Origin of the sequence: Pseudomonas sp. PDM13 (assembly GCF_025685765.1) — a bacterium.
In the GTDB taxonomy this organism is placed as follows: Bacteria; Pseudomonadota; Gammaproteobacteria; order Pseudomonadales; family Pseudomonadaceae; genus Metapseudomonas; species Metapseudomonas solani.
Genome location: NZ_JAOTQU010000039.1, coordinates 1 through 50838, shown reverse-complemented (window position 1 = coordinate 50838; position 50838 = coordinate 1). Strand labels below are relative to the sequence as shown.

At 66.1% G+C, this 50838-nt stretch carries 44 protein-coding genes and 6 tRNA genes; 39 read left to right on the top strand and 11 right to left on the bottom strand.

Annotation, left to right across the window (positions count from 1 at the left end; all coding sequences use genetic code 11):
- Positions 1 to 105 precede the first annotated feature (105 nt).
- Together OEJ36_RS28745 and OEJ36_RS28740 are read right to left on the bottom strand one after the other, a co-directional pair.
- A tRNA-Asn gene (locus tag OEJ36_RS28745) sits at positions 106 to 181 on the bottom strand.
- A gap of 69 nt (positions 182 to 250) precedes the next feature.
- Positions 251 to 1447: an amino acid aminotransferase gene (locus OEJ36_RS28740; RefSeq protein ID WP_263404398.1), complete on the bottom strand. Its 1197-nt coding sequence runs from the start codon at positions 1445 to 1447 to the stop codon at positions 251 to 253.
- Between the two features lie 186 nt (positions 1448 to 1633).
- Between OEJ36_RS28740 and uvrB the strand changes: the two genes are divergently transcribed.
- The gene (gene uvrB / locus OEJ36_RS28735) at positions 1634 to 3649 is read left to right on the top strand and encodes an excinuclease ABC subunit UvrB (RefSeq protein WP_184490656.1); all 2016 of its coding nucleotides are present in this window, start codon (positions 1634 to 1636) and stop codon (positions 3647 to 3649) included.
- Between the two features lie 48 nt (positions 3650 to 3697).
- Here uvrB and OEJ36_RS28730 read toward each other — a convergent pair whose 3' ends face one another.
- The 3 genes from OEJ36_RS28730 to OEJ36_RS28720 all read right to left on the bottom strand — a co-directional run bounded on the left by OEJ36_RS28730 (position 3698) and on the right by OEJ36_RS28720 (position 7231).
- Positions 3698 to 4597 carry an EamA family transporter gene (locus tag OEJ36_RS28730; RefSeq protein WP_021217878.1) on the bottom strand — a complete coding sequence of 300 codons (900 nt, stop codon included), beginning with the start codon at positions 4595 to 4597 and terminating at the stop codon, positions 3698 to 3700.
- A gap of 43 nt (positions 4598 to 4640) precedes the next feature.
- Complete coding sequence (locus OEJ36_RS28725; RefSeq protein ID WP_263404399.1) at positions 4641 to 6131, bottom strand: MDR family MFS transporter; 1491 nt, start codon at positions 6129 to 6131, stop codon at positions 4641 to 4643.
- Between the two features lie 62 nt (positions 6132 to 6193).
- Positions 6194 to 7231 carry an HlyD family secretion protein gene (locus tag OEJ36_RS28720; RefSeq protein ID WP_263404397.1) on the bottom strand — a complete coding sequence of 346 codons (1038 nt, stop codon included), beginning with the start codon at positions 7229 to 7231 and terminating at the stop codon, positions 6194 to 6196.
- Positions 7232 to 7335: 104 nt separating this feature from the next.
- Between OEJ36_RS28720 and OEJ36_RS28715 the strand changes: the two genes are divergently transcribed.
- From OEJ36_RS28715 to OEJ36_RS28670, 10 genes are all read left to right on the top strand, one after another.
- Positions 7336 to 8256: a LysR family transcriptional regulator gene (locus tag OEJ36_RS28715; RefSeq protein ID WP_021217519.1), complete on the top strand. Its 921-nt coding sequence runs from the start codon at positions 7336 to 7338 to the stop codon at positions 8254 to 8256.
- A gap of 22 nt (positions 8257 to 8278) precedes the next feature.
- On the top strand, positions 8279 to 9763 hold the full coding sequence (gene gltX, locus OEJ36_RS28710; RefSeq protein WP_263404396.1) for a glutamate--tRNA ligase: 1485 nt from the start codon (positions 8279 to 8281) through the stop codon (positions 9761 to 9763).
- A gap of 246 nt (positions 9764 to 10009) precedes the next feature.
- Positions 10010 to 10085: transfer RNA gene (locus OEJ36_RS28705), tRNA-Ala, on the top strand.
- A gap of 47 nt (positions 10086 to 10132) precedes the next feature.
- A tRNA-Glu gene (locus tag OEJ36_RS28700) sits at positions 10133 to 10208 on the top strand.
- Between the two features lie 49 nt (positions 10209 to 10257).
- Positions 10258 to 10333, top strand: a tRNA-Ala gene (locus tag OEJ36_RS28695).
- 67 nt (positions 10334 to 10400) lie between these two features.
- Positions 10401 to 10476: transfer RNA gene (locus tag OEJ36_RS28690), tRNA-Glu, on the top strand.
- A gap of 192 nt (positions 10477 to 10668) precedes the next feature.
- A complete protein-coding gene (locus OEJ36_RS28685; RefSeq protein WP_263404395.1) occupies positions 10669 to 11208 on the top strand; it encodes a TetR/AcrR family transcriptional regulator in 540 nt (179 codons plus the stop codon).
- 10 nt (positions 11209 to 11218) lie between these two features.
- Positions 11219 to 12046 carry an alpha/beta fold hydrolase gene (locus OEJ36_RS28680; RefSeq protein ID WP_263404394.1) on the top strand — a complete coding sequence of 276 codons (828 nt, stop codon included), beginning with the start codon at positions 11219 to 11221 and terminating at the stop codon, positions 12044 to 12046.
- A gap of 227 nt (positions 12047 to 12273) precedes the next feature.
- Positions 12274 to 12921 carry a bifunctional 4-hydroxy-2-oxoglutarate aldolase/2-dehydro-3-deoxy-phosphogluconate aldolase gene (locus OEJ36_RS28675; RefSeq protein ID WP_043243379.1) on the top strand — a complete coding sequence of 216 codons (648 nt, stop codon included), beginning with the start codon at positions 12274 to 12276 and terminating at the stop codon, positions 12919 to 12921.
- Entirely contained in the window at positions 12921 to 13370 is a 450-nt protein-coding gene (locus OEJ36_RS28670) for an acyl-CoA thioesterase (protein ID WP_043243377.1), read from the top strand. The genes OEJ36_RS28675 and OEJ36_RS28670 overlap by 1 nt, the downstream gene beginning before the upstream one ends.
- Before the next feature lie 4 nt (positions 13371 to 13374).
- Here OEJ36_RS28670 and OEJ36_RS28665 read toward each other — a convergent pair whose 3' ends face one another.
- Positions 13375 to 13767 (bottom strand): hypothetical protein, encoded by a 393-nt coding sequence (locus OEJ36_RS28665; protein WP_263404393.1) that lies wholly within the window; start codon positions 13765 to 13767, stop codon positions 13375 to 13377.
- Between the two features lie 135 nt (positions 13768 to 13902).
- Here OEJ36_RS28665 and OEJ36_RS28660 point away from each other — a divergent pair, with 135 nt between their 5' ends.
- Positions 13903 to 14865: a tRNA dihydrouridine synthase gene (locus tag OEJ36_RS28660; RefSeq protein WP_263404392.1), complete on the top strand. Its 963-nt coding sequence runs from the start codon at positions 13903 to 13905 to the stop codon at positions 14863 to 14865.
- Positions 14866 to 14987: 122 nt separating this feature from the next.
- Here OEJ36_RS28660 and OEJ36_RS28655 read toward each other — a convergent pair whose 3' ends face one another.
- Positions 14988 to 15734 carry an SDR family oxidoreductase gene (locus OEJ36_RS28655; protein WP_263404391.1) on the bottom strand — a complete coding sequence of 249 codons (747 nt, stop codon included), beginning with the start codon at positions 15732 to 15734 and terminating at the stop codon, positions 14988 to 14990.
- Between the two features lie 123 nt (positions 15735 to 15857).
- On the opposite strand from OEJ36_RS28655, the gene OEJ36_RS28650 reads away from it, so the two are divergent.
- Complete coding sequence (locus tag OEJ36_RS28650) at positions 15858 to 16304, top strand: Hsp20 family protein (protein WP_263404390.1); 447 nt, start codon at positions 15858 to 15860, stop codon at positions 16302 to 16304.
- 49 nt (positions 16305 to 16353) lie between these two features.
- Here the strand turns inward: OEJ36_RS28650 and OEJ36_RS28645 are convergent, their stop codons facing one another.
- Entirely contained in the window at positions 16354 to 20037 is a 3684-nt protein-coding gene (locus OEJ36_RS28645; protein WP_263404389.1) for a PAS domain S-box protein, read from the bottom strand.
- 126 nt (positions 20038 to 20163) lie between these two features.
- Entirely contained in the window at positions 20164 to 21045 is an 882-nt protein-coding gene (locus OEJ36_RS28640) for a LysR family transcriptional regulator (protein WP_021218583.1), read from the bottom strand.
- Positions 21046 to 21222: 177 nt separating this feature from the next.
- Here OEJ36_RS28640 and leuC point away from each other — a divergent pair, with 177 nt between their 5' ends.
- The 16 genes from leuC to OEJ36_RS28560 all read left to right on the top strand — a co-directional run bounded on the left by leuC (position 21223) and on the right by OEJ36_RS28560 (position 39514).
- A complete protein-coding gene (leuC, locus tag OEJ36_RS28635) occupies positions 21223 to 22647 on the top strand; it encodes a 3-isopropylmalate dehydratase large subunit (protein WP_263404388.1) in 1425 nt (474 codons plus the stop codon).
- A gap of 10 nt (positions 22648 to 22657) precedes the next feature.
- The gene (gene leuD, locus OEJ36_RS28630) at positions 22658 to 23302 is read left to right on the top strand and encodes a 3-isopropylmalate dehydratase small subunit (protein WP_021218581.1); all 645 of its coding nucleotides are present in this window, start codon (positions 22658 to 22660) and stop codon (positions 23300 to 23302) included.
- A 14-nt stretch (positions 23303 to 23316) separates the two neighbouring features.
- Complete coding sequence (locus OEJ36_RS28625; protein WP_263404387.1) at positions 23317 to 24081, top strand: class I SAM-dependent methyltransferase; 765 nt, start codon at positions 23317 to 23319, stop codon at positions 24079 to 24081.
- An 85-nt stretch (positions 24082 to 24166) separates the two neighbouring features.
- On the top strand, positions 24167 to 25249 hold the full coding sequence (leuB, locus tag OEJ36_RS28620; protein WP_021218579.1) for a 3-isopropylmalate dehydrogenase: 1083 nt from the start codon (positions 24167 to 24169) through the stop codon (positions 25247 to 25249).
- A gap of 57 nt (positions 25250 to 25306) precedes the next feature.
- Positions 25307 to 26419, top strand: coding sequence for an aspartate-semialdehyde dehydrogenase (asd, locus tag OEJ36_RS28615; RefSeq protein WP_021218578.1), 1113 nt, complete (start codon positions 25307 to 25309; stop codon positions 26417 to 26419).
- A 106-nt stretch (positions 26420 to 26525) separates the two neighbouring features.
- Complete coding sequence (locus OEJ36_RS28610) at positions 26526 to 27527, top strand: aspartate-semialdehyde dehydrogenase (protein ID WP_263404386.1); 1002 nt, start codon at positions 26526 to 26528, stop codon at positions 27525 to 27527.
- Positions 27528 to 27681: 154 nt separating this feature from the next.
- Positions 27682 to 30600: a FimV/HubP family polar landmark protein gene (locus tag OEJ36_RS28605; RefSeq protein ID WP_263404385.1), complete on the top strand. Its 2919-nt coding sequence runs from the start codon at positions 27682 to 27684 to the stop codon at positions 30598 to 30600.
- A 3-nt stretch (positions 30601 to 30603) separates the two neighbouring features.
- Positions 30604 to 31464, top strand: coding sequence for a tRNA pseudouridine(38-40) synthase TruA (truA, locus tag OEJ36_RS28600; protein WP_043243358.1), 861 nt, complete (start codon positions 30604 to 30606; stop codon positions 31462 to 31464).
- Positions 31465 to 31520: 56 nt separating this feature from the next.
- Positions 31521 to 32144 carry a phosphoribosylanthranilate isomerase gene (locus OEJ36_RS28595; protein ID WP_263404384.1) on the top strand — a complete coding sequence of 208 codons (624 nt, stop codon included), beginning with the start codon at positions 31521 to 31523 and terminating at the stop codon, positions 32142 to 32144.
- A gap of 302 nt (positions 32145 to 32446) precedes the next feature.
- Positions 32447 to 33319 (top strand): acetyl-CoA carboxylase, carboxyltransferase subunit beta, encoded by an 873-nt coding sequence (accD, locus tag OEJ36_RS28590; protein WP_263404383.1) that lies wholly within the window; start codon positions 32447 to 32449, stop codon positions 33317 to 33319.
- Positions 33316 to 34593, top strand: a complete 1278-nt coding sequence (gene folC, locus OEJ36_RS28585) for a bifunctional tetrahydrofolate synthase/dihydrofolate synthase (protein ID WP_263404382.1) — start codon at positions 33316 to 33318, stop codon at positions 34591 to 34593. The genes accD and folC overlap by 4 nt, the downstream gene beginning before the upstream one ends.
- A gap of 6 nt (positions 34594 to 34599) precedes the next feature.
- Positions 34600 to 35244 (top strand): SPOR domain-containing protein, encoded by a 645-nt coding sequence (locus OEJ36_RS28580; RefSeq protein ID WP_263404381.1) that lies wholly within the window; start codon positions 34600 to 34602, stop codon positions 35242 to 35244.
- A 95-nt stretch (positions 35245 to 35339) separates the two neighbouring features.
- Positions 35340 to 35852 carry a CvpA family protein gene (locus tag OEJ36_RS28575; protein WP_021218569.1) on the top strand — a complete coding sequence of 171 codons (513 nt, stop codon included), beginning with the start codon at positions 35340 to 35342 and terminating at the stop codon, positions 35850 to 35852.
- 91 nt (positions 35853 to 35943) lie between these two features.
- The gene (purF, locus tag OEJ36_RS28570; protein ID WP_021218568.1) at positions 35944 to 37449 is read left to right on the top strand and encodes an amidophosphoribosyltransferase; all 1506 of its coding nucleotides are present in this window, start codon (positions 35944 to 35946) and stop codon (positions 37447 to 37449) included.
- Between the two features lie 77 nt (positions 37450 to 37526).
- A complete protein-coding gene (locus tag OEJ36_RS28565) occupies positions 37527 to 38738 on the top strand; it encodes an O-succinylhomoserine sulfhydrylase (RefSeq protein ID WP_263404380.1) in 1212 nt (403 codons plus the stop codon).
- Positions 38739 to 38749: 11 nt separating this feature from the next.
- Positions 38750 to 39514: an SDR family oxidoreductase gene (locus tag OEJ36_RS28560; RefSeq protein ID WP_021218566.1), complete on the top strand. Its 765-nt coding sequence runs from the start codon at positions 38750 to 38752 to the stop codon at positions 39512 to 39514.
- A 664-nt stretch (positions 39515 to 40178) separates the two neighbouring features.
- On the opposite strand, the gene gspD is transcribed toward OEJ36_RS28560, so the two are convergent.
- Positions 40179 to 42137, bottom strand: coding sequence for a type II secretion system secretin GspD (gene gspD / locus OEJ36_RS28555; protein ID WP_263404379.1), 1959 nt, complete (start codon positions 42135 to 42137; stop codon positions 40179 to 40181).
- Positions 42138 to 42141: 4 nt separating this feature from the next.
- Positions 42142 to 42708: a type II secretion system protein N gene (locus OEJ36_RS28550; RefSeq protein WP_021218564.1), complete on the bottom strand. Its 567-nt coding sequence runs from the start codon at positions 42706 to 42708 to the stop codon at positions 42142 to 42144.
- A gap of 328 nt (positions 42709 to 43036) precedes the next feature.
- On the opposite strand from OEJ36_RS28550, the gene gspE reads away from it, so the two are divergent.
- The 10 genes from gspE to OEJ36_RS28500 all read left to right on the top strand — a co-directional run bounded on the left by gspE (position 43037) and on the right by OEJ36_RS28500 (position 50752).
- The gene (gene gspE, locus OEJ36_RS28545) at positions 43037 to 44521 is read left to right on the top strand and encodes a type II secretion system ATPase GspE (RefSeq protein WP_021218563.1); all 1485 of its coding nucleotides are present in this window, start codon (positions 43037 to 43039) and stop codon (positions 44519 to 44521) included.
- Positions 44521 to 45738, top strand: a complete 1218-nt coding sequence (gene xcpS / locus OEJ36_RS28540; RefSeq protein WP_263404378.1) for a GspF family T2SS innner membrane protein variant XcpS — start codon at positions 44521 to 44523, stop codon at positions 45736 to 45738. The genes gspE and xcpS overlap by 1 nt, the downstream gene beginning before the upstream one ends.
- A gap of 4 nt (positions 45739 to 45742) precedes the next feature.
- Positions 45743 to 46174 carry a type II secretion system major pseudopilin GspG gene (gspG, locus tag OEJ36_RS28535; RefSeq protein WP_263404377.1) on the top strand — a complete coding sequence of 144 codons (432 nt, stop codon included), beginning with the start codon at positions 45743 to 45745 and terminating at the stop codon, positions 46172 to 46174.
- Complete coding sequence (gene gspH, locus OEJ36_RS28530; protein WP_263404376.1) at positions 46174 to 46749, top strand: type II secretion system minor pseudopilin GspH; 576 nt, start codon at positions 46174 to 46176, stop codon at positions 46747 to 46749. The genes gspG and gspH overlap by 1 nt, the downstream gene beginning before the upstream one ends.
- On the top strand, positions 46746 to 47135 hold the full coding sequence (gene gspI / locus OEJ36_RS28525; RefSeq protein WP_043243344.1) for a type II secretion system minor pseudopilin GspI: 390 nt from the start codon (positions 46746 to 46748) through the stop codon (positions 47133 to 47135). The genes gspH and gspI overlap by 4 nt, the downstream gene beginning before the upstream one ends.
- Positions 47132 to 47830, top strand: coding sequence for a type II secretion system minor pseudopilin GspJ (gene gspJ, locus OEJ36_RS28520; RefSeq protein ID WP_263404375.1), 699 nt, complete (start codon positions 47132 to 47134; stop codon positions 47828 to 47830). The genes gspI and gspJ overlap by 4 nt, the downstream gene beginning before the upstream one ends.
- Entirely contained in the window at positions 47827 to 48801 is a 975-nt protein-coding gene (gspK, locus tag OEJ36_RS28515; protein ID WP_021218557.1) for a type II secretion system minor pseudopilin GspK, read from the top strand. The genes gspJ and gspK overlap by 4 nt, the downstream gene beginning before the upstream one ends.
- Positions 48798 to 49940, top strand: coding sequence for a type II secretion system protein GspL (gene gspL, locus OEJ36_RS28510; protein WP_263404374.1), 1143 nt, complete (start codon positions 48798 to 48800; stop codon positions 49938 to 49940). The genes gspK and gspL overlap by 4 nt, the downstream gene beginning before the upstream one ends.
- An 8-nt stretch (positions 49941 to 49948) precedes the next feature.
- On the top strand, positions 49949 to 50461 hold the full coding sequence (locus OEJ36_RS28505; protein WP_411861067.1) for a type II secretion system protein M: 513 nt from the start codon (positions 49949 to 49951) through the stop codon (positions 50459 to 50461).
- A gap of 215 nt (positions 50462 to 50676) precedes the next feature.
- Positions 50677 to 50752 (top strand) — tRNA-Val (locus OEJ36_RS28500).
- The last annotated feature ends 86 nt before the right edge of the window (positions 50753 to 50838 follow it).

Genomic DNA, 50838 nt, shown 5'->3' with positions numbered 1-50838 from the left:
GAGGGGTGAGGGCCGAAGGTCCCGAATAACCGGCGACGGAGTCCCTGGTGAGAGTCCAGGGGCCTAAACGAAAAAGCCCCCGGCATGTGCCGAGGGCTTTGAATTTGGCTCCGCGACCTGGACTCGAACCAGGGACCCAATGATTAACAGTCATTTGCTCTACCGACTGAGCTATCGCGGAACAACGACGCGTATCCTACTGATTAAGAAGGAGAAGTCAAGCGTTTGGCTTGAGCTTCTCCTGCTTTTTTCACAGTACCTGGGTGATGGCGCGGGTGACGCTTTCCAGGTTGCCGTTATTCAGTGCGGCGACGCAGATGCGGCCGGTGCTGACGGCGTAGATGCCGAACTCGTTCTTCAGGCGTTCTACCTGCTCGGCGGTGAGGCCGGAGTAGGAGAACATGCCGCGCTGGCGGGCTACGAAGCTGAAGTCGCGCTTGGCGCCGAAGGCGGCCAGCTGCTCGACCATGGCCAGGCGCATGTCACGGATGCGCTGGCGCATCTCGCCCAGTTCCTCTTCCCACAGGGCGCGCAGTTCGGGGCTGTTGAGCACCGAGGCGACTACGGTGGCGCCGTGGGTCGGCGGGTTGGAGTAGTTGGTGCGGATCACGCGTTTGGCTTGCGACAGCACGCGGCTGCCCTCGTCCTTGGAGCCCGTGACGATGGACAGGGCGCCGACGCGCTCGCCGTAGAGCGAGAACGATTTGGAGAAGGAGCTGGAGACGAAGAAATTCAGGCCGGACTGTGCGAACAGGCGAACGGCCTCAGCGTCCTGTTCGATGCCGTCACCGAAGCCTTGATAGGCGATATCGAGGAAGGGCACGTGCTCGCGCTCGCGCATCACTTCCAGCACGGCTTTCCAGTCGTCGAGGTTCAGGTCGACGCCCGTCGGGTTGTGGCAACAGGCGTGCATCACGACGATCGAACGAGGAGGCAGGGCCTTGAGGTCTTCGAGCATGCCGGCGCGGTTCACGCCGTGGCTGGCCGCGTCGTAGTAGCGGTAGTTCTGCACCGGGAAGCCGGCGGACTCGAACAGCGCGCGGTGGTTTTCCCAGCTCGGGTCGCTAATGGCGACCACGGCGTCCGGCAGCAGGCGCTTGAGGAAGTCGGCACCGGTCTTCAGGGCCCCGGTGCCCCCGACGGCCTGGGTGGTGATGACGCGGCCGTCCGCGATCAGCGCCGAGTCGCTGCCGAACAGCAGCTTCTGCACGGCCAGGTCGTAGGCGGCGATGCCTTCGATCGGCAGGTAGCCGCGCGGTGCATGGGCTTCGATGCGGGCCTTCTCGGCCTCGGCAACGGCGCGCAGCAGCGGAATACGGCCCTGTTCGTTGTAGTAGACGCCCACGCCAAGGTTGACCTTGGTCGGGCGAGGGTCGGCGTTGAATGCTTCGTTGAGGCCCAGGATGGGGTCGCGCGGAGCCATTTCGACGGCAGAAAACAGACTCATGATGCGGCTGCTCGAGAGGAAGGAAGTTGGAGGCCTGGCAACCCCGCGAGCATCGTGCATTGGGGTTGCGCAATCGGGCCGGTATTATAGCGGTCAAGGTCGCGCGCTGCGACAACGTACGCTAGCTTTTCGCCTGGTTTGACGCTGCCACTGGGCGGGTGTCACATCATTTTGCCGAGGTCAGCCATGTCAGAGTTTCAACTCGTCACCCGCTTCCAGCCGGCCGGCGACCAACCTGAAGCCATTCGCCAGTTGGTAGAGGGCCTGGAAGCGGGCCTGTCGCACCAGACGCTGCTGGGGGTGACCGGTTCCGGCAAGACCTTCAGCATCGCCAATGTCATTTCCCAGGTGCAGCGCCCAACGCTCGTACTGGCGCCGAACAAGACGCTGGCTGCCCAGCTCTACGGCGAGTTCAAGGCCTTCTTCCCGAACAACTCTGTCGAGTATTTCGTCTCCTATTACGACTACTACCAGCCAGAGGCTTACGTTCCTTCCTCGGATACCTATATCGAGAAGGATGCTTCGATCAACGACCACATCGAGCAGATGCGTCTGTCCGCTACCAAGGCGCTGCTGGAGCGGTCCGATGCGATCATCGTGGCAACGGTTTCATCCATCTATGGCCTGGGCGACCCCACGTCCTACCTGCGGATGGTTCTGCATCTCGATCGGGGCGACAAGATCGACCAGCGCGAGCTGTTGCGTCGCCTGGCGGACCTGCAATACACCCGCAACGATATGGACTTCGCCCGTGCCACCTTCCGTGTCCGCGGCGATGTGATCGATATCTTCCCGGCGGAATCCGATCTCGAAGCCATCCGCGTCGAGCTTTTCGATGATGAAGTAGAAAGCCTGTCGGCCTTCGATCCGCTGACGGGTGAGGTGATCCGCAAGTTGCCGCGCTTCACCTTCTATCCCAAGAGCCACTACGTGACGCCGCGGGAAGTGATCCTCGGTGCGGTGGACAAGATCAAGGAAGAGCTCAAGGAGCGCCTCGATTACCTGCGCAGCAACAACAAGCTGGTGGAGGCCCAGCGCCTTGAGCAGCGCACCCGTTTCGACCTGGAGATGATCGTCGAGCTGGGCTACTGCAACGGCATCGAGAACTACTCGCGCTATCTCTCCGGACGCGAGCCCGGCCAGGCGCCACCTACCCTCTATGACTACCTGCCGGCCAACTCCCTGCTGGTGATCGATGAGTCCCACGTCAGCGTTCCGCAGGTCGGTGCGATGTTCAAGGGCGACCGCTCGCGCAAGGAGAACCTGGTGGAGTACGGTTTCCGCCTGCCGTCGGCGCTGGACAACCGACCCATGCGTTTCGACGAGTGGGAAGCGATGAGCCCGCAGACCATCTTCGTTTCCGCAACGCCCGGGCCCTACGAGGCGGAGCATGCCGGTCGCGTGGTGGAGCAGGTGGTGCGCCCGACCGGCCTGGTGGACCCCGAGATCGAGGTGCGCCCGGCCACCACCCAGGTCGACGACCTGCTCTCCGAGATCCGCAAGCGCGTTGCCGTGGAGCAGCGCGTGCTGGTCACCACCCTGACCAAGCGCATGGCCGAGGACCTCACCGACTACCTCGCCGACCACGACGTGCGTGTGCGCTACCTGCACTCGGACATCGATACCGTGGAGCGCGTCGAGATCATCCGCGACCTGCGCACCGGTGCCTTCGACGTGCTGGTGGGCATCAACCTGCTACGTGAGGGGCTGGACATGCCGGAGGTGTCCCTGGTGGCCATCCTCGATGCCGATAAGGAAGGCTTCCTGCGTTCCGAGCGTTCGCTGATCCAGACCATCGGCCGCGCGGCGCGTAACCTGCACGGCAAGGCGATCCTCTATGCCGACAACATGACCGGCTCCATGCAGCGGGCCATCGACGAGACCGATCGCCGCCGCAACAAGCAGATCGCGTTCAACGAGGCGAACGGCATTGTTCCCCGGGGCGTACAGAAGGACGTCCAGGACATCCTCGAAGGCGCCACCGTGCCCGGCTCGCGCAGCAACAAGCGCAAGGCCATGGCCAAGGTGGCGGAGGAGCACGCACGTTACGAAGCCGAGCTGCGCTCGCCGAGCGAGATCACCAAGCGCATCCGCCAGATGGAAGAGAAGATGTACCAGCTGGCCCGCGATCTGGAGTTCGAGGCCGCTGCGCAGCTACGCGACGAGATCCAGAAGCTCCGCGACAGGTTGCTGCAGGTGTGAGCGAAAAGGGCGCCATCAGGCGCCCTTCTTCCATCTGCGGTCCGCGGCTCAGCGCCGGCCGAAGATGATCATCATCACCCCGCCCAGGGTCGCCAGGCAGGCCAGCAACGCCGTTACGCTGAGGCGTTCATCAAGGATCAGGAAGCCCAGCAGCAGTGCCACCACCGGGTTGACGAAGGCAAAGGTGGACACCAGGCTCGGGCGCACTTCGCGCAATAGCCAGAAATAAGCCGGGTAGACACCAAGGCTCACCGGCAACACCAGATAGGCCAGCCACGCCCAGCCAGTCGGGGACAGCCGCGCCAGCTCGAAGCCCTGCCAGTCTCCACGCCACAGGCCGAAGCCGGCCAGCAGCACGGTGCCCATGAGCATCTGCATGGCCAGGCCCATCCAACTGGAGCGGAAGGGCCCGCGCTTACGCAACAGCCAGGCACCTACGGCCCAGAGCAGGGTGGCGGTCACCACCAGGGCGCCGGCGAACCACTGTTCGAAGCCAGGGTTCTCGCCCAGCCCGTTACCCATCAAGAGCAGGATGCCGCCACTGGCCATGGCCAGCCCGCACAGCACCCAGAGCGGCGGGCGTTCGTCCAGCAGCCACTCCAGTGCCACGCTCCATAGAGGCAGCGTGGTGTAGAGCATCGCCAGCATCCCGGTGGGCAGGTACTGGTTGGCGTAGATCAGCGCGCCCTGGCCGACGGCGATCAGCATCACCCCACCGATGAAGGCACTGCCCAGGTCGCTGCGTTGCACCTTCGCCTGGCCACGCAGCAGCACCCAGCCGAGGGCCAGCAGGCCGGCGAAGAGGAAGCGCAGGGTGGCGATGACGAAAGGCGGCTGCTCGCGCAGGAGGAAGTGGTTGGCCAGGTAGGTGGTGCCCCAGCCGATGTAGATGAGGGCGAAGGCGCCCACCAGGAGGAGGGCACGGGTTCTTGCGTTGATGCTGGACATGCAAAGCCTGAAGCGGAGCGCGCCGCCTCAGGCAGCGCGTGGGTTAGTGAGCGGCGCCGCCGGAGGCGCCGGCGGGCAGGGAACGGGTCAGCAGCACGGCGATCATGCTGATGCCGAGTGCGATGCCGATGAAATGGAAGGCGTCATTGTACGCCATGATCGCCGCCTGCTGATGGGCGATCTCGCTGAGCTTGCCCAGGGCCGCCTGGTCGCTGCCGAGCTTCTCGCTGAGCAGGGTCAGGCGCTCGGCCACCTGCGGGTTGCTCGGCACCAGGGATTCGCGCAGGTAGTCGAAATACACCTTGGCGCGGCTGTCCAGCAGGGTGGCCAGCAGGGCGATGCCGATGGCGCCGCCAAGGTTGCGCAGGATGTTGAACAGGCTGGAGGCCGAGCCCGCGTCCTGCGGCATGATGTAGGCGGTGGCGATCAGCGAGATGGTCACCATCACCAGGGGCTGGCCCAGCGCGCGGATGATCTGGATCTGGTTGAACTGCGGGCCGGCGAAGTCCGGGTTGAGCACCCCCGAGGCGAAGCTGGCCGCGCCGAACAGGCCGAAGCCCAGGGCGCAGAGCAGCTTGGGCGAGATGATCTTCATCAGCTTGGGCACCAGCGGGATGAGGAACAGCTGCGGCACCCCCATCCACATGATCACCTCGCCGATCTGCAGTGCGTTGTAGCCCTGGATCTGTGCCAGGTACAGCGGCAGCACGTAGATCGAGCCATAGAGCCCCATGCCCAGGCCCACGCTGGAGATGCTCGAGAGGCCGAAGTTGCGGTTCCGCAGAATGCCCAGGTTGATCAGCGGGTTGGGTCGCGAGGTTTGCAGGATGACGAACAGCACCAGGCTCACCAGGGCGATGCTGCCCAGGCCGACGATCAGCTGCGATTCCAGCCAGTCCTTGCGATGGCCCTCTTCGAGGAATACCTGCAGGCAGCCCAGGCCAAGGCCCAGGGTGAGGATGCCAGCGTAGTCGGTGCTCTTCAGCAGCTCCCAATGCGGCGCCTTCTTTTCCAGGCCATACATCAGCCCGGCGATCATCAGCAGGCCCGGGGGCACGTTGATGTAGAAGATGTACTCCCAGCCGAAGTTCTCGGTCAGCCAGCCGCCCAGGGTCGGGCCGATGGAGGGGGCGAAGGTGGCCGTGATAGCGAACAGCGCCATGCCCTTGGCCCGGTGGTGCTCCGGCAGCTTGATCAGGGTCAGGGTGAAGGCCAGGGGAATCAGCGCGCCGCCGGTGAAACCCTGCATGGCGCGGAACACGATCATGCTCTCCAGGCTCCAGGCCATGGAGCAGAGCAGGGAAGAGGCGAGGAAACCGAGGGAAACCCAGACCGCCAGGCGTCGCGCCGAGAGCACCTGCACCAGCCATGCAGTGAGCGGGATCATGATGATCTCGGCCACCAGGTAGGAGGTGGAGATCCACGAACCTTCCTCCAGCGTCGCCGAGAGCGCACCCTGGATGTCCTTCAGCGACGAGTTGGTGATCTGGATGTCCAGCACCGCCATGAAGGCGCCGAGCATAGCGCTCATCACGGCGATCCAGTCGCGGCGGCTGGGCTCGCCGGTGGGGCGGATCAGGGCGTCACCGGCCACCGTCATTCATCCAGCTTGATGGCGACTTTCACCAGCACCGACATGCCGGGGCGGATGCGGCCCTTGAGTGGGTTGTCGCGGTCGAAGGTCAGTTTCACCGGGATGCGCTGCACCACCTTGGTGAAGTTGCCGGTGGCGTTGTCCGGCGGCAGCAGGCTGAACTGGGCGCCAGAGGCGGCGAACAGGCTCTCGACCTTCGCTTCGATGGGCGTACCCGGGAAGCTGTCGAAGATCAGCTCGGCCTTCTGCCCGGGCTGCATGTGCTCGATCTGGGTTTCCTTGAAGTTGGCCTGGACCCAGATGTCCTGGTCCGGCACCAGCGACATCAGATGGGCGCCGACCTGCACGTACTGGCCATTGCGCGCGGCGCGCTGGCCGACCATGCCGTCGATGGGGGCGCGGATCTCGGTACGGGTCAGGTTCAGCTCGGCCTGGGCGATATCGGCGCGGGCGTTGGCGATCTGTGCTTCCAGGCGCTTCACGTCGGCGCGCAGTGCATCGGTCTGCACGCGCTGGGCCTTGAGGTCGGCCTCGGCGCGGGCCACTTGCGAGCGGGCCACGCGGGAATCGGCGGAGAGGGTGGTGACGCGCTCCTCGGAAACATAGCCCGGTTTGCGCAGGGTCTGGGCGCGGGACAGGTCGATCTGGGTGCGGCCCAGGGTCGCCTGGCTGGCCGCTACGTCGGCCTCGCTGGCGGCGATCATACTGTCCTGCTGGGTGAGCTTGCTGCGCGACTGGGCCAGCTCCGCCTCGCGAGTGGCCAGGGCGGCCTGGGCGCGTTGGAGGGCCAGTTTGAAGTCCTCTGCCTCCAGGCGCACCAGCAGATCGCCTTTCTTCACGTGCTGGTTGTCGCCCACCAGCACTTCTTCTATACGCGCACCGAGCTGGCTGGAGACGCGGGTGATCTCGCCCTGGACGTAGGCGTTATCGGTGGTTTCCAGGAAGCGGCCAACCAGCAGCCAATGCAGGAAGAAGCCGCCCACCACGAGGATCAGCAGGGCAATGAAGATAAACAGGCGACGTTGCAGTTTGGCTGGCATTCCAGGAGCTCGAAGGGCGGGCGGAAAGGCGGGAATCTAGCACTGTTCCAGTCAGGCAAGTAGCCAGTACACTTCAGAAACTTTGTTGCTTATGGGGAACAATAATGGGTCTGGATGACGCCCTGATCTTCACCCGCGTCGTAGAGTTGCACAGCTTCACCCAGGCCGCGCACAGCCTTGGCATGCAGAAGTCCACCGTGAGCCGCCGCATCGCCCTGCTGGAGGAGCGCCTGGGCGTTCGTCTGCTCAATCGCACCACGCGCAAGCTGCGCCTGACCGAGGTCGGGCAGGCCTATTACGAGCGCTGCCGGCAGATCATGGTCGACTTCGCCGAGGCCGAGCAGGCCGTCATGCAGCTGCAGCAGGAGCCTTCCGGCCTGCTGCGTATCACGGCGCCCATCGAGTTCGGCCAATTGTTCCTCGGCAAGGTCCTGGGCACCTTCATGAGCCAGTACCCGCAGATCACCGCGGAGGTGGAGATCACTTCGCGGGATGTCGACCCGCTGGAAGAGGGGGTCGACATCGCCATCATGGTCGGCCAGCCCCAGGATTCCACGCTGATCGCCCGCAAGCTGTTCGAGAACGGCCGCCGCCTCTGCGCCAGTCCCGCTTATCTCGCGGCGCACGGTACCCCCCATGATGTGCTGGCCCTGGCTGGCCACCGCGCCGTGCTGCTGCCCCAGGATCCGCAACGTTACTGGCCGCTGCTGGACGAAAGCGTGCCCTGCCAGCGTGTGCTGCACTGCAACAACATCACCTTCGCCCGCGAGGCTGTGCTCAGCGGCGCAGGCATCGCCTCGTTGCCGTTGATGATCACCGAGGACGCGGTGCGCCGCGGCGAACTCGTGGAGTTGCTGCCCGGTGTGCAGTTACCCAGCGGCGAAATCTACGCCGTCTATCCTTCCCGGCGTTTCCAGGCGATGAAGGTGAAGGCTTTCCTCGATTTCCTCATGGCCAGCCTGCCGAATGATCGCAGCCACTGGCTGGAGCATGGCGCCGCGCCCCTGCTAACATCGCGCCTTTGACCGTTCCGCACCAGGACCCGCCATGACCACTGTCCGTACCCGCATTGCGCCCTCGCCAACCGGCGACCCGCACGTCGGCACCGCCTATATCGCCCTGTTCAACCTCTGCTTCGCCCGTCAGCACGGTGGCCAGTTCATCCTGCGCATCGAAGACACCGACCAGCTTCGCTCCACCCGCGAATCCGAACAGCAGATCTATGACGCCCTGCGCTGGCTGGGCATCGAGTGGGACGAGGGCCCGGACGTCGGCGGCCCGCACGGCCCGTATCGCCAGAGCGAACGTGGCGAGATCTACAAGAAGTACTCCCAGGAGCTGGTGGACAAGGGCCACGCCTTCCCCTGCTTCTGCACCGCCGAGCGCCTGGACAAGCTGCGTGCCGAACAGACCGAGCGCAAGGAAACCCCGCGCTACGACGGCCACTGCATCAACCTGAGCCGCGAAGAGGCGGACCAGCGCATCGCCGCCGGCGAACCCCATGTCGTGCGCATGAAGATGCCCACCGAGGGTGTCTGCGTGGTGCCGGACATGCTCCGTGGCGATGTCGAGATCCCATGGGATCGTATGGACATGCAGGTGCTGATGAAGACCGATGGCCTGCCCACCTACTTCCTCGCCAACGTGGTCGACGACCACCTGATGGGCATCACCCACGTGCTGCGCGGCGAAGAGTGGCTGCCCTCGGCGCCCAAGCTGATCAAGCTGTACGAGTACTTCGGCTGGGAGCAACCGGTGCTCTGCTACATGCCGCTGCTGCGCAACCCGGACAAGAGCAAGCTCTCCAAGCGCAAGAACCCCACCTCCATCACCTTCTACGAGCGCATGGGCTACCTGCCCGAGGCGATGCTCAACTACCTCGGCCGCATGGGCTGGTCGATGCCGGACGAGCGCGAGAAGTTCTCCCTGGCGGAGATGATCGAGCACTTCGACCTCTCGCGCGTCTCCCTGGGCGGTCCGATCTTCGACCTGGAGAAGCTCTCCTGGCTCAACGGCCAGTGGATCCGCGAGCTGCCGGTGGAGCGTTTTGCCGCCGAGGTGCAGAAGTGGGCGCTGAATCCCGAGTACTTGATGAAGATCGCGCCCCACGTACAGGGCCGCGTCGAGACCTTCAGCCAGATCGCCCCGCTGGCCGGCTTCTTCTTCGCCGGTGCGCTGCCGCTGGATGCCAAGCTGTTCGAGCACAAGAAGCTCTCGCCCGACCAGGTGCGCCAGGTCATGCAGCTGGTGCTGTGGAAGCTGGAGTCGCTGCGCCAGTGGGACAAGGAGCGCATCACCGCCTGCATCCAGGCTGTCGCCGAGCACCTTGAGCTCAAGCTGCGTGACGTGATGCCGCTGATGTTCCCGGCCATCACCGGCCAGGCCAGCTCCGTCTCCGTGCTGGATGCCATGGAAGTACTCGGTGCCGACCTCACCCGCTTCCGCCTGCGTCAGGCGCTGGAGCTGCTGGGCGGTGCGTCGAAGAAGGAAACCAAGGAGTGGGAGAAGATTCGCGACGCCATTCCCGGCTGAGTGATTTCCCCTTCGACAAGGCCCGCCTCGCGCGGGCCTTTTCATGTCCGGGGGAGGGCGCTATGTTCGCTCATCGGTGGCAGCGCACGGGTGCTTCCTGCCGAATCCGGTAAGTGATTGTTCTTGCGATGAAAATTTTTCGATCCCGGTGAAAAATTTTGTTGACAGCCTTCAGGGTCGCCCTTAGTATGCGCCCCGTTCTCACGACGAACTCGAAAGCGAAGTGAGATGTTCCAGCGTTACTGTGGGGCTATAGCTCAGCTGGGAGAGCGCTTGCATGGCATGCAAGAGGTCGACGGTTCGATCCCGTCTAGCTCCACCAAATTGCCAGGATTCGCAGCCAAGGTTGCGGTCCGTACGAAGGTTAAAGTCCCCTTCGTCTAGTGGCCTAGGACACCGCCCTTTCACGGCGGTAACAGGGGTTCGAGTCCCCTAGGGGACGCCACTTTCCAGCAGCGACAACCATCAGGTTGATCGCGCACCGAGAAGGTTTCGGGGCTATAGCTCAGCTGGGAGAGCGCTTGCATGGCATGCAAGAGGTCGACGGTTCGATCCCGTCTAGCTCCACCAAATCAGATGCCCAGCGCATCGAAATAAGGCCAGCCTCAGGGCTGGCCTTGCTTTTCGAAGGTTTAAAGTCCCCTTCGTCTAGTGGCCTAGGACACCGCCCTTTCACGGCGGTAACAGGGGTTCGAGTCCCCTAGGGGACGCCACTTTTTCCCGCTCTGCGGGGCTTTTAAGGGTCATTCCGTCATGGAGTGGCCCTTTTGTTTTTCCGCTCCGAAAAATCTCATCCCCCCTCGTTTTTCCTGCTCTTGCCGTCTCTCGACCGGTGGCGTGCATAAAGGCTTGCTAGATTGAATGATGCATATAATATGATTGCCATCATGCAACGGGAGACGGCCGTGAGTGACAAGAGCAGCCAGACACGCAAGCGTATCCTCGCCGAGGCGGGCAGGGCGCTGTTCGCCCGGGGCCCGCTGGAGCCCAGTGTCAGCGAGGTGATGGCGGCTGCCGGGCTCACGGTGGGTGGCTTCTATGCCCATTTCGACAGCAAGGAGGCATTGATGGTGGAGGCGTTCGGCGAGCTGCTGCGGGAGCGGCGGCAATCGATGAAACAGCTCGACTCGACGCTCGCGCCACTTGACCGGCGCACCCTCGCGGCGGCCTTCTACCTATCCCGTCGTCACCGCGACAGCACCGAGCGTGGTTGCCCGCTCCCCGGTTCGGTGGGCGAGGTGGCGCGCAACGCCGAGCCCTACCAGCACTTGCTGGCCGAACACCTCGAATTGCTCGCCGCCGATCTTGCCGTTTCCCCCGAGGATGGCGACAAGGCCCTGGCCGATATCGCGCTGATGGTGGGTGGCCTGGCCCTTGCCCGTGCCCTGGGTGCCGGCGAGCTGTCGGACCGGATACTGCGTGCCGCCCGTATGGCGGTGATCTAGGAGAAATGAGATGAACAGCCTGGACCTGCTCCGAGGATTCAACGCCACCGTCGGCCGCGTGGCGCCCCGGCACGTCGCCGACCAGGCCCGGCGGCGCTTCATGACGCCCCGTGACACCCATCCCCGTGACTGGGAGCTGCCCTGGCTCGAGCGCGCCGAGCGGATCACCCTGCGCTTCGGCCTCTCCGCGCTGCGCTGGGGCAGCGGCCCGACCGTGCTGCTGATGCATGGCTGGGAGGGGCGCCCGACCCAGTTCGCCAGCCTGATCGACGCCCTGGTGCAGGCCGGCTACGGCGTGGTGGCTCTCGACGCGCCCGCCCATGGCCATTCGCCGGGGCGCGAGGCGAACATCGTGCTTTTCGCCCGCGCGCTGCTCGAAGCGGCCGAGGACCTGCCACCGCTGCATGGAGTGGTCGGGCACTCCATGGGCGGCGTCAGCGCCATGCTCGCCACCCAGCTGGGACTGCGAACCCAGGCCCTGGTCACCATCGCCGCGCCCAGCCGCGTCCTCGGGATGCTGCGCGGCTTCGCCCGCTTCATCGGCCTGCCGCCCCGGGCCGGCGAGCAGTTCATCAGGCGCGTCGGCGAGCACGCCGGCATTCCCGCCGAGGACATCGATGTACGCCGCTACCGCCTGGACATCCCAGGCCTGGTCGTCCACGCGGAGGACGATCGCATGGTCCCCGTGATCGAGGCCGGCCGCATCCACGAGGCCTGGTCCGACAGCCAACTGCTGCGCCTGGAGGGAGGAGGGCACCAGCGGGTACTGTCCGACCCGCGCGTGGTGGCGGCGGTGCTGCGTCTGTTCGACGAGGCAGGCCTGCGCGCCAGCGCCTGATCGCGCTCCCCTTGCACGGCGGGCTTGGCGACAGCCGCCGGGTGCAGGAAGATTCGCCAATGGAATGCGTCGAAGGCCCACCGCCGGTCGGTGACCTGCCGTCGATGCTGCGCTTCCAAGGTCCATGTCTGTTGCGCCGCCAGCGGCGGCCCGGGCGTGGTCGCCGGGGCGAATCAATTCCGGGCCCGAACGCGGGGCCGGAGGCACGAATCAAGGGGAAAGATGCAATGAGCCTGACTATGGATGTGGTGCTGCAGCGGGCGCGACCCGTCCTGCCGGTGCTGGTCATCGAAGACACGGGGCTGGCCCTGGACCTGGCCGGCGCGCTCAGTGCCGGCGGGATCGAGGTGCTGGAGGTGACGCTGCGCACACCGCGTGCCCTGGATGCGGTGGCGGCGATCCGCAAGGAATTCCCGGACCTGCTGGTGGGCGCGGGCACCCTGATCCACACCGAGCAGTTCCTCGAGGCCCGCGATGCCGGCGCCCACTTCGCCGTCAGCCCTGGTTGCACCGAACGCCTGGCCGCAGCGGCGGAGGATTCCGGCCTGCCGTACCTGCCCGGGGTGATGACCCCCTCGGAAGTGTTGCTCGCCCTGGAGTACGGCTACCGCTCGCTGAAGCTGTTCCCGGCCAACGGCAACGCCAGCGTGAAGATGCTCAAAAGCTTCAAGGGACCCTTCACCGGCATCCGTTTCTGCCCCACCGGCGGGGTCACGCCGGACAACCTGCAAGGCTTCCTGCAACTGCCCAACGTCGCCTGCGTCGGCGGCACCTGGATCGCGCCGTCGAGCCTGATCCGCGCCCGCGCCTGGGACCAGATCACCCAGCTCGCCGCCGAAGCGCGCGAACTGGCCAGCAGCTCGGAGCACGCCTGATGAACTGGGACCTGCCCACCCCCTTCGTCATCGACATCAAGGTCGCCGCCGATGACATCGACGGCCTCGGTCACGCCAACAACGCCGTCTACGTCAGTTGGCTGGAGCGTTGCGCCTGGCGCCACTCCCAGAGCCTGGGCCTGGACCTGGCCGAATACCGCCGCCTGGATCGCGCCATGGCCGTGGTGCGCCACGAGATCGACTACCTCGCTGCCGCCTACGAGGAGCAGGAGCTGCAGATGGCCACCTGGATCGTCGAGTCCGACCAGCGCCTGAAGATGGACCGCCGCTTCCAGCTGATCCGCCCCGAAGACGGCGCGACCCTGCTGCGGGCCAGGACCACCTTCGTCTGCATCGAGCTTTCCAGCGGCCGCCCCAAGCGCATGCCGCCCGAGTTCATCGAGGGCTACGGCCGCGCACTGATGCAGCCGTTCCCCCTGGAGCTCTGAGCGCTCAGTCCACCGCTGGCGACAGGAACAGCTCGGTCGGGTTCTGCACGATGCGGAAGTGCCGCCGCTCGCCGGGCTGGATCAGCACCGACTGCGGGCGCCCGGCGAGGTTGCCGGCGCAATAGCCCGAGGGGCTCTGGGCGACGTTCAGGGTCATCTCGCCGGCCGGCACGCTGAGGCTGATGGCCTGCCCGGCAGACAGTTGCGCCACCAGCTCGTCCTGCAGGTAGAGGCCCACTTCGCATGCATTGGCGGCGTTCTCGTCGCGGCTGACCACCAGCTCCGCCACTGAGTCGGGCGCCGGTTGCAGCGGGCTCTCCAATAGGGTTTCTGCATCGGCCAGCGGGGCCAGGCTGCCAAGGGCCAGGCAAAGCAGGGCAGGGCGGAGCGTATTCATCGGCGGTTCCTTCTCCAGGGCGTATGGCTTTCGACTGCGCCGGCGCGAACTTGCTCCCGCGGTTTTCGTCGGGAGGATTCTGTGCAGGCCCGCTCCGCGCTTACACTACGCGCCCATTTTTCCAAGGCTTCCCCTATGCAAATCGCCCTGGCGCCCATGGAGGGCCTGGTCGACGAGATTCTCCGAGACGTGCTGACCCGTGTGGGCGGCATCGATTGGTGCGTCAGCGAGTTCATCCGCGTCAGCGATCGCCTGCTGCCGGCCAGCACCTACCAGAAGCTCGCTCCCGAGCTGGAGAGTGGTGCGTGCACCCGTGCCGGCACGCCGATGCGCGTGCAATTGCTGGGCTCCGACCCGGTGTGCCTGGGGGAAAACGCTGCATACGCCTGCGAACTGGGCGCGCCGGTGATCGATCTCAACTTCGGCTGCCCGGCGAAGACGGTGAACAAGTCCCGTGGCGGCGCCGTGCTGCTCAAGGAGCCCGAGCTGCTGCATGCCATCGTCAGCGGCGTGCGCCGTGCAGTGCCTGCTGCCATTCCGGTCACGGCGAAGATGCGCCTGGGCTTCGACAGCCCCGATGGCGCGCTCGACTGCGCCCTGGCCCTGGCCGAAGGTGGCGCCTCGCAACTGGTGGTGCATGCACGCACCAAGGTCGAGGGCTACAAGCCGCCGGCCCACTGGGAATGGGTGGCGCGGGTACAGGACGTGGTCAAGGTGCCGGTATTCGCCAACGGCGAGGTGTGGACGCTGGACGACTGGCGACGCTGCCGCGAGGTCAGCGGCGTCGAGGACATCATGCTGGGGCGTGGCCTGGTCTCGCGCCCCGACCTGGCCCGGCAGATCGCCGCCGTGCGTGCCGGCGAAACACCCGAGGAGATGAGCTGGGCGGAGTTCCAGCCGCTGCTCCGCGACTTCTGGCGCCAGGCTCGGCGCAAGCTTGCCCCGCGCTACGCCCCGGGGCGGCTCAAGCAATGGCTGGCGATGCTCACGCGCACCTACCCGGAGGCCGTGCTGCTGTTCACCGAGATCCGCCGCGAAAGCGACTGTGCCCGCATCGACGCCCTGCTGGGCCTGGAGCGGGAGTTCGCGGCGGCCTGATGCGCCTTGTTCCTTGGTTTTCCCGGGCTGAAGCCCGGGCTACGCACTGAGGTACGAAGCGCAGCATCAGGGTTGTCTCGTTGGGTCTCGCTGCGCTCGGCGCCAACCTACGATGCGCGTGCTCAGCGGCCGCCGGCGACATCCAGCAGGGCGCCGGTGGTGTACGAGGCCTCGTCGCTGGCCAGCCAGAGAATGGCGTTGGCGATTTCTTCCGCTTCGCCGCCCCGGCCCAGGGGAATGCTGGCGGCGACCCGCTCCACCCGCCCCGGCTCCCCGCCACTGGCGTGGATTTCCGTGCGGATCACGCCGGGCCGCACCGCGTTCACCCGGATGCCTTCGGCCGCCACCTCCTTGGCCAGCCCTACCGTCATCGCGTCGATGGCGCCCTTGGCTGCCGCATAGTCGATGTACTCGTTGGGCGCGCCCAGGCGCGCGGCGATGGACGACAGGTTGATGATCGAGCCGCCCCGGCCGCCGTGGCGGGTGGACATCCTGCGGATCGCCTCGCGGGCGCAGTGGAAGCTGCCGAAGACGTTGGCGCCGAACACCCGCAGCAGCCTGTCGCCGTCGATCTCATCCAGGCGTGCCTGGCGTTCGAGCATTCCGGCGTTGTTGACCAGCACATCCAGACGGCCGAATTCGCTATCGATGGCTGCGAACAACTGCGCCACCTGTCGCTCGTCGGCCACGTCCGCGGCAACCGCGATGGCCTGGCCGCCCTGGCGCGTGATCTCGTCCACCAGTTGCGCGGCTGCCTCGCGCTGTTGCCGGTAGTTGATGCACAGCGCATAGCCGCGCGCCGCCGCCAGTCGCGCGGTGGCGGCGCCGATGCCGCGGCTGGCGCCGGTGATGAGCATGACCTTGTGCATGGAACCTCCATTGAAAAAAAGGCCCTTGAAATCATTTCGGCCGTCCCTATCTAGGGGAATGCGGGATGCCGAAGTCGGGTCCCGCGACTTTAGACACTTGCTGATTATTCAGGAGAGATTTTCATGACCGCTGCATTCTCCCTCGCTCCGCTGTTCCGTCATTCCGTGGGCTTCGACCGTCTTAACGACCTGTTCGAATCCGCCCAGCGCAACGATAGCGGCAGCAGCTACCCGCCCTACAACGTCGAGAAACACGGTGATGACCAGTACCGCATCGTGGTCGCCGCAGCCGGCTTCCAGGAAGAAGACCTGGAGCTGCAGGTCGAGCGTGGCGTGCTCACCGTCAGTGGTGGCAAGCGCGACAAGGGCGTCGAGAGCGTGACCTACCTGCACCAGGGCATCGCCCAGCGCGCCTTCAAGCTGTCGTTCCGCCTGGCCGACCACATCGAAGTGCGCAGCGCCGGCCTGCAGAACGGCCTGCTGAACATCGACCTGGTACGCATCGTGCCGGAAGACGCCAAGGCCAAACGCATCCCCATCAATGGCGCCCGTGCGGTGCTGGACAACTGATCCGGCAGCGGTTGCTGCGGTAGAAGAGGGCGCCTGCGGGCGCCCTTTTTCATGGGGCCGGGGGTAAAGCCTGCTCGTTGTTCCTGGCCAGCAGCGCGCGGAATTCTTCCAGCGGAACCGGACGGCTGAACAGGTAGCCCTGGTACAGGTGGCAGCCCTGCTGTTCGAGGAAGTCCAGTTGCTCCTTGAGCTCCACCCCTTCGGCCACCATGCCCAGGCCCAGGCTGCGGGCCATGGCGACGATGGCGCGGATGATCTCGGCATCGTTGGGGTCGTTGGTGGCATCGCGTACGAATGACTGGTCGATCTTCAGCACATCCACCGGCAGGCGCTTGAGGTAGGTCAGGGACGAGTAGCCGGTGCCGAAGTCGTCCATGGCGAAACTGACGCCGAGCTTCTTCAGGCGGCGCATCTTGCCGATGGTGTCGTCGAGGTTCTGGATGACGATGCCTTCGGTGATCTCCAGCTTGAGGATGCCCCGCGGCAGGCGGGTATCGGCCAGGCTTTTCTCGATGCGTTCGACGAAATCGTTCTGGCGGAACTGCCGGGGGCTGATGTTCACGCACAGGCTGAAGTCGTCGGGATTGGCCAGCCGGTCGGCGAGCAGCTGTTCGCAGGCCCGGCAGGCATCGGCCAGCACCCAGCTGCCCACCTCGAGGATCATCCCGCTTTCCTCCAGCACCTGGATGAATTGCGCCGGCGACTGTGGCCCCAGGGTCGGGTGCATCCAGCGCAGCAGCGCTTCGGCGCCTATCACCCGGTTGCTGCGGGCGTCCACCTGGGGCTGGAAGTACAGCTCGAACTCGCCGCGAACCAGGGCCAGGCGCAGGTCGTTCTCCAGGCGCAGACGCTCGCTGGCCGCCTCCTGCATGGTGGCGCGGAACATCTGGATGGCGTTGCGCCCCGAATCCTTGGCCCGGTACAGGGCGATGTCGGCACGCTTGAGCAGGTCGGCGGGCGTCTCGCCGTGATCGGGAATCAGTGCCACGCCCATGCTCGGCGTGACCTGCAGGTGATGGCCATCGAGCAACATGGGCTCGGCCAGCAGCTTGCGCAGCTTGTCGGCGATCTGCCGCACCTGGCGCGTCACCTCGGAGCGCTTGCCCTCCAGGCCGGTGAGCAGCACCACGAATTCGTCGCCGCCCAGGCGCGCGACCGTATCTTCCAGGCGCACGCTGGCCTCCAGGCGCGCGGTGACCATCTTCAGCACCGAGTCGCCCACCGGATGGCCGAGGGAGTCGTTGATGTGCTTGAAGTGGTCGAGGTCGAGGAACAGCAGGGCACCGCGCAGCTTGTGGCGGCGCAGCAGGGCGATCTGCTGGGTCAGCCGGTCCATCAGCAGGGCGCGGTTGGGCAGGTTGGTCAGCGAGTCGTGGTAGGCCAGGTGCTGGATCTGCGCCTGGGCGTCTTTCAATGCACTGATATCGCGGGCCGTCAGCAGCAGGCAGGCCTTGCCGTCGAGGTCGATCTGTTCCACCGAGACCTCCACCACCTTGCGCGTGCCGTCACGGTGCTGGCCGGACATCTCCAGGTGGTGCGCACGCCCATCGCGGCGCATGACCTCGATCAGGTGCTGGCGCTCATCGGGCCGGGCCCAGATGTGCAGGTCGTCGGCGGTACGCCCGATCACTTCCTCGGCGCTGTAACCGGTGAGGCGGCAGAAGCCTTCGTTGACCTCGATGTAGCGGCCCGTGTCGCGCTCGGTGATGGTGATGGCGTCGGGGCTGGAGTGGAACGCCTTGGCGAACTTCTCCTGGCTGGCCTTGAGCGCCGCCTCGGACTGCTGACGCTCGGTGATGTCGCGGAAGGTGGTGGTGATGCACAGCTGGCGGTCGACGCGGATGAAGCGGCTGGACACCACGCAGGTCAGCGGGCTGCCATCGCGGGTCAGATAATCGGCCTCGACGTTATCCAGGCCCTTGTCGCGCATCAGCGTGCGCGAGAGCTGGTCGCGCTGCTCCAGGTCGGCCCAGAAGGCGATCTCCGGCGCGCGGCGGCCGACGATCTCGTCGGGGCGCCAGCCGAACACCTCGGTGAAGCTGGGGTTGATCTCGATGAAGGCACCGTCGCGCACGCGGGTCACGCAGATGGGGTCGGGGCTGGCCTGGAACAGGGTGACGAACTTCTCCTCCGACGCCGCCAGGCGCTGCTCGCGGCGCACCCGTTCGGTGATGTCGATGAGGATGCCGGCCATGCGCAGCGGCTCGCCCGCTTCGTCGCGGTAGAGCTTGGCGGTGCTTTCCAGGAAATGGATCTCGCCATTGGCGAAGCGTGAGCGGTAGGTGAACTGGTAGTCCTTGGTCACGCCGGTGAGCAGGTCCTGGTAGGCCTGGCGCATGGCCATCTGGTCTTCCAGGGGCACGAAGCTGAAGAAGTTCTTGAAGTCGCCCTCGTACGGTTCGGTGGCCAGCCCGTGCAGCGCCGAGGCCCGGGCCGAGCCATAGAGGCTGCTGCTGGGGATGTGCCAATCCCAGGTGCCCAGGTCGGCGGATTCCAGGGCCAGTGCCAGGCGTTCCTGGCTGTCCTTCAAGGCGCGTTCCTGGGCGCGCATCTCGGTGATGTCGCGCACCGTCAGTACCAGGCAGGTACGGCCGTTGAGCTGGATCTGGTCGCCATACAGCAGGTTGGTGCTGACACTGCCGTCGCGGCCGCGCAGTTGCACTTCCAGTCCGGCGAGGATGCCGCTGTTGCCGAAGGCGTCGAGCATCTCGCGGCGCTGCTCGGCGTGGACCCAGATGCCCAGCTCCAGCGAGCTGCGGCCGATGGTTTCGCTGGCATCCCAGCCGAACTGGCGCTGGAAGCCGGGGTTGGCCTCGATGAAGCAGCCGGTCTCGCGGTCGGTGATGACCACGGCATCGGGGGTGCTGCGGAAGGCCTTGGAGAATTTCTCCTCGCTGGTGCGCAGGGCGGCTTCGGCGCGCTTGCGCTCGGTGGTGTCGAGGAAGGTGCTGATGAGGAAGGATTCGCCGTCCAGGTCGACGAACTGGCTGGACAGCACCCCGTCGAGCACCCGTTCGTCGCGGGTGCGCAGTTGCACCTCCTGGACGATGGGGTCTTCCGAGCCGGGACTGTTGCGGTAGAGCAGTTCGCGCTGCTGCGGGTGGACCCAGATGCCCAGCTCCTGGGTGCTGCGGCCGACCACTTCGGCGGCCGGCCAGCCGAACACGCTTTCGAAATGCTGGTTGGCCTCGGTGATGATGCCGCCGTCCATGCGCACCAGCAGGATCACGTCGGGGCTCAGGTGGAACAGGCTGGAGAAGCGTCGCTGCGAGTTCTCCAGCGCCTCGGCCCGCTCCTGCTGCTCGGTGACGTCGCGGATCACCCCGATGATGCGTTTGCGCCCGTCGGGGTCTTCCTGCGGGCTGCCGCTGATCTCCAGCCAGTGCAGGCTGCCGTCGGGCCAGCGGATGCGGTGGCGGAAGGCGCGGTCCGGGTGGGCGCCGGACAGCACCCGGGCGAAGAGTTCGAGCACGCCGGCGCGGTCTTCCTCGGGGATCAGTTCGATGTAGTCGACCTGGGTGCGCAGCGGGCGCTTGGGGTCCAGGCCGAACAGCGCCTGGGCGCCGCGGGACCAGTTGACCCGGCCGCTGGCGATGTCCCAGTCCCAGGCACCCAGGCGCGCGCCGTTGAGCGCGGCGAGCAGGCGTTGCGTGTCTTGCCAGCTCTGCTCGAACTCGCCGGGGTCGAGGGCGGGGATGAAGGGCAGTGGCGGGCGATCAGATGGCTTGGTCATGGCGGCCCTTTCCGGTCCGGAGGCTGCAGTGTGGCGCGGTGCGGGCGGAGAGTGGGCGGGGTGGCTGGGGCATGCGCGGGCCTTTTCTTATCGTTATGCGGCTCACGTTAGCCCCTGGCTCGGGGACTACGCAAGATTGTCGCGCTGGGCGTCGAGCAGGGCCATGAAGGCCTTGGCTGCGTTCGACAGGGTGCGGTCGGTGTGCAGGATGTAGCCGAGCTTGCGGCTCAGTTGGATGTCCTGCAGCGGCAGGCGCACCACCTGCTCGTCGAGCATGGTGCGCGGCAGCACGCTCCAGGCCAGGCCGATGGACACCATCATCTTGATCGTCTCCATGTAGTTGGTGCTCATGCCGATGTTCGGCGTCAGCCCTTCGGCCTCGAACAGGCGCCGCACGATGTGGTGGGTGAAGGTGTTGCCGCCGGGGAACACCGCCGGGTGCTTGGCCACGTCGGCGAGGAAGATGGTCTTGTCGCGGGCCAGCGGGTGCTCGGGGGCGGCGACGAAGTCCAGGGCGTCGTCCCACACCGGTACCGCCTGCACGGGCAGGGCGGTTTCCGGGGCCAGGGTGATCACCGCCAGCTCGGCGCGGCCATGGAGGATCTCTTCATAGGCGACTTCGGAATCGAGGAACTGGATGTCCAGCGCCACCTGCGGGTAGGCGCGGGTGAAGGCGCGCAGCAGCGGCGGCAGGCGATGCAGGCCGATGTGGTGGCTGGTGGCCAGGGTCAGGCGGCCGCTGATATCACCGGAGAGGTTGCTCAGGGCGCGACGGGTGTCGTCCAGCACATTGAGAATCTGGTAGGCACGCGGCAGCAGGGCGCGACCGGCTTCGGTCAGGCCCACTTCGCGGCCGAGGCGGTCGAACAGGCGCACGTTCAACTGCTGCTCCAGGGAGGCGATGCGCTTGCTCACCGCCGGCTGGGTCAGATGCAGGCGTTCGCCGGCCTCGGAGAAGCTGCCGGTTTCGGCGATGGCGATGAAGGCATTGAGGCTGGCGAGGTCCATTGGCGCTTGAGCTCCAGGCAGAGGGCGTGGCTAAGGGTATTCCTGAGGGGAATCCATTGGATGAAAAATATGAATTTGAGTTATTCATGTCAAATCCCTAGGATCATCCCCACAAGCCAAGGGGCCTTTTTATCCATGAGAGCCCCGGCATAGAAACACGCTGATGAGGACCCACCGATGGCCGGCAAGACGCTGTACGACAAGCTCTGGGAATTGCACGAGGTGAAGCGCCGCGACGATGGTTCGTCGCTGATCTACATCGACCGTCACATCCTCCACGAAGTGACCTCGCCCCAGGCATTCGAAGGCCTGCGTCTGGCCAGCCGCAAGCCGTGGCGCATCGACGCCAACATCGCGACCCCGGACCACAACGTGCCGACCACCCGCGCCGAGCGCCAGGGTGGCCTAGAGGCCATCGCCGACGAGGTTTCGCGCATCCAGGTGCAGACCCTCGACGAGAACTGCGACGATTTCGGCATCCTCGAGTTCAAGATGAACGACGTGCGCCAGGGCATCGTCCACGTGGTCGGCCCGGAGCAGGGCGCCACCTTGCCGGGCATGACCGTGGTCTGCGGTGACTCGCACACCTCCACCCATGGCGCCTTCGGTGCGCTGGCCCACGGCATCGGCACCTCCGAGGTGGAGCATGTGCTGGCCACCCAGTGCCTGATCGCCAAGAAGATGAAGAACATGCAGGTGCGCGTGGAAGGCAAGCTGCCCTTCGGCGTGACCGCCAAGGACATCGTGCTCGCGGTGATCGGCAAGATCGGCACCGCCGGCGGCAACGGCCACGCCCTGGAGTTCGCCGGCAGTGCCATCCGCGACCTGTCCATGGAAGGCCGCATGACCATCTGCAACATGTCCATCGAGGCCGGTGCCCGCGTGGGCATGGTGGCGGTGGACGAGAAGACCATCGCCTATGTCGAAGGCCGCCCCTTCGCGCCCAAGGGCGCCGACTGGGAAAAGGCCGTGGCCGCCTGGAGCGACCTGGTTTCCGACGCCGATGCGCACTTCGACACCGTGATCGAGATGCGCGCCGAAGACATCATTCCCCAGGTCAGCTGGGGCACTTCGCCGGAGATGGTGCTGCCCGTCGACCAGCGCGTGCCGGACCCGGCCGTCGAGGCCGACCCGGTCAAGCGTGATTCCATCACCCGTGCCCTGAAGTACATGGGCCTGGCCGCCAACCAGGCGATCACCGATATCCAGCTGGACCGCGTATTCATCGGTTCCTGCACCAACTCGCGCATCGAAGACCTGCGCGCCGCCGCCGAAGTGGCCAAGGGCCGCAAGGTCGCCACCACCGTCAAGCAGGCGATGGTGGTACCGGGCTCCGGCCTGGTGAAGCAGCAGGCCGAACAGGAAGGGCTGGACAAGATCTTCATCGAGGCCGGCTTCGAATGGCGTGAGCCGGGCTGCTCCATGTGCCTGGCGATGAACCCGGACCGCCTCGAAAGCGGCGAGCATTGCGCCTCCACCTCCAATCGCAACTTCGAAGGCCGCCAGGGCGCCGGTGGTCGTACCCACCTGGTCAGCCCGGCCATGGCCGCCGCAGCCGCCGTCAACGGACGCTTCGTCGATGTTCGCGAGATGCTCAAGTAAGGAGAGCGAGATGAAAGCCTTTACCCAACACACCGGTCTCGTCGCTCCGCTCGATCGTGCCAACGTCGACACCGACCAGATCATCCCCAAGCAATTCCTCAAGTCGATCAAGCGCACCGGCTTCGGCCCCAACCTGTTCGACGAGTGGCGCTACCTCGATGTCGGCCAGCCCAACCAGGACAACTCCAAGCGCCCGGTGAACCCGGACTTCGTCCTCAACTTCCCGCGCTTCCAGGGCGCCAGCGTGCTGCTGGCCCGTGAGAACTTCGGTTGTGGCTCCTCCCGCGAGCACGCACCCTGGGCCCTGGAGGAGTACGGCTTCCGCGCCATCATCGCGCCGAGCTACGCCGACATCTTCTTCAACAACAGCTTCAAGAACGGCCTGCTGCCGATCATCCTCAAGGATGAAGAGGTGGACGAGCTGTTCAAGCAGTGCGAAGCGGAGGAGGGCTACCAGCTCACCGTCGACCTCGCCGCACAGACCGTGACCCGCCCGGACGGCAAGCAGTACAGCTTCGAAGTGGACGCGTTCCGCAAGCACTGCCTGCTCAACGGCCTCGACGACATCGGCCTGACCCTGCAGGACGCGGACGCCATCCGCGCCTTCGAGGGTGGCCATCGCCAGGCGCAGCCCTGGCTGTTCCGCGACGCCTGAGGCAGGGGAGCGAGATGAGCGACAAGGCCCATGCGCAGGTGGTGCAGCGCCAGTTCGGCGAACAGGCCAGTGCCTACCTGAGCAGTGCCGTGCACGCCCAGGGCACCGAATTCGCGCTGCTGCAGGCGGCGGTCGAGGGCCGGGGCGATGCCCGGGTGCTCGACCTCGGTTGTGGCGCCGGGCATGTCAGCTTCCATGTCGCGCCGCTGGTCGGTGAAGTGGTGGCCTACGACCTCTCCGAGCAGATGCTGGAGGTGGTCGCAGCGGCTGCCGCCGAGCGTGGGCTGGGTAATCTACGCACCGAGCGCGGGGCGGCCGAGCGCCTGCCCTTCGCCGATGCCAGCTTCGATTTCGTCTTCAGCCGTTATTCGGCGCACCACTGGAGCGACCTGGGCCTGGCCCTGCGCGAGGTGCGTCGGGTGCTGAAGCCGGGCGGCATCACTGCCTTCATCGACGTGGCGTCGCCGGGCAGCCCGCTGCTCGATACCCACCTGCAGGCCGTGGAAGTGCTGCGCGACACCAGCCATGTGCGCGACTATTCCGCCGCCGAGTGGCTGCGCCAGGTAAGCGAGGCCGGTCTGTTCGTCGATCGCCATGCACGCCAGCGGCTGCGCCTGGAGTTCGCCTCCTGGATCACCCGCATGCGCACGCCGGATGTATTCCGCGACGCCATCCTGGCCCTGCAGAAGGCGGTGGGCGAGGAAGTGCGCGAGTATTTCGAAATCACCGAAGACGGCTCCTTCAGTACCGACGTGCTGGTGCTGTGGGCCACTAAATAACCGAGCGTCAGGCTGCAAGCTCCAAGCGACAAGTACTTGGGGCCTGCGACTTGGGGCTTGAAGCTTTTTTCCGAAGGAAAGACTCATGAGCAAACAGATTCTGGTTCTCCCTGGCGACGGTATCGGCCCGGAAATCATGGCCGAGGCGGTCAAGGTGCTGGAGCTGGCCAATGACAAGTTCCAGCTCGGCTTCGAGCTGACCCACGACGTGATCGGCGGCGCTGCCATCGACAAGCACGGCGTGCCCCTGGCCGACGAGACCCTGGAGCGTGCGCGCCAGGCCGACGCCGTGCTGCTGGGCGCCGTGGGCGGCCCGAAGTGGGACAAGATCGAGCGCGACATCCGTCCGGAACGCGGCCTGCTGAAGATTCGCTCGCAGCTGGGCCTGTTCGCCAACCTGCGCCCGGCCATCCTTTATCCGCAACTGGCCGATGCCTCCAGCCTCAAGCCGGAAGTGGTCGCGGGCCTGGATATCCTCATCGTCCGTGAGCTGACCGGCGGCATCTACTTCGGCCAGCCCCGCGAACAGCGCGTGCTGGAAAACGGCGAGCGCCAGGCCTATGACACCCTGCCGTATGCTGAAAGCGAAATCCGCCGCATCGTCCGCGTCGGCTTCGACATGGCCCGCGTGCGCGGCAAGAAACTCTGCTCGGTGGACAAGGCCAACGTGCTCGCCTCCAGCCAGCTGTGGCGTGAAGTGGCCGAGGAAGTGGCCAAGGACTACCCGGACGTCGAGCTGTCGCACATGTACGTCGACAACGCCGCCATGCAGCTGGTGCGCGCGCCCAAGCAGTTCGACGTGATGGTCACCGACAACATGTTCGGCGACATCCTGTCGGATGAGGCTTCCATGCTCACCGGCTCCATCGGCATGCTGCCTTCCGCCTCCCTGGATGCGCACAACAAGGGCATGTACGAGCCGTGCCACGGCTCCGCGCCGGACATCGCCGGCCAAGGCATCGCCAACCCCCTGGCGACCATCCTCTCGGTCTCGATGATGCTGCGCTACAGCTTCAACCAGAGCGCCGCCGCGGATGCCATCGAGAAGGCCGTGAGCCTCGTCCTCGACCAGGGCCTGCGCACCGGCGACATCTTCTCCGCCGGTACCACCAAGGTCGGTACCCAAGCCATGGGCGATGCAGTGGTCGAGGCCCTGCGTAATCTGTAATCTGTCGGGCTCGCCGGAATACCGGCGGTCCACTTTTTCCTGAAAGGTGTAGTTGTCATGAAGCGTGTAGGTCTGATCGGTTGGCGTGGCATGGTGGGTTCCGTGCTCATGCAGCGAATGCTGGAAGAGCGGGATTTCGACCTGATCGAGCCGGTTTTCTTCACCACTTCCAATGTTGGCGGGCAAGGCCCGGCGATCGGCAAGGACGTTGCCCCGCTGAAGGACGCCTACAACATCGACGAACTGAAAAGCCTCGACGTGATCCTGACCTGCCAGGGTGGCGACTACACCAGCGAAGTCTTCCCCAAACTGCGCGAAGCCGGCTGGCAGGGCTACTGGATCGACGCCGCCTCCAGTCTGCGCATGCAGGATGACGCGGTCATCGTCCTCGACCCGGTCAACCGTCGCGTCATCGACCAGCAACTGGATGCCGGTACCAAGAACTACATCGGTGGCAACTGCACCGTCAGCCTGATGCTGATGGCCCTGGGCGGTCTGTTCGAAGCCGGCCTGGTGGAGTGGATGAGCGCCATGACCTACCAGGCAGCCTCCGGCGCCGGTGCCCAGAACATGCGCGAGCTGATCAAACAGATGGGCGCGACCCACGCGGCGGTCGCCGATGACCTGGCCAACCCGGCCAGCGCCATCCTCGACATCGATCGCAAGGTGGCCGAAGCCATGCGCGGCGAGGCGTATCCCACCGAGAACTTCGGCGTGCCCCTGGCGGGTAGCCTGATCCCCTGGATCGACAAGGAACTGCCCAACGGCCAGAGCCGTGAAGAGTGGAAGGGCCAGGCCGAAACCAACAAGATCCTCGGTCGCTTCAAGAGCCCGATCCCGGTGGACGGCATTTGCGTGCGCATCGGCGCCATGCGCTGCCACAGCCAGGCGCTGACCATCAAGCTGAACAAGGATGTGCCCATCGCCGACATCGAAGGCATGATCAGCCAGCACAACCCCTGGGTGAAGCTGGTGCCGAACCAGCGCGAGATCAGCATGCGCGAGCTGACCCCGACCGCCGTTACCGGCACCCTCAGCGTCCCGGTCGGCCGTCTGCGCAAGCTCAACATGGGCACGCAGTACCTTGGCGCCTTCACCGTGGGCGACCAGCTGCTGTGGGGCGCGGCCGAGCCGCTGCGCCGCATGCTGCGCATCCTCCTGGAGCGTTGATCTACAACGGGTGCCGACGAGGCTCGTCGGCGCCCGGTTTCCCTCGATTGCCTGCGTGCGGGGCGACGGTTAAAGTGCCGCTCCCGTTTCGCCAGAGGCAATGTCCATGAGCCAGTCCTTCGATATCGCCGTTGTCGGCGCCACCGGTACCGTTGGCGAAACCCTCGTCGAGCTCCTTGCCGAGCGTGAGTTCCCCGTCGGAACCCTGCATCTGCTGGCCAGCATCGAGTCTGCCGGTGCCTCCGTACCCTTCCGCGGCAAGAACCTGCGCGTGCGTGATGTCGCCGAATTCGATTTCTCCCAGGTGCGCCTGGCCTTCTTCGCCGCCGGCGAGGCGGTGAGCCGCAGCTTCGCCGTGCTCGCCAGCCAGGCGGGTTGCGCGGTGATCGATCTTTCCGGTGCGCTGGACGACGCCCAGCCGCTGGTGCCGGAAGCCAATGCCGGCCTGCTCGGCGAACTGGCCCCTCCTTATAAGCTGTGCAGTCCGAGCGCTTCTGCCGTGGCCCTGGCCTGTGCCCTGGCGCCGCTGGTTTCCCTGGGCATCGAGCGGGTCACGGTCACCGCCTGCCTGGCCGTTTCCAGCCGTGGCCGCGAGGGGGTCACCGAATTGGCCCGGCAAACCGCCGAGCTGCTCAACGCCCGTCCGCTGGAGCCGCGCTTCTTCGATCGCCAGGTCGCCTTCAACATCCTCGCCCAGCCCGATGCGGTGGACGAGGCGGGCCACGCCCAGCTGGAGAAGAGGCTGGCACGCGAATTGAAAGCACTGCTGGCTGCCCCGGCCCTGGATGTGGCCGCCACCTGCGTGCTGGCACCGGTGTTCTTCGGCGACAGCCTGAGCGTCTCGCTGCAGGTGCGCGAGGACGTCGACCTGGCCGTCGTGCTGGAAAAACTGGAGGCGGCGGAGGGCATCGAACTGGTGGAGCAGGGCGACTATCCGACGGCGGTAGGTGACGCTGTGGGGCAGGATGTGATCTACGTCGGCCGCGTGCGAAAAGGGCTGGAAGACCCGCGCCAAGTCAATTTGTGGATTGCGTCTGATAATGTGCGAAAAGGCGCTGCACTCAACGCCGTACAGTCCGGCGAGTTATTGATAAAACACTATCTGTAAAAGATACTTACCTGAAAATTTGAAGAACTTTTCTAGCTTGACAATACTGGTTTAGTTTTCATCGCTGACGGGGAACCGCTATGGCGTGTTGTGGCAGCGATCAAAATACTCTCTCGTTCGGCCGAGAAAAAAAGATAAAACAAGGGATTACGCTATGATTCGGGTTCGCAAACTGGTGCTGGCAATTGCGGCTGCTTCGGCGCTGACCTCCGGCATGGCTCACGCTTTGGGGCTCGGGGAAGTGACCCTGAAGTCCGCCTTGAACCAGCCGCTGGTCGCTGAAATCGAGCTGCTCGAGGTCCGTGATCTGGCCTCCAACGAAGTCGTTCCGAGCCTGGCTTCGGCCGAAGAGTTCAGCAAGGCCGGCGTCGATCGCCAGTACTTCCTGACCGACCTCAAGTTCACGCCGGTGCTCAAGCCCAACGGCAAGAGCGTGATCCGCGTGACCTCCAACAAGCCGGTGCGCGAGCCCTACCTGAACTTCATGGTGGAAGTGCTGTGGCCCAACGGCCGCCTGCTGCGCGAATACACCCTGCTGCTGGACCCGCCGACCTACTCCGCTGCAACCACCGCTGCCGTCGTGCCGAGCATGCCCATCGCCGCTCCGGCACAGGCTCCGCGCCCGGCTGCTGCGCCGCGTCCGAGCGCCAGCCCGGCTGCCCAGGCACCGCGTCCGTCCACGCCTGTTGCCTCGGCCGCTTCCACCGCCAAGGCGGGCGCCGAAGAATACAAGACCACCGGCAGCGACACCCTGTGGGAAATTGCCCAGCGCAATCGCTCCAGCGGTTCCGTGCACCAGGCCATGCTGGCCATCCAGGACCTGAACCCGGACGCCTTCGTTGGCGGCAACATCAACCGCATGAAGAGCGGCCAGGTGCTGCGCATGCCGACCGATGCTCAGATCGCCAGTCGTTCCCAGTCCGAAGCCATTGCCCAGGTCGCTGCGCAGAACTCCGCATGGCGTGACGGCAGCGCCGTAGCCGGTACCGCTGGCCAGCGCCAGCTCGACGCCACCAAGCGCGCCAGCGCCGGTGCCGCTCCGGCCAAGACCGAAAGCAAGGACAACCTGCGCCTGGTATCCGCCGAGAGTGGCAAGTCCACTGCCGGCAGCGAGAAGGGTGCTGGCAACGGCAACAACAAGGCGCTGACCGAGAAACTGGCGGTGACCCAGGAAAGCCTGGACACCACCCGTCGCGAGAACGACGAGCTCAAGGGGCGGATGACCGACCTGCAGAGCCAGCTGGATAAACTGCAACGCCTGATCCAGCTGAAGGATGATCAGCTGGCCAAGCTGCAGAGCGACCTGGCGAAGAAACCCGAGGCCGCCGCTCCGGCAGCACCGGCAGCACCGGCCACGCCGACAGCGCCAGCCGCTTCCGCCACCCCGGCCGCTCCGGCTGCCGAACAACCTGCAGCGGTGCCGGCTACTCCGGCACCCGACGCGACCCAGGCCACTCCCCCGGCCGGGCAGGCACCGGACTACAACTACAACGAGGAGCCGGCTGCACCTGATGCAGCCGCCCAGTCCCAGAACCAGCAGCCGGCCAGTGAGCCGGCTGATGCCGTTGAAAAACCTGCTGCTCCGGCAGAAGCCGCCAAGCCGGTCGAGCCCGCTCCGGCGGCCGTTGCGCCCGTGCAGCCGGAACCTGAAGCCGAACAGCCTGGCTTCGTCGACGACCTGATGGGCAACCCGATGCTGCTGGGCATCGCCGGTGGCGGTGCGCTGCTGGTGCTGCTGGTCGCACTGATGATCCTCTCCCGTCGCAACGCCATGAAGGAAGCCGAGCTGCAGAACAGCCTGGCCGCCCAGGATGACGACACCGGCTTCGACAACGACCTGGACATCCAGGACAACGCCTTCGCCGGCCTTGAAAACGAGCCTGCTGCGGTCGCCGCTGCTCCGGCCCAGGCCGAGGAGCGTGTCACCGCCCAGACCGGCGATGCCATCAGCGAAGCCGACATCTACATCGCCTACGGCCGCTTCAACCAGGCTGCCGAGCTGCTGCAGAACGCGATCAACGACGAGCCGCATCGTGCCGACCTGCGCCTGAAGCTGATGGAGGTCTACGCCGAACTGGGTGACCGCGACGGCTTCGCCCGCCAGGAAAGCGAGCTGCGTGAAATCGGTGGCGCCTATGCCGAAGTCGACCAGCTCAAGGCCAAGTACCCGGCCATGGCGCTGGCTGCCGCTGCCGGTCTCGGCTTCGCCGCCGGTTCCGCCAGCGACGACCTCGACAGCTTCAGCCTCGACGACCTGACCCTGGACGAGCCTGCTGCTCCGGCTGCCCAGGCGCCTGCCGCCCAGGACGACATGGACGATGCCTTCGACCTGAGCCTGGATGAGCTGGAAGCCGACCTCGACCGCGACCTGCAAGCTGCCTCCGGCAACGATGCCCTGGCCGGCCTGGACGAGATCGACCTGGATGCCGACCTCAACCTCGACGCTCCGAGCGCCCCGGCTGCCCGCAGCGATGACGAACTCGGCTTCGACCTGGAGCTGGACGACAAGCCGCTGGGCGAGCAATCGCTGGATCTGGGCGACGACCTGGCCGACTTCAGCCTGGAGCTGGAAGGCGACAGCAAGCCGTCCATCGCCGAGGAGGATGATTTCCTTCTCAGCCTGGATGACGACCTGAACCTGGGCGGCTCCCAGCCTGCTGCCGAGCCGGTCGCCAAGGAAGAGCCCGCGTCGGCCTTCGAACTGCCGTCCGATTTCGACCTGTCGATGCCGGAAGACGAGCCCGCCGCCGAAGAAGCGCCGCTCTCCGACAGCTTCGCCGCCAAGCTCGATGAAGTGACCGCCGAGCTCGACCAGCTCGCCGAAAGCCTCGACCAGCCGCCGGCCGATAGCGCACCTGCCAGCACCGCCGCTCCGGCAGTGGACCTGGATGGCGACGACGATTTCGACTTCCTCTCCGGCACTGACGAAACCGCCACCAAGCTCGATCTGGCCCGTGCCTACATCGACATGGGTGACACCGAAGGCGCCCGCGACATCCTCGATGAAGTGATGTCCGAGGGCAGTGAAAACCAGCAACAGGAAGCGCGCGAGCTCATCGCCCGTATCAGCTGATCAATGACCCAAGCAGTACCCACAACGGCAGCCGACTCGGCTGCCGTTGGCATTTACAGAATCGCCCTCGGCATCGAGTACAAGGGTTCCCGCTACCGTGGTTTCCAGCGTCAACGCGCCGGGGTGCCCTCCGTCCAGGAAACCCTGGAAACGGCCTTGTCCAAGGTGGCCGGGGGTGCTCCCGTCACCCTCAGCTGTGCCGGGCGTACCGACGCCCTGGTGCATGCCAGCGGTCAGGTGGTGCATTTCGACACGCCGGTGCAGCGCTCCATGCATGCGTGGACCATGGGCGCCAACATGAACCTGCCGAACGACATCAGCGTGGCCTGGGCCCAGGAAATGCCCCGGCATTTCGACGCGCGCTTCAGTGCGATGGCGCGGCGTTACCGCTATGTCATCTACAACGACCAGATCCGCCCGGCGCACATGGCCGAGGAAGTCACCTGGAACCATCGTCCGCTGGATATCCAGCGCATGCGCGAGGCCGCCGCCCACCTGGTCGGTACCCATGACTTCAGCGCCTTCCGCGCCCGCCAGTGCCAAGCCAAGTCGCCGATCAAGACGGTGCACCACCTGCATCTGAGCGAGCACGGGCGGTTCATCGTGCTGGATATCCGCGCCAACGCCTTCCTTCACCACATGGTGCGCAACTTCGCCGGGGTGCTGATGACCATCGGTGCCGGCGAGCGCCCGCCGGAGTGGGCCCGTGAAGTGCTGGAAAGCCGCGTGCGGCGTACCGGCGGCGTCACCGCCCATCCCTACGGGCTGTACCTGGTGCAGGTGGAGTACCCCGAGGAATTCCAGCTGCCGCACCGTTACATCGGGCCGCATTTTCTCTCCTGGTTACCGGAAAACCCGGGCTGACGCTCCGCCGAGCCTTTGCTACCATCCAGCATCTTTTACCCACCGGTGCCTGCAACTTGTCAGCCGTTCGCATCAAAATCTGTGGCATCACCCGCGTCGAGGACGCCCTCGCCGCGGCGGCGGCCGGTGCCGACGCCATCGGCATGGTGTTCTATGCCGCCAGCCCGCGAGCGGTGAGCGTCGAGCAGGCCCGGGCGATAGTCGCGGCGCTGCCTCCCTTCGTGACCAGCGTGGGCCTGTTCGTCGATATGCCCGCCGCTGAACTGGCGGCGATCCTCGAAGCGGTGCCCCTCGACCTGCTGCAGTTCCACGGCGACGAGACCCCGGCAGCCTGCGAAGGCCATGGTCGTCCCTATATCAAAGCCTTGCGGGTCAAGCCCGGCGACGACGTGGCGGCCCGCGTAAGCGAGTACCCCGGCGCCTCGGGCGTGCTGTTGGATACCTATGTGCCCGGCATCCCCGGTGGTACCGGCGAAGCCTTCGACTGGAACCTGGTGCCGGTCGGCCTGGGCAAGCCGGTGATCCTCGCCGGCGGCCTCACCCCGGAAAACGTCGCCAGCGCGGTGGCGCAGGTCAGGCCCTACGCGGTCGACGTCAGCGGCGGGGTGGAGGCGAGCAAGGGCATCAAGGATCACGACAAGGTGCGAGCCTTCATCGATGCGGCAAGGGCGGCATGCTGAACCCGTCGTCCACAGATGTGACGGCGCCGCCTGCGCTGCCGTCCATAACCCAGTTGCCCGGGCACGCGCGTATGCGCGCGGTGTCGGATCGGGCCGATTTTGCTTTTCGCGACGGCACCATGGCGGTGCCCGTCGCCCAGATGGCCGGGGCCTTCCCGGCGTCAACGTGCGGGGCCGGGCGTACCATCGCCATCCCGCCGATGCCGCCAACCCCGTCCGCAATCGTGAATTCGCTCAAGAACATGCGCAGGGCTCCGGGCCGCTAGCGCGTGTTCGGGCCTGAAGCTATGGAGAACGAGAGCATGAGCAACTGGCTGGTAGACAAGCTGATCCCTTCGATCATGCGTTCCGAGGTGAAGAAGAGCTCGGTCCCTGAAGGCCTCTGGCACAAGTGCCCGTCCTGCGAGGCCGTGCTGTACAAGCCCGAACTGGAGAAGACCCTCGACGTCTGTCCCAAGTGCAACCACCACATGCGCATCGACGCGCGTGCTCGCCTGGACATCTTCCTCGACGCCGACGGCCGCGAGGAACTGGGTGCCGAGCTGGAGCCGGTGGATCGCCTGAAGTTCCGCGACAGCAAGAAGTACAAGGACCGCATCACCGCGGCCCAGAAAGATACCGGCGAGAAGGACGCGCTGATCGCCATGAGCGGCAGCCTGGAAGGCATGCCCATCGTCGCCTGCGCCTTCGAGTTCTCCTTTATGGGCGGCTCCATGGGCGCGGTGGTCGGCGAGCGTTTCGTACGGGCTGCCAACGCGGCGCTGGAGAAGCGTTGCCCGCTGGTGTGCTTCTCCGCCTCGGGTGGTGCGCGCATGCAGGAAGCGCTGATCTCGCTGATGCAGATGGCCAAGACCTCCGCCGTGCTGGCGCGCCTGCGCGAAGAGGGTCTGCCCTTCATCTCCGTGCTGACCGACCCGGTCTACGGTGGCGTTTCCGCCAGCCTGGCCATGCTCGGTGACGTGATTGTCGCCGAACCCAAGGCGCTGATCGGCTTCGCCGGTCCTCGCGTGATCGAACAGACCGTTCGCGAGAAGCTGCCTGAAGGCTTCCAGCGCAGCGAGTTCCTGCTGGAGCACGGCGCTATCGACATGATCATTCCCCGCGATGAACTGCGTGCCCGCCTGTCGCGGCTGCTCGCGCAGTTCATGCGTCTACCCTCACCGGCCACTGCATGACCCAACGAACCCTCGCCGACTGGCTCGCCTACCTCGAGCAACTCCACCCCACAGCCATCGACATGGGGCTGGAACGCAGCCACCAGGTCGCCCAGCGGCTCGGCCTGCACAGGCCGGCACCGCTGGTGGTCACGGTCACCGGGACCAACGGCAAGGGTTCGACCTGCGCCTTCCTCGCTTCACTGCTGAGGGCGCAGGGTCTCAAGGTCGGCGTGTACAGCTCGCCGCACCTGCTGGTCTATAACGAGCGCGTGCAGATCGATGGCGTCGATGCCGGCGACGACGCGCTCTGCGAGGCATTCGTGGCCGTGGAAGCGGCCCGTGGCGAAACCTCCCTGACCTATTTCGAAATGGGCACCCTCGCGGCCTTCTGGCTGTTCGAGCGCAGCGGCCTCGACGCCGTGGTGCTTGAGGTCGGCCTGGGTGGCCGGCTGGATGCGGTCAACCTGGTGGACGCCGACCTGGCGTTGGTCACCAGCATCGGCATCGACCACGCCGACTGGCTCGGCGATACCCGCGAAAGCGTGGCCTTCGAGAAAGCCGGCATCTTCCGTGCCGGCAAGCCGGCGCTCTGTGGTGACCTCGACCCGCCTGCGCCGCTCGCCGAACGGGCTGCCGCCCTCAATGCGCCCTTCATCCTTCGCGGTCGTGACTACGACCTGGCGGTGGGGGAGGGTGCCTGGCACTGGCGTGGCCTGGACCGGAATGGCCAGGGCCGCCAGCTCCATGACCTGCCGCTGCTCGACCTGCCCCTGGAAAACGCGGCACTGGCCCTGCAGGCCTATGCGCTGCTCGACCAGCCCTGGGACGAAGCCGTCATCACCCAGGCGCTGCAGGCGACCCGGGTCACCGGGCGCCTGGATCGCCGCGCGCTGAATTGGCGTGGCAAGTCACTCACGCTGCTGCTGGATGTTGGGCATAATCCCCACGCGGCCAGCTACCTGGCCGAGCGCTTGCGCAGCCGCCCGGTCGCCGGTCGGCGCCTGGCGGTGTTCGGCCTGTTGGCCGACAAGGACCTGGCCGGTGTGCTCGCGCCGCTCAAGGACGTGCTGCCGGACTGGGCCGTGGCCACGCTGCCGTCCACGCGCAGCCGGCCGGCCGCCGAGCTGCAGGCCGCGTTGCTCGCGCTGGGGGTTACCGCCAGCAGCCATGGCGATATTGCCGCGGCGCTGGAGGCACAGTGCGAGAAAGCCGGGGAGGGCGATGAAATCCTGGCGTTCGGATCTTTCTATTGCGTGGCCGAGGCGCTGGCCTGGCTCGCGCATCAGGTTTAAGGGGGAGTGGCTGTGCTGGACAAGGGACTCAAGCAACGCATCGTCGGTGCCCTGGTGCTGCTGGCGCTGGCGGTGATCTTCCTGCCGATGCTGTTCACCCGCGAGGACGAGTTGCGCCAGGTGCGCATCGACGCGCCGGCCATGCCGCAAACCCCGGAGATGCCGCCGGTGGAGATGGAAACCGTCGAGGTGCCCGAGCCCCAGGTACTCCCGGAAGAGCCGGTTCCGTCGCTGGATGCCAACGGCCAGGCCAGCGCCCTGCCCATTGCCCCCACCGAACAGCCCGCAGCACCCGCGCAGCCGGCCCAGCCCCAGGCTCCCGTACAACCGCAGGCCCAGCAACAGGCCCAGGCCGTGCCGCCGGCCGCCACGCCGCCCAAGGCCGATGAAAAGCGCCTCGACCCGAATGGCCTGCCGGTCAGCTGGTCCATCCAGCTCGCCAGCCTGTCCAGCCGCGCCGGCGCCGAGAAGCTGCAGCAGACCCTGCGCAGCCAGGGCTACAACGCCTACATCCGCAGTGCCGAAGGCATGAACCGGGTGTTCGTCGGCCCGGTGATCGAGCGCGCGGAAGCCGATCGGCTGCGGGATTCCCTGAGCCGCCAACAGAAACTCAACGGCTTCATCGTGCGTTTCCAGCCTGAAAAAGGCTGATTCGCTCTCTCTATCAGAGCAATCTGATCCGCGGGTTACCGGAGCGACGGGGCTCTGCTAAAATGCAGCGCCTTTTCTGTTCGTGAGCTGCATAAGTGGCATTCACTTGGGTCGATTGGTCGATCATCGCCATCATCGCCATTTCCAGCCTGATCAGTCTGAAACGCGGCTTCGTCAAGGAAGCGCTTTCGCTGCTCACCTGGATCATCGCCGGCATAGTCGCCTGGATGTTTGGCGGGGCCTTGTCACAGCACCTCACCGAGTTCATCGAAATGCCGTCGGCGCGCGTGATCGCGGCCTGCGCCATTCTCTTCATCGCCACCCTGCTGGTGGGGGCGTTGGTCAATTTCCTGATCGGTGAGCTGATCAGGGTCACCGGCATGGACGGCACCGACCGCTTCCTCGGCATGGTCTTCGGCGCAGCGCGCGGGGCCTTGCTGGTGGTGGTACTGGTCGGCCTGCTGAGCCTGGCGCCGGTGCAACAGGATCCATGGTGGCAGCAGTCAACGTTGCTACCGCATTTTCTGATGGTCGCCGACTGGTCGAAGAACCTGATTCTGGGTTTCACCAGCCAGTGGCTCGCCGGCAGCGTCAGCGCACCAAGCTGAGCCGCCAAACAAAGGGTGGCGAGCGGGGCACCAACTGCCCGGCCCGTCGCCCGGTATTAGCCTGAACTACTAGCAGCAGGGGTTGCACCGCATGTGTGGCATCGTCGGTATCGTCGGTAAGTCGAACGTCAATCAGGCGCTGTATGACGCGCTCACCGTTCTCCAGCATCGCGGCCAGGACGCTGCCGGCATCGTCACCAGCCATGACGGCCGGTTGTTCCTGCGCAAGGACAACGGCCTGGTCCGTGACGTCTTCCAGCAACGCCACATGCAGCGTCTGGTAGGCCACATGGGCATCGGCCACGTGCGCTACCCCACTGCGGGCAGCTCCACCTCCGCCGAGGCGCAGCCGTTCTACGTCAACTCGCCCTACGGCATCACCCTGGCGCACAACGGCAACCTGACCAACGTCGAGCAACTGGCCAAGGAAATCTACGAATCCGACCTGCGCCACGTGAACACCAGTTCCGACTCGGAAGTGCTGCTCAACGTGTTCGCCCATGAGCTGGCCCATCGCGGCAAGCTGCAGCCCACCGAGGAAGACGTGTTCGCCGCGGTCTCCGGCGTGCATGACCGCTGCCGTGGTGGCTACGCCGTGGTGGCGATGATCACCGGCTACGGCATCGTCGGCTTCCGCGACCCCAACGCCATCCGCCCGATCGTCTTCGGCCAGCGTCACACCGACGAAGGCGTGGAGTACATGATCGCCTCCGAAAGCGTCTCCCTCGACGTGCTCGGCTTCACCCTGATCCGCGACCTGGCACCGGGCGAAGCGGTGTACATCACCGAAGACGGCAAGCTCTACACCCGCCAGTGCGCCAAGGCGCCGAAGCTCGCCCCGTGCATCTTCGAGCACGTCTACCTGGCGCGTCCGGACTCGATCATGGACGGCGTCTCGGTCTACAAGGCACGCCTGCGCATGGGCGAGAAGCTCGCCGAGAAGATCCAGCGCGAGCGCCCGGACCACGACATCGACGTGGTCATCCCGATCCCGGACACCAGCCGCACCGCGGCCCTGGAACTGGCCAACCACCTGGGCGTGAAGTTCCGCGAGGGCTTCGTCAAGAACCGCTACATCGGCCGTACCTTCATCATGCCGGGCCAGGCCGCGCGCAAGAAATCGGTACGCCAGAAGCTCAACGCCATCGAGCTGGAATTCCGCGGCAAGAACGTGATGCTGGTGGACGACTCCATCGTTCGCGGCACCACCTGCAAGCAGATCATCCAGATGGCCCGCGAGGCCGGCGCCAAGAACGTCTACTTCTGCTCAGCCGCCCCGGCGGTGCGCTACCCGAACGTGTACGGCATCGACATGCCCAGCGCCCACGAGCTGATCGCCCACAACCGCACCACCGAGGAAGTGGCCGAGCTGATCGGCGCCGACTGGCTGCTCTACCAGGACCTGCCGGACCTGATCGAGGCGGTCGGTGGTGGCAAGGTGAAGATCGACCAGTTCGATTGCGCGGTGTTCGACGGCAAGTACATCACCGGCGATGTCGACGAGCACTACCTGAACAAGATCGAGCAGGCGCGCAATGACGCCAGCAAGGCCAAGGTCAACGTGGTCAGCGCGATCATCGACCTGTACAACAATTGAGTACGCGGCCTCGTGCCGCACGCTGAACGTTGCCAGCCCGGGCCCTGTCCCGGGCTTCGTTTCCAAGAGGTGGGGATATGACGCAGGAATGGGAAGCCGGCCGGCTGGACAGTGACCTCGAAGGCGCGGCCTTCGACACCCTGGCGGTACGCGCCGGGCAGCACCGCACGCCGGAAGGCGAGCACGGCGAGGCGATGTTCCTCACCTCCAGCTACGTGTTCCGCACCGCCGCCGACGCCGCCGCGCGTTTCGCCGGCGAGGTGCCGGGCAACGTCTATTCGCGCTACACCAACCCCACCGTACGGGCCTTCGAGGAGCGCATCGCCGCCCTGGAAGGTGCCGAGCAGGCCGTGGCCACCGCCTCGGGCATGTCGGCGATCCTCTCCATCGTCATGAGCCAGTGCAGCGCCGGCGACCATGTGCTGGTTTCGCGCAGCGTGTTCGGCTCGACCATCAGCCTGTTCGAGAAGTACCTCAAGCGCTTCGGTGTCGAAGTCGACTACCCGCCACTGGCCGACCTGGCCGGCTGGGAAGCGGCCTTCAAGCCCAACACCAAGCTGCTCTTCGTCGAGTCGCCGTCCAACCCCCTGGCCGAGCTGGTGGACATCACCGCCCTGGCCGAGATCGCCCACGCCCGTGGCGCGCTGCTGGCGGTGGACAATTGCTTCTGCACCCCGGCGCTGCAACAGCCGCTGAAGCTCGGTGCCGACATCGTCATGCACTCGGCCACCAAGTACATCGATGGCCAGGGCCGCAGCATGGGCGGCGTGGTCGCCGGCCGCAAAGCACAGATGGAAGGCGTGGTCGGCTTCCTGCGTACCGCCGGGCCGACCCTCAGTCCGTTCAACGCCTGGATCTTCCTCAAGGGCCTGGAAACCCTGCGCGTGCGTATGCAGGCCCATTGCGCCAGCGCCCTGGAACTGGCCCGCTGGCTGGAGCAGCAGCCTGGCATCGAGCGCGTCTACTACGCCGGCCTGGAAAGCCACCCGCAGCACGAGCTGGCCAAGCGTCAGCAGAGCGCCTTCGGCGCCGTGGTCAGCTTCGAAGTGGCCGGCGGCAAGGAAGCGGCATGGCGTTTCATCGACGCCACCCGGGTGATCTCCATCACCACCAACCTGGGCGACACCAAGACCACCATCGCCCACCCGGCCACCACCTCCCACGGGCGCCTGTCGCCGCAGGAACGTGCCAACGCCGGGATCGCTGACAACCTGATCCGCGTCGCCGTGGGCCTGGAAGACATCGCCGACCTCAAGGCCGACCTCGCGCGTGGCCTTGCCGCGTTGTGATCGACTGGTCCATGGAATCGGCGCCCGCTCATAACGGCAAGGTCGCGCTGGTCACCGGCGCGGCCCGTGGCATCGGCCTGGGCATCGCCGCCTGGCTGATTGCCGAGGGCTGGCAGGTGGTGCTCGCGGATATCGACCGTGCCCGAGGCAGCAAGGTAGCCAAGGCACTGGGCGGCAACGCCTGGTTCGTCGGGATGGACGTGGCCCATGAAAGCCAGGTCGCCGTGGGCGTCGCCGAAGTGCTCGGCCAGTTCGGCCGGCTCGATGCGCTGGTGTGCAACGCCGGCGTCGCCGAAGCCCACGGCGCGCCGCTGGAAAGCCTCGAACTGATGCAGTGGAACCGCACCCTGTCGGTCAACCTCACCGGTCCGATGCTGTTGGCCAAGCACTGCGCGCCCTACCTGCGTGGGCATCGCGGGGCCATCGTCAACATCGCATCGACCCGTGCCCATCAGTCCGAAGCCGATACCGAAGCCTATGCCGCGAGCAAGGGCGGGCTGGTGGCGCTGACCCACGCGCTGGCCATCAGCCTGGGGCCGGACATCCGCGTCAACGTGGTCAGCCCCGGCTGGATCGACTCCCGCGACCGCGCCGCCCGTGAAGAGGCGCCGTTGTCGGAATGGGATCACGACCAGCACCCGGCCGGCCGTGTCGGCAAGGTGGAGGATGTCGCTTCCATGGTCGCCTGGCTGCTCTCGGACGGCTGCGGCTTCGTCACCGGCCAGGAGTTCCTGGTGGACGGCGGCATGACCCGCAAGATGATCTACCTGGACTGATCCGCTTAGTAGGGTTCAGCCCACCGCTCCACGCTCCATTCCCCCAAACGAAAAGGCTCTGTCTGCGTTAGCTGTTGTGGTTTTAACGCAAGTGCTCAAGCACGGCCCTTTCCGGGCGCCCAAGGGTTCGTGCCACCTACGCCGCATGGGTTTCGCTTCGCTCTACACCATCCTACGAAAGCCGCCAGCCGCGGGGTACACCCGCTGGTGATGCGCACATCAATGTGAGGATTCGAGCGAAGAACGTTGAAGCAGCCGCCAAACGCCCCTTCCCAGGAGGCCGAGCGAATCGTCGTGAAACGAAGCGAAGCGGAGTAACAGCCGAAGGCTGGCCCGAAGGGTGAGCGAAGCGAATCAGGGGGTTGAGCGACATGGATGTCGCGAGAGCCGCGATGGGCCAGGGATGGCCCTTCGCGGCGTGCCCCTGGAACGATGATGGAGCAAGGGGAGTCTGGCGAAGCCAGACCCGTATGGAGGGGCAAGTTTTTTGGTTCCTTTTCAACGACTGGAAAAGGGACTCGCCCGGGTGGGCGAAACCAAAAGCATCAGCAAAGCTCGGCAATCAGCTGGACTCAAATCTTCTAGCAACACTTAACGCAGACGTAGCCAACGAAAACGGGCGGCAGTGCCTGGCACTGCCGCCCGTTCGCTTTTCTGCGTCCCGTCAGGGCAGCGGAGCCTCCGGCGGGCGCACATCGATGGCCGGGGTGCCCTGGCCGCCGTCGAACAGCTGCGCCGGCGTGCGCGGCAGGATGCTGGGGCGGCTTTCCTTGTCGGTCTGGTCGCCGAGCACGCGGATGTCGCTGTACTTCTTGCCCGAGAGTGCGGCCAGCCCGGCGCGGTCGCGGACCACGGTCGGGCGCAGGAACACCATCAGGTTGCGCTTCACGTGGCTGTCCTTGGTGGAGCGGAACAGGCGACCGAGCAGGGGGATGTCACCGAGCAGCGGCACCTTGGAGTCGGTGGTGGTGATGTCGTCCTGGATCAGGCCGCCGAGCACGATCACCTGGCCGTCCTCGGCGAGGATGGTGCTCTTGATCGAGCGCTTGTTGGTGATCAGGTCCACCGCCTGGGCGGTGAGCGTGGCGCTGGGGGCGATGGAGGAGATTTCCTGCTCGATCTCCAGGCGCAGGGTGGCGCCCTCGTTGATGTGCGGGGTGACCTTGAGGGTGACGCCGATGTCCTTGCGCTCGATGGTGGTGAAGGGGTTGTTGGCCCCGGCCGCATCGGTGGTGTAGGAGCCGGTCTGGAAGGGCACGTTCTGGCCCACGAGGATCTCCGCCTTCTGGTTGTCCAGGGTCAGCAGGCTCGGCGTGGACAGCAGGTTGCTCTTGCTGTTGGCCGAAAGCGCGGTGACCAGCGCGGCGAAGTGGTCGGTACCGATGCCGATGATGGCGCCATCGGGCAGGGTGCTGGGCAGCTTTTCGTCCTTGATGGCGTTGAGCACGGTGCCCACCGAGAGCCCGGTGTTGCCGAAGTTGACCCCGCCTAGGCCGCCGGTCTTGCCGCGGGCATCCACGGCCCACTGCACGCCGAGGGCGTCGGTGATATCGCCGGAGATTTCCACGATGGCGGCTTCCACCATCACCTGGGCGCGCGGCACATCGAGCTGGCGGACGATGTCTTCCAGCGCGTTGACCGTGTCCGGCTCGGCCAGCAGCACCAGGGCGTTGAGGCTTTCATCGGCGCGGATGAGGATGTTCTGCGGCTTGCCTTGCTGCTCGCCGCCACCTTCCGGGGTCTTCAGGCCTTCGGAAATCTCGCCCAGGGTGGTGGCCAGGGCCTTGGCGTCGTTGTGGCGCAGGCGGATGACACGGGTGTTGGCCGAGCGCGAGGTCGGGGTATCGAGGGACTGCGCCAGCGCCACCAGCTTGGCCCGTGCCGAGGGCGGGCCGACGATGATCAGGCGGTTGGTGCGGGCATCGGCGATCACCTGGGCGGCGTTGGTGCCTTTGGCCTGGCCGCGGCTGACGGCGCTGTTGAGCACCTCGGCGGCGTCCATCACCCAGGCGTTCTGCAGGTTGAGCACGGTGTAGTCGCGGTCGCCCTTCTGGTCCAGCTGGCGCATCAGGCTTTCGATGCGCGCGATGTTGGCGCTGCGGTCGCTGATGATCAGGGCGTTGGACGAGGTCACCGCCGCCAGGTGGCCGTATTGCGGCACCAGCGGGCGGATCAGCGGGATCAGTTCGGTCACCGGCGTGTGCTGGACCTGGATCACCCGGGTCTCCAGCTTGTCCGGCGCTGCCGGCCCGCCTTCGGCTTCGGCCTTGGCCTCGGCGTTGGGGATGATGCGGGCCTGGTCACCCTGGGTGACCACGGTGAAGCCGTGGGTGGCCATCACCGAGAGGAACAATTGATAGACCTCGGACAGGTTCAGCGGGGCCTTGGACACCACGCTGACCTGGCCCTTGACCCGGGGATCGACGATGAAGGTCTCGCCGGTGATGTCGGCCACCTGGTCGACGAATTCGCGAATGTCCGCGTCCTTGAGGTTGATGGTCCAGCCTTCCTGCTGGCTGTTTTCGGCCTGGGGTTGCGGATCGGCGGCCAGCAAGGGCAACGGCGCGGCAGCGAGGCCGGCGGCCAGCAGGGCGATACTCAGGCGCGAGAGGAGTGTGGGCATTGATTCATTCGCTTTCCAGGGGCTGTTCGGGCGGTGATTCCGGCGAGAGGCCGCCGGATTCTTCCATCTGTTTTCTCAGTGCTTCCATGCGTTCGCGCAGTTCGGCGGCGTTGTCCTCCTGGAGGCCGCCGAGGTCGTTAACAGCATCATTTGCCGGCTCCGCCTCCATGGCGGGCGAGCTGGGCACGGCGAGGCGTGCCCGGGGGAAGGTCAGGGTCTCGAGGCGGCCGCCCCGGTCGATTTCCACGCGATCACGGTAGATGGCATGGAGCTTCACGCCGGGGCTAAGTTCCTCACCGCTGTGCAGGCGCTTGGGTTTGTCGCCCTCGCTGCGGATGATCACGCTGGAGCGTGCCTCATCGGCGTTGATGAAGCTGCCCAGCAGAGTCAGGCGCAGGTTGGTTGCCGGCGGTGGCGCATCGCTCTGCGCGCGGTTCGGACCGAACAGCGGTTCGAGGCGTTCCAGGCTGGCTGGAACCACCGCCGTGCTGGTGGGGTCACTGCTGGTATCGGGGGAATTGCGGAGCAATCTGATCCAGTCGGCGGATTGCCAGGCGAGGCTCAGGCTCATGGCAATCACCAAGCCCGCGCCCAGAAGCGCAGGCGAATGCTGTTGCAGCCAGTGTCGAGCACCAGTTGTGGGCAAGTGGGGGTCTCCGCGAGTTGTTCTTGATTTTCTGATTCGGCGAAAGCTCTGAATCATAGCAGTACGACGCATTCACGCTACAACCCGACAGCAGGTGTATCGCGGAGGTCTATGTGCTAAAGATATTCCGGTTTTTTTACGGGTTTGCGTGCGTGCCCGATCACAACGACAAGAAAATGGCAGGGATCTGCTGCACAACGGTCAGACAGCGTTGTGATAATTGCCCCGGTGAATTCATGAAGGCATTACACGGATGAACTCTTCGATCGAGGCGCCTCTGCGGCGCCTGCCGTTCGGCTTTGCCAAGCGTCACGGCGTCTTCCTGCAGGATGGCGTCGAGCCCTGCCTGGCCCATCGCCAAGGCGCCGAACTGGTGGCTCTGGCCGAGGCGCGTCGTTTCGTCGGCCGCTCGCTGCCATTCCGGCCGTTGCCGGTCGAATCGTTCGACCAGGCGTTGGCCCAGGCTTACCAGCACGACTCCTCCGCCACCATGCAACTGGCCGAAGACCTCGGCGGCAGCCTCGACCTGGCCGCGCTGGCCGAGCAGATGCCCGAGACCACCGACCTGATGGAGCAGGAGGACGACGCGCCGATCATCCGCCTGATCAATGCCATCCTCGGCGAGGCGATCCGCGAGAACGCCTCGGACATCCACCTGGAAACCTTCGAAAAACGCCTGGTGGTGCGCTTCCGCGTCGACGGCATCCTGCGTGAGGTGCTCGAACCCAAGCGCGAGCTGGCGGCGCTGCTGGTGTCGCGGATCAAGGTCATGGCCAAGCTGGACATCGCCGAAAAACGCGTGCCCCAGGACGGCCGTATTTCCCTGCGCGTCGCTGGCCGCGAGGTGGATATCCGCGTCTCCACGCTGCCCTCCGCCAACGGCGAGCGCGTGGTGCTCCGCCTGCTGGACAAGCAGGCCGGGCGCCTGACCCTGCAGCACCTGGGCATGAGCGCGCGTGACCGCGACCTGATGGAGGCCACGGTGCGCAAGCCCCACGGCATCCTGTTGGTCACCGGCCCCACCGGCTCGGGCAAGACCACCACGCTCTACGCCAGCCTGGTCACCCTCAACGACCGCACCCGCAACATCCTCACGGTGGAAGACCCCATCGAATATCACCTGGAAGGCATCGGCCAGACCCAGGTCAACGCCAAGGTGGAGATGACCTTCGCCCGCGGCCTGCGCGCCATCCTGCGCCAGGACCCGGACGTGGTGATGGTGGGTGAGATCCGCGACCACGAAACCGCCGAGATCGCCGTCCAGGCGTCCCTCACCGGTCACCTGGTGCTCTCCACCCTGCACACCAACAGTGCCATCGGCGCCATCACCCGCCTGGTGGACATGGGCGTCGAGCCTTTCCTGCTGTCGTCCTCCCTGCTTGGCGTGCTCGCCCAGCGCCTGGTGCGTGTGCTCTGCAACCACTGCAAGGTGCCCTACAGCGCCGATGCCGCCGAGTGCACGCTGCTGGGCGTCGATCCGGCGGCCCCGCCGACCCTCTACCACGCCCGTGGTTGCCCCGAATGCCATCAGCAGGGCTACCGCGGCCGTACCGGTATCTACGAACTGGTGGTCTTCGACGACCACATGCGCAGCCTGATCCACAACTCTGCGGCGGAGCAGGAAATGACCCGCCACGCCCGCCGTTTCGGCCCCAGCATCCGCGATGACGGCAAGCGCAAGGTGCTCGAAGGCGTGACCACGGTGGAAGAGGTCCTGCGTGTGACCCAGGAAGAATAATGGCCGCCTTCGAATACCTCGCCCTCGACGCCCGTGGGCGTCCGCAGAAGGGGGTGCTGGAAGCCGACAGTGCCCGTCAGGTGCGCCAACTGCTGCGTGAAAAACAGCTGGCGCCCTTGGAGGTCAAGGCCACTCGCACCCGCGAACAGGCTGCCAGTGGCGGTCGCCTCGGCTTTGCTCGGGGCCTGTCCGCCCGCGACCTGGCACTGGTCACCCGGCAGCTGGCGACCCTGGTGCAGGCCGCATTGCCCATCGAGGAAGCGCTGCGCGCCGCCGCGGCCCAATCCACCTCGCCGCGCATCCAGTCGATGCTGCTGGCGGTGCGCGCCCGGGTACTCGAAGGCCACAGCCTGGCCGGCAGCCTGCGCGAGTTTCCCGCGGCCTTCCCCGAGCTGTACCGCGCCACAGTCGCGGCGGGGGAGCACGCCGGCCACCTCGGCCCGGTGCTGGAGCAACTGGCCGACTACACCGAGCAGCGCCAGCAATCGCGGCAGAAGATCCAGCTCGCGCTGCTCTACCCGGTGATCCTGATGTGCGCCTCCCTCGGTATCGTTTCCTTCCTCCTGGGCTACGTGGTCCCGGACGTGGTGCGCGTGTTCATCGATTCCGGGCAGACCCTGCCGCTGCTTACCCGTGGCCTCATCGCCCTCAGCGACCTGGTCAAGCACTGGGGCTGGCTGGCGGCCCTGCTGACCATCGCCGCCTTCATCGGTGCCCGCGTGGCGCTGCGCGAGGAGGCGATACGCTCTCGTTGGCATGGCCTGGTACTGCGCATTCCGCTGGTGGGCGGCCTGGTGCGCGCCACCGACACCGCGCGCTTCGCCTCCACCCTGGCGATCCTCACCCAGAGCGGCGTGCCGCTGGTGGAGGCGCTGGGCATCGGTGCCGAAGTGATTGCCAACCGGGTGATTCGCGCCGACGTGGTACTGGCCGCACAGAAGGTCCGCGAAGGCGGCAGCCTGACCCGTGCGCTGGAGGCCAGCGGTCAGTTCCCGCCGATGATGCTGCACATGATCGCCAGCGGTGAACGCTCCGGCGAGCTGGACCAGATGCTGGCCCGTACCGCGCGCAACCAGGAGAACGACCTGGGTGCGCAGATCGCGCTGCTGGTGGGGCTGTTCGAGCCCTTCATGCTGGTGTTCATGGGCGCGGTGGTGCTGGTCATCGTCCTCGCCATCCTCCTGCCCATCCTTTCCCTCAACCAGCTCGTGGGGTAACCGCGTGAAATCAGGCCGTACACAAGCAGGCTTCACCCTGATCGAAATCATGGTCGTGGTGGTCATCCTCGGCATCCTCGCCGCGCTGGTTGTACCCCAGGTGATGAACCGTCCGGACCAGGCCAAGGTCACGGTCGCCAAGGGCGACATCAAGGCCATCGGCGCCGCGCTGGACATGTACAAGCTCGACAACTTCGCCTACCCCAGTACCCAGCAGGGCCTGGAAGCACTGGTGAAGAAGCCCAGCGGCAATCCGCTGCCGAAGAACTGGAACAAGGACGGCTACCTCAAGCGCCTGCCGGTCGACGCCTGGGGCAACCCCTACCAGTACCTGGCACCCGGTACCAAGGGGCCCTATGACCTGTACTCCTTCGGCGCCGACGGCAAGGAAGGCGGTACCGACGCCGATGCCGATATCGGTAACTGGGAAAACTGATGCCCCCACGGTCGCGCTGCCCAGGCTGCCCGCCCGCCAAGGGGCAGGGCGGCTTCACCCTGATCGAGCTGCTGGTGGTCCTGGTGATCATCGGCTGCCTGGTCGGGCTGGCGGTGCTCAGCACCGGCGTGGCCGGCCCCTCCCGTGAGTTGAACAATGAAGCCGAGCGCCTGGCCGGGCTGATCGGCGTGCTGGTGGACGAAGCCGTGCTCGACAACCGCGAATACGGCCTGCGCCTGGACGCCGATGGCTACCGCGTGCTGCGCTTCGACGAAGCCAAGGCGCGCTGGCAGGAAGTGGGGGAAGAAAGCCACAAGCTGCCGGCCTGGGCCGAGCTCAAGTTCGAGCTGGAAGGCGCCGTGCTGGCATTGCCCAGCCCGGTGGCCGATGACGACGAGAAACCCAAGGAACAACCCCGTGCGCCGCAATTGCTGATCCTCTCCAGTGGCGAACTCAGCCCCTTCCGCCTGGAGCTGGGGGAGCGTCGCAAGGACGGTGTGCGCCTGCAGATGAGCAGCGACGGCTTCCGCCTGCCCAAGGTCGAGGCCTTGGCCGGCAAGGGGCGGGCAGGATGAAGGCCCAGCGCGGTTTCACCCTGCTCGAAGTGCTGGTGGCCCTGGCGATCTTCGCCGTGGTCGCCGCCTCGGTGCTGGCCACCAGCGCGCGCAGCCTGCAGAACGCCGCACGCCTGGAAGACAAGACCCTGGCGATGTGGATCGCCGACAACCGCCTGGCCGAGATGCAGCTCGCCGCCACGCCGCCGAGCGAGGGGCGCGACCAGGGCGAACTGGATTTCGCCGGGCGCCGCTGGGAATGGCAAAGCCAGGTCGACGCCACCTCCGACCCGGCCTTACGCCGCGCCACCCTGTGGGTCGCCCAGCGCAACGACCGCGGCCCCCGGGGCAAGCTGGAAGACCGTGCCGCCGCGCGCCTGGTCGGCTTCATCGAGACCCAGCAATGAAGCGCAGCGCTGGCTTCACCCTGCTGGAACTGCTGATCGCCATTGCCATCTTCGCGCTGCTGGCCCTGGGCACCTACCGCATGCTCGACAGCGTGCTCGCCAGCGACCGCGCCACCCGCGCCCAGGAGCAGCAACTGCGTGAACTGGTGCGGGCCATGGCTGCCATCGAGCGCGACCTGCAGCAGGTGAGCCCGCGACCGGTGCGTGACGCCTATGGCGAATGGCGCGGCGCACTGGTGGGCGAGAGCGGCGACAACGACAGTGTCGAGCTGAGCCGTGGCGGCTGGCGTAACCCCCTTGGCGCGCCGCGCTCACGCATGCAGCGGGTGCGCTGGCAGCTCTCCGGGGAGAAGCTGGAACGGCGCTACTGGACGGTGCTCGACCAGGCTCAGGACAGCCAGCCGCAAGTGCAGCAGGCACTGGACGGGGTGACCCGCCTGAAGCTGCGTTACCTGGACAAGTCCGACAACTGGGTGGAGGTCTGGCCCGCCGACGGCGAGACCGGCGACAAGAGCTTGGAGAAGTTGCCCCGGGCCATCGAACTGACCCTCGAGCATCGTCGCTACGGCGAGCTGCGCCGGGTGCTGCGCCTGGTGGACGAACCCCCGCAGCAACAGCCCCAGGTACCCAATGGCGACGACAACAATGATGATGGCGGCGGCGAAGTGCCGGCTGACGAAGGCGGTACGCCATGATGCGGCAACGGGGCATGGCCATGATCACGGTGCTGCTGGTGGTGGCCGTGGTGACCGTCGTCTGTGCCGGGATGATCGCCCGGCAGCAGTTGGCGATCCGCTCGAGCGCCAACCAGCTGCATGCGCGCCAGGCCCTGCAGTACGCCCTGGGTGGCGAAGCGCTGGCCCGGGGCATGCTGCTCCGCGACCTGCGTGCCGGTGACCCGCGCACGCCGGTGGATCACCTGGGCGAGGCCTGGGCCCGGCCCCTGAACAACTTCCCCCTGGATGATGGCGGCGAACTGCTGGTGCGCATCGATGACGCCACCGCGCGCTTCAACCTCAATTCCGTGGTGCGCCAGGGCAAGGTCAACGAGCAGTCGCTGCTGCAGTTCCGCCGCCTGCTGCTGCGCCTGCAGATCGAGGCGCCCTATGCCGAGCGCTTGGTGGACTGGCTCGACAAGGACCAGGAGCCCACCGGTGCCAACGGCGCCGAAGACAACGAATACCTGCTCAACCAGCCGCCCTACCGGGCAGCCAACCGCGCCATGGCGGATGTCTCCGAACTGCGCCTGCTGGCAGGCATGACCGAGGCGGACTATCGTCGCCTGCTGCCCTACGTCGCAGCACTGCCGGACAACGCCACGCTCAACGTCAACACCGCGGGCGCGATAGTGCTTTCCAGCCTCGCCGACACCCTGACGCCCAGCGTGGGTGAGGCGCTGGTGGCGGCCCGCGGCAAGGCCGGTTTCCAGACCCTGGATGCCTTCCTGGGGCAGTCCGCCCTGGCCGGCATGGGCATGGAGGCACAAGGGCTGGCGGTGGGCAGTGAATATTTCCGGGTGACCAGCGAAGTGCACCTTGGCGGAAGGCGCCAGGTACTGGTCAGCACCCTGCAGCGTGGCAACGACGGCCGCGTGCGGGTGCTTTCCCGCGACATGGGGCAGGGCGGCTTGCCGCCGGCCCTTCTCAAGGAAAAGGACGAAGAATGAAGCAGGCAAGTATTTTCCTGCCGACGGCGGCGGTTACCCGCGTCGATGGCGAACTGGAGGTCTGGCTGGTGCAGGGCGGTGATGCCCGGCAACTGCCGTTCGCCGCCGCGGTAACGGCGCTCTCCGGTGATTGGCGCCTGGTGCTGCCGGTGGAGGCGGTGACCGCTTGCGCCGCGCGCCTGCCCACGCAAAAGGCGCGCTGGTTGCGCCAGGCCTTGCCGTTTGCCGTGGAGGAACTGCTGGCCGAGGACGTCGACAGCCTGCACCTGGCGCTGGGGGGGGAACTGCCGGATGGCCTGCACCGTATTTTCGCCGTGCGCCGCAGCTGGCTGAGCGCCTGGGTCGACCTGGCCGCGGAGCTGGGCTCGGTGCCCACCAGCCTGCAGGTGGATGCCGACCTGTTGCCGGAGGAGGGCACCCAGCTGTTCTGGCTGGACGGCCGCTGGCTGCTGGGTGGCGAACAAAGCGCGCGCCTTGGCCTGCAGGACGAAGATTGGCCGCACCTGCGCGAGGCTTGCGCCTTGCCGTTGCATGGCCGGGCGCCGCGTGAACGCCAGGTGCTGGAAGGCATCGACGAATGGCAGGAGCAGGCGCAACCCTATCAATGGCTCGCCTCGCACCTTGGCAGCGAGTTGGCCCAGGCGGAATTCCAGGTGCGCCAGGAACATCGCCACCAGCGCTTCCTGCGTCCGGTGCTGGCCCTGGCGGGGCTCTGGGTGGTGCTGCAGTGGGGCTTCTACCTGGCCCAGGGCTGGCACCTGCGCCATGAGGGCGACAACTATGCGGCGGCCAACGAGGCGCTGTACCGGGAGCTGTTCCCCCAGGACAGCAAGCTGATCAATCTGCGCGCGCAGTTCGACCAGCATCTCGCATCCGGGGCTGCGACTGGGCAGGGGCGTCTGCTCGGCCTGCTCGACCAGGCGGCCGACGCCCTGCTCGCCGAAGGCGCGCAGGTGCGGGTGCAGCAACTGGATTTCAGCGACACACGGGGCGACCTGTCCATGCAGGTGCAGGCGCCGGGGTTCGATGCCCTGGAGCGTTTGCGCGAGCGATTGATCGCCGCCGGGCTCGCGGTGCAACTGGGGTCGGCCAGCCGTGAAGGCACAGCCGTGAGTGCGCGACTGGTGATCGGGGGATGAACATGACCATGGCTTTCAAGGATCGTCTGCAGACGCAATGGCAAGGGTCGGCCCTGGCCACCCGCTGGAAGGCGATGCCGCCCCGGGATCGCCTGGCCCTGGCACTGCTGGGGGGCTTCCTGCTGCTGGTGCTGCTCTACCTCGCCCTTTGGCGCCCGGCCCAGTTGGGGGTGATCAGTGCCCGCAACCATTACGAGCAGCAGCGTGCGCTGCATCAGTACATGCAGCAGCAGGCGCCCCGTGCCCGTGCGGCCGAGGAAGCGCCACAGGCCACTGTCGAGCCGGAGCGCCTGCAAGGGCTGGTGACCGCCAGCGCTGCCGAGCAGGGCCTGTCGGTGGAGCGCATGGACAGCGATGCCCCCGGGCAGGTGCAGGTCAGCCTGGAGCCCACTGCGTTCGCCAAGCTGCTGCGCTGGTTCGCCGGGCTCGAAGCGCAGGGTGTGCGCATTGAAGAGGCCGGGCTGGACCGTGGTGAGGATGGCCAGGTCGCTGCACGGCTGACCCTGCGCGTCGGCGGCTGAGCTGCACCCTGTTGAGGCTCGCTGCCCCCGGCTGTGCACCAGCTTGGTGGGCGGCGCCCCTTCACCCGTCTCCCCAAGGCCATGCATCGCCAGTGCGGAACGCTGCCAACGGAGCATTGGCGAAGGGCACGAAAATCAGCTTTTTAGAAAAAACTTCAAGCAGGGTGTTGACTTAGGTAAGCCCTCTGCGTAAATTGCGCGCCTCGCAAGGCGATGGGTGATTAGCTCAGCCGGGAGAGCATCTGCCTTACAAGCAGAGGGTCGGCGGTTCGATCCCGTCATCACCCACCATCCCTTGTGAATTCGGACGAAAGTCCGGCCGACGCGCAGCGGTAGTTCAGTCGGTTAGAATACCGGCCTGTCACGCCGGGGGTCGC

Bases quoted from the DNA above. Each gene is read 5' to 3' on its own strand.
- OEJ36_RS28715 (WP_021217519.1), top strand. From the start codon at position 7,336: ATGGGTCTGGATGACGCCCTGATCTTCACCCGCGTCGTAGAGTTGCAC.
- OEJ36_RS28730 (WP_021217878.1), bottom strand. From the start codon at position 4,597: ATGTCCAGCATCAACGCAAGAACCCGTGCCCTCCTCCTGGTGGGCGCC.
- OEJ36_RS28665 (WP_263404393.1), bottom strand. From the start codon at position 13,767: ATGAATACGCTCCGCCCTGCCCTGCTTTGCCTGGCCCTTGGCAGCCTG.
- OEJ36_RS28640 (WP_021218583.1), bottom strand. From the start codon at position 21,045: ATGGACCTCGCCAGCCTCAATGCCTTCATCGCCATCGCCGAAACCGGC.
- xcpS (WP_263404378.1), top strand. From the start codon at position 44,521: ATGGCCGCCTTCGAATACCTCGCCCTCGACGCCCGTGGGCGTCCGCAG.
- gltX (WP_263404396.1), top strand. From the start codon at position 8,279: ATGACCACTGTCCGTACCCGCATTGCGCCCTCGCCAACCGGCGACCCG.
- asd (WP_021218578.1), top strand. From the start codon at position 25,307: ATGAAGCGTGTAGGTCTGATCGGTTGGCGTGGCATGGTGGGTTCCGTG.
- OEJ36_RS28655 (WP_263404391.1), bottom strand. From the start codon at position 15,734: ATGCACAAGGTCATGCTCATCACCGGCGCCAGCCGCGGCATCGGCGCC.
- gspJ (WP_263404375.1), top strand. From the start codon at position 47,132: ATGAAGCGCAGCGCTGGCTTCACCCTGCTGGAACTGCTGATCGCCATT.
- OEJ36_RS28610 (WP_263404386.1), top strand. From the start codon at position 26,526: ATGAGCCAGTCCTTCGATATCGCCGTTGTCGGCGCCACCGGTACCGTT.
- gspE (WP_021218563.1), top strand. From the start codon at position 43,037: ATGAACTCTTCGATCGAGGCGCCTCTGCGGCGCCTGCCGTTCGGCTTT.
- accD (WP_263404383.1), top strand. From the start codon at position 32,447: ATGAGCAACTGGCTGGTAGACAAGCTGATCCCTTCGATCATGCGTTCC.
- gspK (WP_021218557.1), top strand. From the start codon at position 47,827: ATGATGCGGCAACGGGGCATGGCCATGATCACGGTGCTGCTGGTGGTG.
- OEJ36_RS28560 (WP_021218566.1), top strand. From the start codon at position 38,750: ATGGAATCGGCGCCCGCTCATAACGGCAAGGTCGCGCTGGTCACCGGC.
- OEJ36_RS28505 (WP_411861067.1), top strand. From the start codon at position 49,949: ATGGCTTTCAAGGATCGTCTGCAGACGCAATGGCAAGGGTCGGCCCTG.
- uvrB (WP_184490656.1), top strand. From the start codon at position 1,634: ATGTCAGAGTTTCAACTCGTCACCCGCTTCCAGCCGGCCGGCGACCAA.
- OEJ36_RS28670 (WP_043243377.1), top strand. From the start codon at position 12,921: ATGAACTGGGACCTGCCCACCCCCTTCGTCATCGACATCAAGGTCGCC.
- OEJ36_RS28650 (WP_263404390.1), top strand. From the start codon at position 15,858: ATGACCGCTGCATTCTCCCTCGCTCCGCTGTTCCGTCATTCCGTGGGC.
- OEJ36_RS28660 (WP_263404392.1), top strand. From the start codon at position 13,903: ATGCAAATCGCCCTGGCGCCCATGGAGGGCCTGGTCGACGAGATTCTC.
- OEJ36_RS28550 (WP_021218564.1), bottom strand. From the start codon at position 42,708: ATGAGCCTGAGCCTCGCCTGGCAATCCGCCGACTGGATCAGATTGCTC.
- leuB (WP_021218579.1), top strand. From the start codon at position 24,167: ATGAGCAAACAGATTCTGGTTCTCCCTGGCGACGGTATCGGCCCGGAA.
- purF (WP_021218568.1), top strand. From the start codon at position 35,944: ATGTGTGGCATCGTCGGTATCGTCGGTAAGTCGAACGTCAATCAGGCG.
- folC (WP_263404382.1), top strand. From the start codon at position 33,316: ATGACCCAACGAACCCTCGCCGACTGGCTCGCCTACCTCGAGCAACTC.
- OEJ36_RS28675 (WP_043243379.1), top strand. From the start codon at position 12,274: ATGAGCCTGACTATGGATGTGGTGCTGCAGCGGGCGCGACCCGTCCTG.
- gspI (WP_043243344.1), top strand. From the start codon at position 46,746: ATGAAGGCCCAGCGCGGTTTCACCCTGCTCGAAGTGCTGGTGGCCCTG.
- OEJ36_RS28645 (WP_263404389.1), bottom strand. From the start codon at position 20,037: ATGACCAAGCCATCTGATCGCCCGCCACTGCCCTTCATCCCCGCCCTC.
- OEJ36_RS28740 (WP_263404398.1), bottom strand. From the start codon at position 1,447: ATGAGTCTGTTTTCTGCCGTCGAAATGGCTCCGCGCGACCCCATCCTG.
- gspD (WP_263404379.1), bottom strand. From the start codon at position 42,137: ATGCCCACACTCCTCTCGCGCCTGAGTATCGCCCTGCTGGCCGCCGGC.
- OEJ36_RS28565 (WP_263404380.1), top strand. From the start codon at position 37,527: ATGACGCAGGAATGGGAAGCCGGCCGGCTGGACAGTGACCTCGAAGGC.
- gspL (WP_263404374.1), top strand. From the start codon at position 48,798: ATGAAGCAGGCAAGTATTTTCCTGCCGACGGCGGCGGTTACCCGCGTC.
- OEJ36_RS28625 (WP_263404387.1), top strand. From the start codon at position 23,317: ATGAGCGACAAGGCCCATGCGCAGGTGGTGCAGCGCCAGTTCGGCGAA.
- leuD (WP_021218581.1), top strand. From the start codon at position 22,658: ATGAAAGCCTTTACCCAACACACCGGTCTCGTCGCTCCGCTCGATCGT.
- OEJ36_RS28720 (WP_263404397.1), bottom strand. From the start codon at position 7,231: ATGCCAGCCAAACTGCAACGTCGCCTGTTTATCTTCATTGCCCTGCTG.
- OEJ36_RS28680 (WP_263404394.1), top strand. From the start codon at position 11,219: ATGAACAGCCTGGACCTGCTCCGAGGATTCAACGCCACCGTCGGCCGC.
- gspH (WP_263404376.1), top strand. From the start codon at position 46,174: ATGCCCCCACGGTCGCGCTGCCCAGGCTGCCCGCCCGCCAAGGGGCAG.
- OEJ36_RS28605 (WP_263404385.1), top strand. From the start codon at position 27,682: ATGATTCGGGTTCGCAAACTGGTGCTGGCAATTGCGGCTGCTTCGGCG.
- leuC (WP_263404388.1), top strand. From the start codon at position 21,223: ATGGCCGGCAAGACGCTGTACGACAAGCTCTGGGAATTGCACGAGGTG.
- truA (WP_043243358.1), top strand. From the start codon at position 30,604: ATGACCCAAGCAGTACCCACAACGGCAGCCGACTCGGCTGCCGTTGGC.